This is a genomic window from Wenjunlia vitaminophila DSM 41686 (genome assembly GCF_000380165.1).
Taxonomy (GTDB): domain Bacteria; phylum Actinomycetota; class Actinomycetes; order Streptomycetales; family Streptomycetaceae; genus Wenjunlia; species Wenjunlia vitaminophila.
In genome coordinates, this window is the sequence record NZ_KB904653.1 from 1 (window position 1) to 57,671 (window position 57,671).

Annotated in this window: 45 protein-coding genes and 1 pseudogene (1 of these 46 running past the window's edge); 16 read left to right on the forward strand and 30 right to left on the reverse strand. The window is 71.6% G+C overall.

Annotation, left to right across the window (positions count from 1 at the left end):
- Window positions 1-293, forward strand: a pseudogene (locus A3IG_RS28725) (dihydroorotase); the annotation flags it as partial.
- Between the two features lie 100 nt (window positions 294-393).
- Here the strand turns inward: A3IG_RS28725 and A3IG_RS0106255 are convergent.
- The 8 genes from A3IG_RS0106255 to A3IG_RS0106290 form a co-directional block, all read right to left on the reverse strand.
- The gene (locus A3IG_RS0106255; protein ID WP_018382689.1) at window positions 394-741 is read right to left on the reverse strand and encodes a metal-sulfur cluster assembly factor; all 348 of its coding nucleotides are present in this window, start codon (window positions 739-741) and stop codon (window positions 394-396) included.
- Entirely contained in the window at window positions 738-1,214 is a 477-nt protein-coding gene (gene sufU, locus A3IG_RS0106260; protein WP_026219953.1) for a Fe-S cluster assembly sulfur transfer protein SufU, read from the reverse strand. The genes A3IG_RS0106255 and sufU overlap by 4 nt, the downstream gene beginning before the upstream one ends.
- A 36-nt stretch (window positions 1,215-1,250) precedes the next feature.
- On the reverse strand, window positions 1,251-2,507 hold the full coding sequence (locus tag A3IG_RS0106265) for a cysteine desulfurase (RefSeq protein WP_018382691.1): 1,257 nt from the start codon (window positions 2,505-2,507) through the stop codon (window positions 1,251-1,253).
- Window positions 2,504-3,268 carry a Fe-S cluster assembly ATPase SufC gene (gene sufC / locus A3IG_RS0106270; protein WP_018382692.1) on the reverse strand — a complete coding sequence of 255 codons (765 nt, stop codon included), beginning with the start codon at window positions 3,266-3,268 and terminating at the stop codon, window positions 2,504-2,506. Before sufC ends, A3IG_RS0106265 begins: the two co-directional genes overlap by 4 nt.
- 7 nt (window positions 3,269-3,275) lie before the next feature.
- Window positions 3,276-3,608, reverse strand: coding sequence for a non-heme iron oxygenase ferredoxin subunit (locus A3IG_RS0106275; protein WP_018382693.1), 333 nt, complete (start codon window positions 3,606-3,608; stop codon window positions 3,276-3,278).
- A complete protein-coding gene (gene sufD, locus A3IG_RS0106280; RefSeq protein ID WP_018382694.1) occupies window positions 3,605-4,834 on the reverse strand; it encodes a Fe-S cluster assembly protein SufD in 1,230 nt (409 codons plus the stop codon). Before sufD ends, A3IG_RS0106275 begins: the two co-directional genes overlap by 4 nt.
- A 155-nt stretch (window positions 4,835-4,989) precedes the next feature.
- Entirely contained in the window at window positions 4,990-6,402 is a 1,413-nt protein-coding gene (sufB, locus tag A3IG_RS0106285) for a Fe-S cluster assembly protein SufB (RefSeq protein WP_018382695.1), read from the reverse strand.
- Window positions 6,399-7,232: a helix-turn-helix transcriptional regulator gene (locus A3IG_RS0106290; protein WP_236719138.1), complete on the reverse strand. Its 834-nt coding sequence runs from the start codon at window positions 7,230-7,232 to the stop codon at window positions 6,399-6,401. Before A3IG_RS0106290 ends, sufB begins: the two co-directional genes overlap by 4 nt.
- 229 nt (window positions 7,233-7,461) lie before the next feature.
- On the opposite strand from A3IG_RS0106290, the gene A3IG_RS0106295 reads away from it, so the two are divergent.
- The 4 genes from A3IG_RS0106295 to A3IG_RS28735 all read left to right on the forward strand — a co-directional run bounded on the left by A3IG_RS0106295 (window position 7,462) and on the right by A3IG_RS28735 (window position 12,747).
- Window positions 7,462-8,388 (forward strand): ABC transporter ATP-binding protein, encoded by a 927-nt coding sequence (locus A3IG_RS0106295; protein WP_018382697.1) that lies wholly within the window; start codon window positions 7,462-7,464, stop codon window positions 8,386-8,388.
- Window positions 8,385-9,155, forward strand: a complete 771-nt coding sequence (locus A3IG_RS0106300; protein WP_018382698.1) for an ABC transporter permease — start codon at window positions 8,385-8,387, stop codon at window positions 9,153-9,155. The genes A3IG_RS0106295 and A3IG_RS0106300 overlap by 4 nt, the downstream gene beginning before the upstream one ends.
- Window positions 9,156-9,217: 62 nt before the next feature.
- Window positions 9,218-10,201 carry a COX15/CtaA family protein gene (locus A3IG_RS28730; RefSeq protein WP_040910929.1) on the forward strand — a complete coding sequence of 328 codons (984 nt, stop codon included), beginning with the start codon at window positions 9,218-9,220 and terminating at the stop codon, window positions 10,199-10,201.
- Between the two features lie 260 nt (window positions 10,202-10,461).
- On the forward strand, window positions 10,462-12,747 hold the full coding sequence (locus A3IG_RS28735; protein WP_018382700.1) for an alpha-N-acetylglucosaminidase: 2,286 nt from the start codon (window positions 10,462-10,464) through the stop codon (window positions 12,745-12,747).
- 90 nt (window positions 12,748-12,837) lie between these two features.
- Here A3IG_RS28735 and A3IG_RS31770 read toward each other — a convergent pair whose 3' ends face one another.
- Window positions 12,838-15,546 carry a carbohydrate-binding protein gene (locus A3IG_RS31770; protein ID WP_018382701.1) on the reverse strand — a complete coding sequence of 903 codons (2,709 nt, stop codon included), beginning with the start codon at window positions 15,544-15,546 and terminating at the stop codon, window positions 12,838-12,840.
- Window positions 15,547-15,918: 372 nt separating this feature from the next.
- On the opposite strand from A3IG_RS31770, the gene A3IG_RS0106320 reads away from it, so the two are divergent.
- The 4 genes from A3IG_RS0106320 to A3IG_RS28745 are packed head-to-tail and all read left to right on the forward strand — an operon-like array spanning window position 15,919 to window position 21,291.
- The gene (locus A3IG_RS0106320) at window positions 15,919-17,277 is read left to right on the forward strand and encodes an ABC transporter substrate-binding protein (RefSeq protein WP_236719134.1); all 1,359 of its coding nucleotides are present in this window, start codon (window positions 15,919-15,921) and stop codon (window positions 17,275-17,277) included.
- 19 nt (window positions 17,278-17,296) lie between these two features.
- Entirely contained in the window at window positions 17,297-18,253 is a 957-nt protein-coding gene (locus A3IG_RS0106325) for a carbohydrate ABC transporter permease (protein ID WP_018382703.1), read from the forward strand.
- Window positions 18,250-19,092, forward strand: a complete 843-nt coding sequence (locus A3IG_RS0106330) for a carbohydrate ABC transporter permease (protein ID WP_018382704.1) — start codon at window positions 18,250-18,252, stop codon at window positions 19,090-19,092. Before A3IG_RS0106325 ends, A3IG_RS0106330 begins: the two co-directional genes overlap by 4 nt.
- Window positions 19,093-21,291, forward strand: coding sequence for a glycosyl hydrolase family 65 protein (locus A3IG_RS28745; RefSeq protein WP_018382705.1), 2,199 nt, complete (start codon window positions 19,093-19,095; stop codon window positions 21,289-21,291).
- 115 nt (window positions 21,292-21,406) lie between these two features.
- Here A3IG_RS28745 and A3IG_RS0106340 read toward each other — a convergent pair whose 3' ends face one another.
- The 3 genes from A3IG_RS0106340 to A3IG_RS0106350 form a co-directional block, all read right to left on the reverse strand.
- Entirely contained in the window at window positions 21,407-22,474 is a 1,068-nt protein-coding gene (locus A3IG_RS0106340) for a LacI family DNA-binding transcriptional regulator (RefSeq protein WP_018382706.1), read from the reverse strand.
- 491 nt (window positions 22,475-22,965) lie between these two features.
- On the reverse strand, window positions 22,966-23,334 hold the full coding sequence (locus tag A3IG_RS0106345; RefSeq protein ID WP_018382707.1) for a hypothetical protein: 369 nt from the start codon (window positions 23,332-23,334) through the stop codon (window positions 22,966-22,968).
- Window positions 23,335-23,601: 267 nt separating this feature from the next.
- A complete protein-coding gene (locus A3IG_RS0106350) occupies window positions 23,602-24,543 on the reverse strand; it encodes a heme o synthase (protein WP_026219954.1) in 942 nt (313 codons plus the stop codon).
- A 336-nt stretch (window positions 24,544-24,879) separates the two neighbouring features.
- On the opposite strand from A3IG_RS0106350, the gene tkt reads away from it, so the two are divergent.
- From tkt to pgl, 5 genes are all read left to right on the forward strand, one after another.
- Entirely contained in the window at window positions 24,880-26,973 is a 2,094-nt protein-coding gene (gene tkt / locus A3IG_RS0106355; protein ID WP_018382709.1) for a transketolase, read from the forward strand.
- Window positions 26,974-27,021: 48 nt separating this feature from the next.
- A complete protein-coding gene (tal, locus tag A3IG_RS0106360) occupies window positions 27,022-28,164 on the forward strand; it encodes a transaldolase (RefSeq protein ID WP_018382710.1) in 1,143 nt (380 codons plus the stop codon).
- A gap of 66 nt (window positions 28,165-28,230) precedes the next feature.
- On the forward strand, window positions 28,231-29,751 hold the full coding sequence (gene zwf, locus A3IG_RS0106365) for a glucose-6-phosphate dehydrogenase (RefSeq protein ID WP_018382711.1): 1,521 nt from the start codon (window positions 28,231-28,233) through the stop codon (window positions 29,749-29,751).
- Window positions 29,748-31,028 (forward strand): glucose-6-phosphate dehydrogenase assembly protein OpcA, encoded by a 1,281-nt coding sequence (opcA, locus tag A3IG_RS28750; protein WP_018382712.1) that lies wholly within the window; start codon window positions 29,748-29,750, stop codon window positions 31,026-31,028. Before zwf ends, opcA begins: the two co-directional genes overlap by 4 nt.
- Complete coding sequence (gene pgl / locus A3IG_RS0106375; RefSeq protein ID WP_018382713.1) at window positions 31,025-31,804, forward strand: 6-phosphogluconolactonase; 780 nt, start codon at window positions 31,025-31,027, stop codon at window positions 31,802-31,804. Before opcA ends, pgl begins: the two co-directional genes overlap by 4 nt.
- Window positions 31,805-32,056: 252 nt before the next feature.
- Here pgl and A3IG_RS0106380 read toward each other — a convergent pair whose 3' ends face one another.
- From A3IG_RS0106380 to uvrA, 11 genes are all read right to left on the reverse strand, one after another.
- A complete protein-coding gene (locus A3IG_RS0106380; protein ID WP_078500096.1) occupies window positions 32,057-32,392 on the reverse strand; it encodes an RNA polymerase-binding protein RbpA in 336 nt (111 codons plus the stop codon).
- Window positions 32,393-32,627: 235 nt separating this feature from the next.
- A complete protein-coding gene (gene secG, locus A3IG_RS0106385; RefSeq protein WP_018382715.1) occupies window positions 32,628-32,861 on the reverse strand; it encodes a preprotein translocase subunit SecG in 234 nt (77 codons plus the stop codon).
- A 106-nt stretch (window positions 32,862-32,967) separates the two neighbouring features.
- Window positions 32,968-33,756 carry a triose-phosphate isomerase gene (gene tpiA, locus A3IG_RS0106390; protein ID WP_018382716.1) on the reverse strand — a complete coding sequence of 263 codons (789 nt, stop codon included), beginning with the start codon at window positions 33,754-33,756 and terminating at the stop codon, window positions 32,968-32,970.
- 2 nt (window positions 33,757-33,758) lie between these two features.
- Window positions 33,759-34,979 carry a phosphoglycerate kinase gene (locus tag A3IG_RS0106395; RefSeq protein ID WP_018382717.1) on the reverse strand — a complete coding sequence of 407 codons (1,221 nt, stop codon included), beginning with the start codon at window positions 34,977-34,979 and terminating at the stop codon, window positions 33,759-33,761.
- A gap of 118 nt (window positions 34,980-35,097) precedes the next feature.
- Window positions 35,098-36,102: a type I glyceraldehyde-3-phosphate dehydrogenase gene (gene gap / locus A3IG_RS0106400; RefSeq protein WP_026219955.1), complete on the reverse strand. Its 1,005-nt coding sequence runs from the start codon at window positions 36,100-36,102 to the stop codon at window positions 35,098-35,100.
- Between the two features lie 238 nt (window positions 36,103-36,340).
- Window positions 36,341-39,292 (reverse strand): M14 family metallopeptidase, encoded by a 2,952-nt coding sequence (locus tag A3IG_RS0106405; protein ID WP_026219956.1) that lies wholly within the window; start codon window positions 39,290-39,292, stop codon window positions 36,341-36,343.
- Between the two features lie 241 nt (window positions 39,293-39,533).
- Window positions 39,534-40,514, reverse strand: coding sequence for a DNA-binding protein WhiA (gene whiA / locus A3IG_RS0106410; RefSeq protein ID WP_018382720.1), 981 nt, complete (start codon window positions 40,512-40,514; stop codon window positions 39,534-39,536).
- Window positions 40,505-41,644: a gluconeogenesis factor YvcK family protein gene (locus tag A3IG_RS0106415; RefSeq protein ID WP_018382721.1), complete on the reverse strand. Its 1,140-nt coding sequence runs from the start codon at window positions 41,642-41,644 to the stop codon at window positions 40,505-40,507. The genes whiA and A3IG_RS0106415 overlap by 10 nt, the downstream gene beginning before the upstream one ends.
- Complete coding sequence (rapZ, locus tag A3IG_RS0106420; RefSeq protein WP_407701012.1) at window positions 41,641-42,471, reverse strand: RNase adapter RapZ; 831 nt, start codon at window positions 42,469-42,471, stop codon at window positions 41,641-41,643. Before rapZ ends, A3IG_RS0106415 begins: the two co-directional genes overlap by 4 nt.
- A 76-nt stretch (window positions 42,472-42,547) precedes the next feature.
- Window positions 42,548-44,638, reverse strand: coding sequence for an excinuclease ABC subunit UvrC (uvrC, locus tag A3IG_RS0106425; protein WP_018382723.1), 2,091 nt, complete (start codon window positions 44,636-44,638; stop codon window positions 42,548-42,550).
- 117 nt (window positions 44,639-44,755) lie between these two features.
- A complete protein-coding gene (uvrA, locus tag A3IG_RS0106430; protein ID WP_018382724.1) occupies window positions 44,756-47,602 on the reverse strand; it encodes an excinuclease ABC subunit UvrA in 2,847 nt (948 codons plus the stop codon).
- Window positions 47,603-47,917: 315 nt separating this feature from the next.
- On the opposite strand from uvrA, the gene A3IG_RS0106435 reads away from it, so the two are divergent.
- Together A3IG_RS0106435 and A3IG_RS0106440 are read left to right on the forward strand one after the other, a co-directional pair.
- The gene (locus A3IG_RS0106435) at window positions 47,918-48,649 is read left to right on the forward strand and encodes a maleylpyruvate isomerase family mycothiol-dependent enzyme (protein ID WP_018382725.1); all 732 of its coding nucleotides are present in this window, start codon (window positions 47,918-47,920) and stop codon (window positions 48,647-48,649) included.
- 106 nt (window positions 48,650-48,755) lie between these two features.
- Complete coding sequence (locus tag A3IG_RS0106440) at window positions 48,756-49,412, forward strand: MBL fold metallo-hydrolase (RefSeq protein WP_018382726.1); 657 nt, start codon at window positions 48,756-48,758, stop codon at window positions 49,410-49,412.
- A 90-nt stretch (window positions 49,413-49,502) separates the two neighbouring features.
- On the opposite strand, the gene A3IG_RS0106445 is transcribed toward A3IG_RS0106440, so the two are convergent.
- The 7 genes from A3IG_RS0106445 to A3IG_RS0106475 all read right to left on the reverse strand — a co-directional run.
- Window positions 49,503-50,528 carry a TerC family protein gene (locus A3IG_RS0106445; protein WP_018382727.1) on the reverse strand — a complete coding sequence of 342 codons (1,026 nt, stop codon included), beginning with the start codon at window positions 50,526-50,528 and terminating at the stop codon, window positions 49,503-49,505.
- A 335-nt stretch (window positions 50,529-50,863) separates the two neighbouring features.
- Window positions 50,864-52,855 (reverse strand): TerD family protein, encoded by a 1,992-nt coding sequence (locus A3IG_RS0106450; RefSeq protein ID WP_018382728.1) that lies wholly within the window; start codon window positions 52,853-52,855, stop codon window positions 50,864-50,866.
- Window positions 52,856-52,911: 56 nt separating this feature from the next.
- Window positions 52,912-53,490 carry a TerD family protein gene (locus A3IG_RS0106455; protein ID WP_018382729.1) on the reverse strand — a complete coding sequence of 193 codons (579 nt, stop codon included), beginning with the start codon at window positions 53,488-53,490 and terminating at the stop codon, window positions 52,912-52,914.
- A gap of 182 nt (window positions 53,491-53,672) precedes the next feature.
- Window positions 53,673-55,829 (reverse strand): excinuclease ABC subunit UvrB, encoded by a 2,157-nt coding sequence (uvrB, locus tag A3IG_RS0106460; protein ID WP_026219957.1) that lies wholly within the window; start codon window positions 55,827-55,829, stop codon window positions 53,673-53,675.
- A gap of 35 nt (window positions 55,830-55,864) precedes the next feature.
- Window positions 55,865-56,473, reverse strand: coding sequence for a dephospho-CoA kinase (coaE, locus tag A3IG_RS0106465; protein ID WP_018382731.1), 609 nt, complete (start codon window positions 56,471-56,473; stop codon window positions 55,865-55,867).
- A 41-nt stretch (window positions 56,474-56,514) separates the two neighbouring features.
- Window positions 56,515-57,450: a PAC2 family protein gene (locus tag A3IG_RS0106470; protein WP_407701011.1), complete on the reverse strand. Its 936-nt coding sequence runs from the start codon at window positions 57,448-57,450 to the stop codon at window positions 56,515-56,517.
- Between the two features lie 69 nt (window positions 57,451-57,519).
- Window positions 57,520-57,671, reverse strand: the 3' portion of a protein-coding gene (locus A3IG_RS0106475; RefSeq protein ID WP_018382733.1) for a glucarate dehydratase family protein. Its footprint extends 1,126 nt past the window's final position; 152 of the gene's 1,278 nt are visible here — the last part of the coding sequence; its start codon lies off the right edge, out of view; its stop codon occupies window positions 57,520-57,522.

The window sequence follows — 57,671 nt, forward strand, 5'->3', positions numbered from 1 at the left end:
TGCAGCGGGTGATGGTGGATTCGGGGTTGTTGGATTGGGCGCAGGTGGCGGATCGGATGTCGGTGCGTCCGGCGCGGATTGGTGGTCTTGGGGGGCATGGTCGGCCGGTGGCGGTGGGTGAGCCGGCGAATCTGACGTTGGTGGATCCGGCTTACCGTGGGGTGGTGGATCCCGCGGGGTTGGTCTCGCGTAGTCGGAACACCCCGTTCGCGGGGATGGAGCTTCCCGGCCGGGTCGTGGCGACCTTCCTGCGGGGCACACCCACAGTCCTCGACGGCGCCCTCACCGGCTGAACGGCACAGCGGGCGCGCCGGCCGGGAGCGGGCGTGCGAAGAACCGCCCGGCGATCCGTTGACTCGGATGCCGGGCGGCTCTTCGGGCGACGCGGGTGGATCAGACGTTGAAGCCCAGGGCGCGCAGTTGGTCACGCCCCTCGTCGGTGATCTTGTCCGGTCCCCACGGCGGCATCCAGACCCAGTTGATCTTCAGGTCGGCGACCAGGCCCTCGGTGGCCGCCCTGGCCTGGTCCTCGATGACGTCGGTCAGGGGACACGCCGCGGAGGTCAGGGTCATGTCCACGGTGGCGACGTTCGCCTTGTCCACGTGCAGGCCGTAGATCAGGCCGAGGTTCACCACGTCGATGCCGAGCTCCGGGTCCACGACGTCCATCAGGGCGTCGGTCAGCTCCTCGATGGTGGCCGAGCCCTCCGAGGTGCCCTCGATGGTGCTGTTCTCACTCATGCGGTTCCCTCCTGGGTCGACGTCGTTCCCCCCTGGGACAGCGCCTGGGCCGTCGCGTCCTTCCAGGCCATCCAGCTCAACAGGGCGCACTTCACCCGCGCCGGGTACTTGGAGACACCGGCGAACGCGACCGCGTCCTCCAGCACCTCCTCCATGGCGTCGTCCGGCTCGAGCTTGCCCTTGGACTGCATCAGCTCCAGGAACACCTCCTGGACCCGGCGCGCCTCGTCGATCTCCTTGCCGACGAGGAGCTCGTTGAGCACCGACGCGCTGGCCTGGCTGATCGAGCAGCCCTGGCCCTCGTAGGACACGTCCTCGATGGTCGTCCCGGCGAGCCGGACCCGCAGGGTGATCTCGTCGCCGCAGGTCGGGTTCACGTGGTGGACCTCGGCGTCGCCGTCACGCAGCCCTCGCCCGTGCGGGTGCTTGTAGTGGTCCAGGATCACGTCCTGGTACATCGAATCCAGCTTCACCATGCCCTCGTCATTCGGTCGCCCTCGTCCGGCCGGTCAGCCGAAGAAGTTCCGCACGTGCTCCAGGCCGTCCACCAACGCGTCCACGTCGGCCGGCGTGGAGTACAGGTAGAACGACGCCCTGGTGGTCGCGGGAATTCCGTACCGCAGGCAGACCGGACGGGCGCAGTGGTGGCCCACCCGGACGGCGATGCCCTGTTCGTCCAGGACCTGGCCCACGTCGTGCGGATGGATGTCGCCCAGGGTGAACGAGATCGCCGCCCCGCGGTCCTCGGCCGTCACCGGGCCGATGATGCGCAGGTCGGGAACCTGGCACAGCCGGTCCACCGCGTACTGCACGAGGGCGTGCTCGTGCGCCTCGATCCGGTCCATGCCGATGGCGCTGAGGTAGTCCACCGCCGCGCCGAGACCGACCGCCTGGGCGATGGGTGGGGTGCCGGCCTCGAACTTGTGCGGGGCCGGGGCGTAGGTGGACGAGCTCATGGTGACCGTTTCGATCATCTCGCCGCCGCCGAGGAAGGGGGGCAGGTCCTCCAGCAGCTCCTGGCGGCCCCACAGCACCCCGATGCCGGTGGGCGCGCACATCTTGTGCCCGGTGAACGCCACGAAGTCGGCCCCGAGGGCCTGCACGTCCAGCGGCATGTGCGGCGCGGCCTGGGAGGCGTCGATCACCACCAGGGCCCCGACCTCCTGGGCCCGGCGGACGATGGTCTCCACCGGGTTGACCGTCCCCAGGATGTTGGAGACCAGCACGAAGGAGACGACCTTGGTGCGCTCGGTGATCACCTCGTCGATCCGGGACAGGTCGAGGCGGCCCTCGTCGGTGAGCCCGAACCACTTCAGCTTGGCGCCGGTCCGCTGGGCCAGGAGCTGCCACGGCACGATGTTGGAGTGGTGCTCCATCTCGGTGATGACGATCTCGGTGTCCCGGTCCACCCGGTACGGTTCGTCGGCCCAGCCCAGCATGTTGGCGACCAGGTTGAGCGACTCCGAGGCGTTCTTGGTGAACACGACCTCGTCCCGGCTCGGCGCGTTGACGAACGCGGCGACCCGGTCCCTGGCGCCCTCGTACAGCGCCGTGGCCTCCTCGGCGAGCGTGTGCACGCCCCGGTGGACGTTGGCGTTGGACTTCTCGTAGTAGTCGTTCAGGGCGTCCAGCACCTGGCGCGGCTTCTGCGAGGTCGCGGCGTTGTCCAGGTAGACGAGCTTCTTCCCGTCGTGGACCGTGCGGTCGAGCAGCGGGAAGTCCTTGCGGATGGCTTCGGTGTCGAGGAGGCCCGGCAGGTGAGTCACGCGGAAGCGCCGCCCTTCACGTATGCCTCGTAGCCCTCGTCCTCGAGCTTGTCGGCCAGCTCGGGACCGCCGGACTCGGCGATCCGACCGCGGGCGAACACGTGGACGTGGTCGGGCTTGATGTACCGCAGGATGCGCGTGTAGTGGGTGATCAGCAGGGTGCCGACCTCGCCGCTCTCCCGGACCCGGTTGACGCCCTCGGAGACCACCCGCAGCGCGTCCACGTCGAGGCCGGAGTCGGTCTCGTCGAGGATCGCGACGCGCGGCCTGAGCAGCTCGAGCTGGAGGATCTCGTGGCGCTTCTTCTCACCGCCGGAGAACCCCTCGTTGACGTTGCGCTCGGCGAAGGAGGGGTCGATGCTGAGGCGCTCCATGGCCTCCTTGACCTCCTTCACCCAGGTGCGCAGCTTGGGGGCCTCGCCGCGCACCGCGGTGGCCGAGGTGCGCAGGAAGTTGGAGACCGACACTCCGGGGACCTCGACCGGGTACTGCATGGCGAGGAAGACCCCGGCCCGGGCGCGCTCGTCCACGCCCATCGCCAGGACGTCCTCCCCGTCCAGGGTGACGGTGCCGCCGGTGACGGTGTACTTGGGGTGTCCCGCCAGGGAGTAGGCCAGGGTGGACTTGCCGGAGCCGTTGGGGCCCATGATGGCGTGGGTCTCGCCCTGCTTCACGGTGAGGTCCACGCCGTGCAGGATCTCCCTGGGGCCGTTCTCGGCCTCGACGGACACGTGCAGGTCACGGATTTCAAGCGTTGCCATGCGTTTCTCAGGACTCCTGGTTCACGGAGACGAGAACGTCGTCCCCTTCGATCTTGACGCGGTACACGGGGACGGGCCGGGTGGCGGGGGGCCCGAGGGGCTTGCCGGTGCGCAGGTCGAACGTGGAGCCGTGCAGCCAGCACTCGATGGCGCAGCCCTCCACCTCCCCGCCCTCGGACAGGGAGACGTTGGCGTGCGAACAGATGTCGTTGACCGCGAACACCTCACCCTCGGTGAGCACCAACGCGACCGGGGTGCCCTCGACCTCCACCCGCACCGGGGTGTCGGGTTCCAGCTCGCTCAGCCCGCAGACGCGGGTGAACCCCTGCTCTGTGGTCATGCGACGGACGCCTCCAGCTCGGTGTCGATCCTGGCCAGCAGCCGCTCCTCGACCTCCGCGAGACCGATCTGCTGGACCAGTTCGGCGAAGAAGCCGCGCACCACCAGGCGCCTGGCCTCCTCGGCCGGGATGCCCCTGGCCATCAGGTAGAAGAGCTGCTCGTCGTCGAACCGGCCGGTGGCCGAGGCGTGCCCGGCGCCGACGATCTCGCCGGTCTCGATCTCCAGGTTGGGCACCGAGTCGACCCGGGCCCCGTCGGTCAGGACGAGGTTGCGGTTGAGCTCGTAGGTGTCGGTGCCCTCGGCCGCGGCCCGGATCAGCACGTCGCCGATCCACACCGCGTGCGCGTCCGCGCCCTGCAGCGCGCCCTTGTAGGCCACGTTGGAACGGCAGTGCGGCACGTCGTGGTCCACGAACAGGCGGTGCTCCTGGTGCTGACCGGCGTCGGTGAGGAACAGCCCGTAGAGCTCGGCCTCGCCACCGGGCCCGGCGTAGACCACCCGGGGGTGCAGCCGCACCAGGTCCCCGCCGAAGGTGACGACCACGGACTTGAACGACGCGTCCCGCCCCACCAGCGCGGTGTGCTGCCCGGCGTGGACGGCGCCGTCCGCCCAGTCCTGCACCGACACCACGGTGAGCTTGGCGCCGTCGCCGAGCAGGTACTCGACGTTGCCGGCGAAGGTGACGTCGCCGGTGTGCTCCAGGACCACCAGGGCCTCGGCGAACGCGCCGACCTCGACGAGCAGGTGGCCGAAGGCGGTGCCCCCGTCGCCGTGGACGCGCACCCTGACCGGGTCGGCGAGGACCTGCTCCTTGGGCACCGAGACCACGGTCGCCTTCTCGAACGACGAGTACGCCTGGGCGGCCACCCGGTCCACCGGCCTGCCGGCCCGCCCCAGCCGGGCGTCGTCGCGGCCCACCGTGTCCACGGTCACCCCCTGGGGCGCCTCCACGGTGACCGTGACCTCGCCGCCGGCCCTGGCGGTGCCGTCGTGCAGGCCGCGCAGCCGCTCCAGCGGGGTGAACCGCCACTCCTCCTCGCGGCCGTGCGGGACCGGGAAGTCGGCCACGTCGTAGGACGCGATCCCCGCCTCCCGGGCGTCGACGGGCTGCTCGGGGGGCGCGGCGCGTCCGGTGCCCGGGCCGGCCAGCGGCGCACCGGCACCCGCGGTGCCGACCTCGATGGAACCGGCAGTGGTGCTGCCGGCGGGAGTGTTGTCAGCCATGGCTTAGCTGCTGCTCGCTTTCTGCTGTGGTGTGCTCGCCCACCGGCCGCTGCCGGTTGTTCGCCGGTCGCTGCCGGTTGTTCGCCGGTCGCTGCCGGTGGGCGGACGTGCCTGTCGATCCGGTCGTGCCCGCGTGGTTCCGGTGCCGTCCGGCGTCAGCCGACCGAGCCCTCCATCTGGAGCTCGATCAGCCGGTTCAGCTCGAGCGCGTACTCCATCGGCAGCTCGCGGGCGATCGGCTCGACGAAGCCACGGACGATCATGGCCATCGCCTCGTCCTCGGACAGGCCACGGCTCATCAGGTAGAAGAGCTGGTCGTCGCTGACCTTGGAGACCGTCGCCTCGTGGCCCATGGACACGTCGTCCTCGCGGACGTCCACGTACGGGTAGGTGTCGGACCGGGAGATGGTGTCCACCAGCAGGGCGTCGCACAGCACGTTGGACTTGGCGCCGGGGGCGCCCTCGCCGATCTCGATCAGGCCGCGGTACGAGGTGCGGCCACCGCCCCGGGCCACCGACTTGGAGACGATGTTCGAGGAGGTGTTCGGCGCCATGTGGACCATCTTGGCGCCCGCGTCCTGGTGCTGGCCCTCCCCCGCGAAGGCGATGGACAGGGTCTCGCCCCTGGCGTGCTCTCCCATCAGGTAGACCGCCGGGTACTTCATCGTCACCTTGGAGCCGATGTTGCCGTCGATCCACTCCATGGTCGCGCCCTCGTGGGCGACGGCGCGCTTGGTGACCAGGTTGTAGACGTTGTTCGACCAGTTCTGGATGGTCGTGTACCGGCAGCGGGCGCCCTTCTTGACGATGATCTCGACCACCGCGGAGTGCAGCGAGTCCGACTTGTAGATCGGCGCGGTGCAGCCCTCGACGTAGTGGACGTAGGCGTCCTCGTCCACGATGATCAGCGTCCGCTCGAACTGGCCCATGTTCTCGGTGTTGATCCGGAAGTACGCCTGGAGCGGGATCTCCACGTGGACGCCCTTGGGCACGTAGATGAACGAGCCCCCGGACCACACCGCGGTGTTCAGCGCGGCGAACTTGTTGTCACCCGCCGGGATCACCGAGCCGAAGTACTCCTGGAAGAGCTCGGGGTGCTCCTTCAGGCCCGTGTCGGTGTCCAGGAAGATGACCCCCTGCTCCTCCAGGTCCTCACGGATCTTGTGGTAGACGACCTCCGACTCGTACTGGGCGGCCACCCCGGCGACCAGGCGCTGCTTCTCCGCCTCGGGGATGCCCAGCTTGTCGTAGGTGTTCTTGATGTCCTCGGGCAGCTCCTCCCAGGACGCGGCCTGCTTCTCGGTGGAGCGCACGAAGTACTTGATGTTGTCGAAGTCGATCCCGGACAGGTCGGAGCCCCAGGTCGGCATCGGCTTGCGACCGAAGAGCCGCAGGCCCTTCAGCCGCCGCTGCAGCATCCACTCGGGCTCGGACTTCTTGGCCGAGATGTCCCGGACGACGTCCTCGGACAGGCCCCGCCGCGCAGCGGCGCCCGCCACGTCGGAGTCGGCCCAGCCGTACTCGTAGTTGCCCAGCCCCTCGAGCTCCGGGTGAGCGGTCGTGGTCATGCGGGGTTCCTCCCGGCCGTGCTTGCGGATGCGGTGTCGGTGTCGGCGGTGGTGCCGTGGGGTGTGTCGGTGACGGGGACGTCGCGCCCCGCGGTCCCGGGGTGGAGAACCGGCGCGGGCACGAACGTGGTGCAGACGCCGTCGCCGTGCGCGATGGTGGCCAGACGCTGCACATGGGTGCCGAGCACCTGGGAGAACGCCTCCGTCTCGGCCTCGCAGAGCTGCGGGAACTGCTCCGCGATGTGCGCCACCGGGCAGTGGTGCTGGCAGAGCTGCTCCCCCGTCGGGCGGGCCCGGCGCCCGACCACCGCCGGGGCCGGGGCGCTGCGCGCGGTGGCGGCGTAGCCGTCCGCGGTGAGCGCTTCGGCCAGGGCCCTGGCGCGGTGCTCCGGGCCGGCGGCCTCCACCACCCGCCGGTAGCGCTCCGCCTGGGCGGCGAACCTGGCCCTGGCGAACTCCGCCACCGCGGCGTCGCCGGTCTCGCCACCGCCGGCGATCTGGGCGATCCAGCGCAGGGCGTCCGCGGCGAGCTGGTCGTAGGCCTGGTAGAAGGCGTCCCGGCCGTCGTCGGTGAGCGCGAACACCTTGGCCGGCCGGCCACGGCCACGCCCCCCGTACACCCGCTGTTCGCGGGGCTCGACCAGGCCGTCCGCGGCCAGGGCGTCGAGGTGGCGGCGGACGGCCGCCGGGGTCAGCGAGAGGCGCTTGGCGAGGTCGGCCGCGGTGGACGGCCCGTGGTCCAGGATGGACCTGGCGACCCGGTCGCGGGTGCCGTACGGTGCGTCGCCGCCCTCCGGGGCGGCGGGCGGCGGGGCCGTCGAAGCGGGCACCACGGAACCGGCGGCCACCTTGGCCGCCGCCGGGTCCTCCACGCCTCGCACGTTTTTCACAACGCCATTGTTGCGTAATTCCGCCCGCGGCGACAAGCCGCGACGGGCGGCGGACAGGGTGGCGCCGATCACTTAGGGTCACCTAACCGGTGCCCGGGCGCCCGGGCGCGGTCCGGACCCGCCCGGGCCCTGCGCCTGCGGCCCGCCCCGGCCTCCTACACTTCGGTACATGCAGACAGACGCCGCGGTCGAGGTCGTCGGACTGGTCAAGCGGTACGGCTCCAAGACAGCGGTGGACGGGCTCGACCTGTCGGTCGCCACCGGCACGGTCACCGCCGTCCTCGGCCCCAACGGGGCCGGCAAGACCACCACCATCGAGACCTGCGAGGGCTACCGCAGACCCGACGGCGGCACGGTGCGGGTGCTCGGCCTCGACCCGGTGACGCAGGGCGCGGCGCTGCGCCCGCGCATCGGGGTGATGCTCCAGTCCGGTGGGGTCTACCCGGGTGTCAGGGCCGAGGAGATGCTGCGCCACACGGCGCGGCTGTACGCCCACCCGGTGGACGTGGACCTGCTGGCGGACCGGCTCGGTCTCGGCTCCTGCGGGCGCACGCCGTACCGCCGGCTCTCCGGGGGCCAGCAGCAGCGGCTCAGCCTCGCCATGGCCCTGGTGGGCCGCCCCGAGCTGCTGTTCCTCGACGAGCCCACCGCCGGCCTCGACCCCCAGGCCAGGCAGGCCACCTGGGAGCTGGTCCGGGAGCTGCGGGCGGACGGGGCCACCGTGGTGCTCACCACCCACCAGATGGACGAGGCCGAGCAGCTCGCCGACGACGTGGCGATCGTGGACCGGGGCCGGGTGATCGCCCGGGGCAGCCCGGAGGCGCTGTGCGAGGGCGGCGCGGAGAACACCCTGCGGTTCACCGGCCGCCCCGGCCTCGACCTGCTGGCACTGTGCAAGGCGCTGCCGGCGGACGCCGTGGCCGTGGAGATGACCCCCGGCAGCTACCGGATCGAGGGCAAGGTCGACCCGCAGATGCTGGCGACGGTGGCCTCCTGGTGCGCCCAGCACGGGGTGCTGCCGGACCGGATCGCGGTGGAGCGCCGCACCCTGGAGGACGTGTTCTTGGAACTCACCGGACGGGAGCTGCGCGGATGACCGCGACCGGAACCTTCACGCCGGCGCCCGGGACGGCTCCGTTGCCCCGGATGATCGTGGCCCAGACCGTGCTCGAGACCCGCCTGCTGCTCCGCAACGGCGAGCAGCTCCTGCTGACCGTGATCATTCCGGCGCTGCTGCTCTGGTTGTTCAGCGCGGTGCGGATCGTGGACACCGGCGAGGGGGAGCGCGTGGCCTTCCTCGCCCCCGGCGTGCTGGCGCTCGCGGTGCTGGCGACGGCGTTCACCGGGCAGGCCATCGCCACCGGGTTCGAGCGGCGCTACGGAGTACTGAAACGTCTCGGCGCGAGTCCCCTGCCCCGCTGGGCGCTGATGACGGCCAAGACCGGTTCGGTGCTGGCGATCGAGGCGCTCCAGGTGGTGCTGCTGGTGGTGATCGCCCTGGCGCTCGGCTGGTCCCCCCACGGCAACCCGCTGGTGGTGGCCGTCCTGCTGGTGCTCGGCACCGCGTCGTTCAGCGGGCTGGGCCTGCTGATGGCCGGAACCCTGCGGGCCGAGGCCACCCTCGCCGCGGCCAACCTGGTCTTCGTCCTGCTGCTGCTGACCGGCGGGGTCCTGGTCCCCCTGGACACGTTCCCCGAGGGCGTGCGCCCGGTGCTGGAGGCCCTCCCGATCACCGCCCTCGCCGAGGGCCTGCGGGACGTCCTGCGGGACGGGGCCGGCACGCCCTGGCCCGAGCTCGGTGTGCTCGCGGTCTGGGCGGTGCTCGGGCTCGCCGCGGCGGCGCGTTTCTTCCGGTGGGAGTAGGGGCCGACCCGACCCCGGGCCCCCGTGAAAACATTCACAAGCGGCCGGCTTACGATGGCGACGTGCCCAAATCGTGGAACCCCCTGGCGTTGATCGCCCACCGCTGGCAGCCCTCGGCCAAGGTCGTGGAGTGGACGGCGCTGGCGACGGTGGTGATGGCGGTCGTCATCGTGGTGACCGGCGGCGCGGTGCGGCTCACCGAGTCCGGACTCGGCTGCCCGACCTGGCCGCGGTGCACCGAGGAGTCGCTGACCCCGACCGGTGAGATGGGCCTGCACGGCGCCATCGAGTTCGGCAACCGGATGCTGACCTACGTCCTGTGTGCCTGCGTGGGCCTGGCCATCATCGCCGCCCGCTCCCGCAGCCCCTGGCGGCGCTCGCTCTCCCGACTCGGCTGGGTGCAGTTCTGGGTGATCGCCAGCAACGGCGTCCTCGGCGGCATCACCGTGCTGACCGGCCTCAACCCCTACGTGGTCGCCGCGCACTTCCTGGTCACCTCGGTGCTCCTCACCGTCGCCGTGGTGATGTGGAAGCGTTCGACGGAGGGTGACGGCCCGGTGCGGTGGCTGGTGGACCCGCCGGTCCGCCAGCTCGCCTGGGGCCTGGCGGCGGTGATCGGCGCCCTGCTGGTGGTGGGCACCGTGGTCACCGGCGCGGGGCCGCACGCCGGGGACGCCAACGAGGTCCACCGGATCGCCCTGGACTGGGAGCGGGTCACCCAGCTCCACGTGGACCTGGCCTTCCTCGTGCTGGGCCTGACCGTGGCGCTGCTGTTCACGCTGCGCGCGGTACGGGCCCCCGCCGACTGCCGGGCCCGGGTCCGGGACCTGCTGGTGGTGCTGCTCGCCCAGGGAGTGGTGGGCTTCGTCCAGTACTTCACCCACCTGCCGGAGGTCCTGGTGGGCAGCCACATGCTCGGGTCGGCACTGGTGTGGATCGCCGTGCTCCGGGTGCTGCTGAGCCTGCGGGAACGGCCCGTGACGGCGGTCGGGCCCGCCCCCGTGGCGCCGGACCGGGAGCAGGAGAAGGTCGCCACCGCGGTGTAGGTCCCGACCAGGCCGTCCGGAACCCGCCGTCCGGTTCCGCCGTCGCGCGGACCGTGCCCGACACCCGCCGCAGGACACGGTGCGGCCAGGCGTCCCCGAACACGGCCGGACGGGGGTTCCGCCGTGCCGCGGGCCCGTTTCCGGTCAGGTCCGGTGACGGTTGGTGACAGCCCGGTGGCAACGGGGTATCTATCGCCTGCCCACGCACCCCGTTGCACCGCCACCCTCCCGCAATCGACTTCACCGAAGGACGTGGCAACGTGATCCGACGGCGAACCATCCTTGGCACAGCGGCAGGCGTCACCGCCGCCGGCGGCCTCGGGGGCAGCGCCGCGGCGGCCTCCCAGGCGGGCCGGAACCCGCCGCCGGCAGGGGCACCCGCGGCAGGACCGGACGACACCGGCGCGCTGTTCGACCCGTCCCCCGCCCAACAGGCCCTGCTCCGGCTGCTCCCCCACCACGCCGACCAGGTCCGGCTGCGGGCCGCGGAACGGGACCTCACCCCCGGCGGCCCGGTCGACTGGTTCCGGGTGAGTGGCACCGGTGGGAAGGTCACGGTGGACGGGACCTCTCCCGCCGTGCTGCTCACCGGCGTGCACTGGTACCTGAAGTACTCGGCCGGGGTGGACGTCTCCTGGCCGGGGCACAGCCTGGACCGGCTGCCCCGCCGACTGCCGGCGCCGGCCCGGGAGCTGCACCGGGAGGCGGTGGTCAGGAACCGGTTCGCCCTCAACGACACGCACGAGGGCTACACCGGGCCCTACCGGGACTGGGCCGACTGGGAGCGGGAGATCGACCTGCTGGCGCTGAACGGGATCAACCAGGTCCTGGTCACCACCGGCCAGGAGGCCGTCTACCACCGTGCCCTGGGCGAGTTCGGGTACTCCGACCAGGAGATGCGCCGCTGGATCCCGGGCCCCGCGCACCAGCCGTGGTGGCTGCTCCAGAACCTGTCGGAGTTCGGCGGACCGCTGTCCTCCCAGTTGCTGCGGGCCCGGATCTCCCTGGGCCGCAAGGTGGTGGAGCGGCTGCGCTCGCTCGGCATGGAGTCCGTGCTCCCCGGGTGGTTCGGCACCGTGCCGGTGGACTTCGCCGAGCGGAACCCCGGGGCGCACACGGTCCCCCAGGGCGACTGGCTCGGTGCCTTCACCCGACCGCACTGGCTCGATCCCCGCGGCGACCACTTCGCCTCCGTCGGCGAGGCCTTCTACCGGCACCAGGCCGAACTCTTCGGCGCCGCCGGGCACGTCAAGATGGACCTGCTGCACGAGGGCGGGACCCCCGGGGACGTTCCGGTGCCGGACGCCGCGCGGGGGGTGATGGCGGCGCTCCAGCGGGCCCGCCCCGGAGCCGTCTGGGTGCTGCTCGGCTGGCAGGCCAACCCCAGGCGCGAGGTGCTCGAGGCGGTGGACCGCGAGCGGCTGCTGGTGGTGGACGGCCTGTCGGACCGGTACCCGGACCTGGACCGGGAGAAGGCGTGGGTGGGCACCCCGTACGCGTTCGGCACCATCTACAACTTCGGCGGCCACACCACCGTCGGCGCCAACACCGCGGTGTGGGCGCGCAGGTTCGACGCCTGGCGGACGAGGCCCGGCAGCAGGCTGACCGGGATCGCGCTGATGCCGGAGGGCATGGGCACCAACCCGGCGGCCAACGACCTGTTCACCGAGCTGGCCTGGCGGCAGGGACCGGTGGACCACCGGGCGTGGTTCGCCGAGTGGGCCGACCGCAGGTACGGCGGCGGGGACCGGGCCGCCCGGGCAGCCTGGGAGATCCTGCGGCGCACCGCCTACTCCCTCGCCGAGGGCAGGTGGAGTGAGGCGCAGGACAGCCTGTTCACCGCCCGGCCGAGTCTGACGGCCACCTCGGCGGCGTCGTGGTCGCCGAAGGAGATGCGGTACGACGCGGACGCGTTCGAACCGGCGCTGGGCGAGCTGTTGCGGGTCGCCGCGCCGCAGCGGGCCACCGACGCCTACCGGTTCGACCTGGTGGACGTGGCCCGGCAGGCCCTGGCCAACCGCAGCCGACTGCTGCTGCCCCGGATCAGGGACGCCCACCGGGGACAGGACCGGGAGACGTTCACCGAACTGACCGGCCAGTGGTTGACCGCCATGGAGCTCCTGGAGGAGCTGCTCGCCAGCGACCCCCGGTTCCTGCTCGGGCGGTGGCTCCGGGACGCCACCCGGTGGGCCGCCGACGACCAGGAGGCGGCGCGGCTGGAGTTCGACGCCCGGTCCATCATCACGGTCTGGGGTCCGCGCCGGGCCGCCGACCCGGGCGGGCTGCGGGACTACGCCAACCGTGAGTGGTCGGGGCTGGTCGGGGACTTCTACCTGCCGCGGTGGCGCCGGTACTTCGCGGCCCTGGAGGAGACCGTGGACGAGGGCGCGGAGCCCGAGCCGATCGACTGGTTCGCCCTGGAGGACGCCTGGACCAGGCGGCGCGGCGGGTACCCGGTGGAGCCGACGGGCGACCCGCACCGGATCGCCGGGCGGGTCTGGCGGACCCTGCGGGACACCCACCCCGAAGGGGACGGAACGGCCTGAGTCACGGGCGGCGGGAACGGCGACGGCCCCCGGAGGCGGAGGGATGTCCGGGGGCCGTGCCGGGGTCGCCGCGTGGCGGCCCCGCCTGGGTCAGCTCACCTGGCAGGTGACGCTGTCCTGTTCGTCGGCGTGCTCCTTGCGGGCGAAGACCGACGCGTCGTACGGGTAGGCGTAGGCGCACGCCTCGTCCAGGTCGGCCAGGGCCGCCTCGCCGTGGCTGTCCACGCACGACTGGATGCCGGCGGCACCGCCGGTGTTCCCGGTGGACAGGCAGTACGCGTCGAGGTCGAGCTGACCGAGCTCACGGAACTCGGGGGCCCCGGTCAGCGTCACGGTGACCTGCTTGGTGCCCGCGGGCAGGGTGACCGTGCCGGCGGCCCGGTCCACCGTCCCGGCGCTGGCCGAGGCGATGTTGTCCTGGAAGAACGGCAGGCTGAACAGCGCCCCTCCCTTCGGGGCGTCCCCGGTCAGCCGCAGGGTGACCTTGGTGCCCCGGGTGGTGATGGTGGCGCCCATCCGTCCGCCGTCGGCGATCGGGTAGTTGGACACGCGCACCGTCTCACCGGCGCGCAGCCACTCGGTGGGCACGCCGCGGCCGACGACCACCTGGCCGGTGGACCGCTCGGCGAGCAGGGAGTCGAGCAGCACCTTGGTGGCGTTGGCCTGGCCCCAGATGTGCGGGCTGGAGCCGGTGCCGGCGGTCGCGTGGTTGCCGGGGCCCCAGTTGGTGGTGCCTACCGTGCGGATGCCCTCCCACCAGGAGAACGGTCCGCTCTGGGCGTTGGTGATCATGTACTGGTAGCCGTAGATGCCCTCGGACCGGTACTTCGAGCCGCGCAGCGCCGCCGAGCCGTAGCCGGCGTTGTACGAGGTGCTGACGCCGGGGTAGCCGCCGAAGGTGTGCGCGGGCAGCCCCTGGAGGTCGGCGAAGCCCTTCTCGTAGGTGGAGTCGAGCAGGTCGATCAGCGGTCCGTGCTGCTCGCCGTCGAAGAGGTAGCCGTCCCAGGTCCAGCGGCCGAACAGGAACGACGAGGCCCAGTTGGCGTCGTTCACGTTGGAGCAGCGGTTCGCGCTGTTCGGCTTGTCCATCGCGCAGGGGATCGTGTCGGTGCCGCTGGCGGCGATGGTGGAGCTCAGGGTGGTGTTGACCGACTCCAGCAGCGAGTCGTACTGGTCGGCGGCCCAGGCGGCCTCGGCGTCCTCACCGAGCTCCTCGGCGAGGGAGCGGTAGGAGAGCAGGCCCAGCAGGGCGGACTCGTTGTCCACGGTCCAGTAGCCGGTGGCGTCGATGCCGTAGGACTGCTGCATGATGCCGTTGACGCCGGTCCTGGAGGTCTCGATGGCCCGCGCGTTCTTCCGGATGGTGGCGAAGTGCTCGGCGACGAACTCGGTGTCCCCGGTCTTCATCAGGTACAGCGCCCACGGCCAGCTGTGCTTGTAGATGGCGTCGGGGAACTGGCCCGAGGTGAGGGTGAGCAGGTAGTCCTTGGCGTGGGTCAGGTCGCCCTGGTTGAGCAGGCTGACCAGGATGCCGATCAGGTCGTGGTCGTAGAGCCGGTCGTAGCCGTTCTCGCCGACGTTGAGGTTGTCGCCGTCCTTGACGATCTGGGTGGTGATGTAGCCGGACTTGTAGGCGTTGACCAGGCGCTCGTCGGGGAGGTCCACCTGGGCGAGGCCGGAGAGCCTGGCGTTCCAGTAGGACTTCATGTGCGCGAAGTGCTTGCTGTAGCCGCCGAGCTCGACGAGGTCCTCGTCGGGGAGCCAGATCGCCACGGGGGTCGGGTGGGCGGCGCCGACGGGCACCATGGCCAGGTTGTCGAGGTTGATGTTGCACGAGTCGCCGTCGGCACACCCCACCGTCAGCGCGTTGTCCCCGGCGGAGAGCTCCACCTCGGTGGAGGCGGTGGTCCAGGTGTTCCAGTTGGCGGTGGGCGGCAGGGTGATCTGGGTGCTCCGCCCCCCGGTGGTGACGGAGGCGGTGCGGGTGGTGTGCTGGCCGTCCCCGCCCTTGGCATTGGCGTAGCGCAGGGACACCGCGTACCGGCCGGCGGCGGGCACGTCCTTCACCGTCAGCGAGACGGCGGCGCCGCTCTTGGTCAGGCCCTCGACCAGGCCGTAGCCGGTGAAGCCGACCTTGTTGCTGTTCTGCAGGGCCCCGCCGGACAGGTTCATGTCCTCGGCCTCGCAGCCGGCGCCGAACGCGCAGACACCGCGGTTGCTGAGGAACTTGTCGGTGGCGATGACGTAGTCGTGGTGGACGGTCTCGCCGGGCGCCACCGTGGTGCTCGCCGAGGTCAGCGGCAGCAGCTCGGGGGACGGCTGGGGGTCGAGGGTGTGCGGCACCGTGTCGTGGTTGTACACGCTGACCCGCGAGTAGACCGCGACGTAGTCCTCGCCGCCGCTGCGGACCCTGTCGGCGAAGTTGGTGATGCTGACGGTGGAGTTGTCCCGTTCGAAGGTGGTCCGCAGCGCGGGCAGGTAGCCGCCCACGTTGGTCCACTGCAGTTGCTCGGGCTCGTTGTAGATGCCGAAGCCGACCCGGATCCTCTTGCCGGCGCGGATGTCGAAGCTACCGTCGCGGTGGGCCAGGACGGCGTCGCGGTCGCCTTCCCACCCCAGGACCGCGCTGTCCACCTGCTTGGGGTTGAAAGCGGCCGCAGCGCTGACGTCGCTGGTCGAGGCGGTGTTCGCGCCGGCCGGTGACGCCTGCAGACCCTGTGCGCCGAGCGTCAGGGCCGGGGCGGTGAGCGCGAGCAGCCCGCAGAGCAGGGGCGAGCGCCTGAATCGTTGTCTTGCCACGTGATTATCCCTTTCGTCCCCTTCGGATCGCCGCGGAGGGTGAGGGCTGCGACATGCAGCGCAACCGGAAGATATGAACGATCCAATGGGCTGGGGGGGAGGAAACCAGCGCGTTACATCTGTGTCAAGTACCTACGCTTCGCTCCCGGTTGTCCGGGGGCCGCTCCGGCCCGGCTCAGGGCATCTGCGACGCAGGTCACAGGGGGAATGGGCGGCCTCGGCCGGACCCAAAGGAAACGATCATTCTCCAGGGGTTGACGAAACACCCCTCGAGGCAGCATGTTGAACGATCAAATCACCATGTCATCGGATCGCGAGCCAGAGATGCTCCGCGATTGCGCGTGTGTGGGCTCGAACAGCAAGGAGGAGCACGTGAGTTCGTCGCAGTTGAGCCGCGCAGGGGGGACCCGCCCGGCGGCCAGGGGTACGCGCCGGGTCAGGGGGACCATGGCGGTGTCGGTGTCGGCTGCGCTGTTCGCCGCGGTACTCGCCGGGTGCAGCTCGGACTCGTCGTCCGAGGAGCCGGCGGGCGGCCCCGAGAAGTCCGCCGACCGCGGCCCGATAACCCTGGCCACCGGCAAGGACACCACCGGCACCATCCAGGACCAGCTCGACAGGTGGAACAAGGACCACCCGAAGGAGAAGGTCACGCTCATCGAGCTCCCGGAGAGCGCCGACCAGCAGCGTCAGCAGTTCGTGCAGAACGCGCAGACCAAGTCGGACGCCTACACCGTGCTCAACCTCGACCCGGTGCTGGTGTCGGAGTTCGCCGCCAACCAGTGGATCGACGAGATCCCCGCCGGCGACTTCGCCCTGGACAAGATGCTCCCGTCGGTCGTGGAGACCGGCAAGTACTTCGGCAAGCAGTACGCCGTCCCGTTCAACACCAACGCGGGACTGCTCTTCTACCGCAAGGACCTGCTGGACAAGGTCGGCGCCGAGCCGCCCAAGACCTGGCAGGAGATGAAGGACACCTGCGCCAAGGTCGCCAAGCTCCCCGAGGGCAAGGGAGTGGACTGTTACGCCGGGCAGTTCGACAAGTACGAGGGGCTGACGGTCAACTTCTCCGAGGCCGTGACCTCCGCCGGCGGCACCATCGTGGACGAGCAGGGCAAGGCCACGGTGGACACCCCCGAGGCCAAGAAGGGCCTGCAGTTCCTGGTGGACGGCTTCAAGGACGGCACCTTCCCCAAGTCCTCCATCACCTACCAGGAGGAGGACGGCCGCCGCGCCTTCCAGGCCGGCAAGCTGCTCTTCCACCGCCAGTGGCCCTACCAGTGGACGCTCGCCAACGCCACGGACGGCTCGAGCAAGGTCGCCGGGAAGTTCGGCATCGCCACGCTGCCGGGCCTCGACGGCCCCGGCCGCTCCTCGCTCGGCGGCCTCAACCTGGCCGTCAGCAAGTACGCCAAGAACAAGGCCACCGCGCTGGACTTCATGAAGTACTTCGCCAGCGAGGAGAACGCCCGCACCAACCTCGAGGTCACCTCCTCCGCCCCGCCGTACGCCGCGCTCTACGACGACCCTGCGCTGCAGAAGAAGTTCCCCTACCTGGCCACCCTGAAGCAGTCGCTGGACACCGCGCTGTCCCGGCCCCCGGTGGTGCGGTACGGGGACGCCACCGCCGCCATCCAGGAGAGCGCCTCGGCCGCGATGAACGGGAAGAAGTCCGTGGACGACGCGCTGGCCGAGATGCAGAAGAACCTCTCCGCCGCGATCGACGAGAAGTAGACGGCCGAGGAAGCCTCACGTGTCTGTCATCACACCGACGCGGCGGTCACCCCGCACCCCCGCGTCCCGGCCCGCCCGCTCCACGCGGCGGGCCGGGACCGGCCGGCTCGCCGCCGCCCTGCTCTCCCCCACCTTCCTGGTGCTCGGTCTGGTCATCGGGTACCCGGTGGTGGCCGCGCTGCGGCTGTCCTTCCAGGTCTCCTCCGAGTCCATCGACCCGGAGACCGGGTTCAAGGTGACCAGGACCTCGTTCGGCCTGGACAACTACTCCACCGTCTTCACCGGGGAGAACTTCCTGCGGCCCTGGTGGAACACCACCTCGTTCGCGCTGGCCTCGGTCACCCTCGAGGTGCTGATCGGCGTGGCGATGGCGCTGGTGATGCACCGCGCCCTGCGCGGCCGGGCACTGGTCCGCGCCGCCGTGCTGGTCCCCTGGGCCATCCCCACCGCCATCTCCGGCCTGCTCTGGAAGTGGATCTTCAACAGCGAGGGCGTCGCCAACGACCTGTTGAACTCCAAGATCCTGTGGAGCACCGACGGGTTCCACGCCTGGGCGTCGGTGGTGATCGCCGACACCTGGAAGACCGCGCCGTTCATCGGGCTGTTGGTCCTCGCCGGACTCCAGGTGATCCCCGGGGAGCTCTACGAGGCGGCGCGGGTGGACGGCGCCTCGTCCTGGCGGACGTTCTGGCGGATCACGCTCCCGCTGGTCCGGCCCGCCCTCGTGGTCGCCGTCCTCTTCCGCATCCTCGACGTGCTGCGCATGTTCGACCTGCCGTACCTGCTGGTCGGCCCACGCAAGCACTCGGTGGAGACCCTCTCCATGATCGCCTTCCAGGAGATGAGCAATCTCCGGTTCGGCACGGCCGCCGCGTACGCCACCGTGCTGTTCGCCTACGTCGCGGTGGTGGCGTTCGCCTTCGTCAAGCTGTTCGGCGCCGACCTGATCGGCCGGGGCACCAGGAGTCAGCGATGAGTACCACAGCCCGCACCGGACACGGCCGGAGCTGGGTCCGCCGCATCGGCATCGCCGCCATCGTGGCGTACTGCCTCGCGCCGTTCTACTGGATGGTGGTGTCCAGCCTGCGCAGGCCCGCCGACCAGTTCTCCAACGCCCTCGTCCCCAGCCCGGTGTCGTTCGACAACTACGCCGCCGCCTTCGACGAGCGCAACGGATTCGGGCGCGCCCTGTTCAACAGCCTCCTGGTGGCCGGGACGACCACCGTGATCACCCTGGTGGTCGCGATCTCGGCCGGCTACGCCGTCGCCCGGTTGGACTTCCGCGGCAAGAGCCTGGTCCTCACCCTGGTGATCGCCTGCTCGATGTTCCCGCCGATCACCATGGTGGTGCCGCTGCTCGAGCTGTTCACCGACGCCGGCTGGATCAACACCTACCAGGCGATGATCGTGCCCAGCATGAGCTTCGCCCTGCCGTTGGCCGTGTGGAACCTCTCCGCCTTCTTCCGGCAGATGCCGGCGGAGCTGGAGAGCGCCGCACAGGTGGACGGGTGCACCCCCGCCCAGGCGTTCAGGAAGGTCATCCTTCCGCTGGCCGCACCGGGCGTGTTCACCACGGCGATCCTCGTCTTCATCATGTCCTGGAACGAGTTCCTCATCGCCGTCAGCGTGGTGAACGAGCGGCAGAAGATGACCTCCAACGTCATCGTCGCCCTGTTCACCGGCCAGTACAAGTTCGACCAGCCGTTCGGAACCCAGATGGCAGCAGGTGTCGTGGTGACCCTGCCGCTGGTCATCGCGGTGCTGGTCTTCCAGCGCCGGATCGTGGACGGGCTCACCGCAGGAGGACTGAAGTAAGTGACCACCCACCCCAACGAGGCGATCACTGACGAGTGGGTGCTCGCGACCCACGACCCGCTGCGCCGCTACCTGCCGACGTTCACCGGCAACGGCTACCTGGGCGCCCGGGTGCCGGCCGCGGGGAACGGCTTCGCCGAGAGTCCGATCCGCACCCAGTTCCACGTCGTCGGCCTCTACACCACCCACCCCGGGGAGTGGTCGCGCAAGGCCACGCTGCCCGCGTGGACGACCCTGGACGTCGGCGACGGCAGCGGGACGTTCAACGGTGCCTTCGGCGCCGAGCCCGACCCCTCCGCCGAGTACCTGGTGCTCGGCGACTGGGCCGCCGTGGCCACACCGGGCAGCGGCACCGCGCGGGGCATCGACGACTACCGGCAGTCGCTGGACCTGCGCACCGGGGTCATCAGCACCTCGGCCCGGTGGACCTCGCCGGCGGGACGGGTCACCGACGTGCGGTACGAGGTGCTCACCGACCGGTCACGGCAGCACGTCGGCGCGGTGACCGTCACGGTCACCCCGCACTGGGACGGGGCGCTCGAGATCACCGACGCCCTCGACCTGCGGGCCGCCAACCGCACGACCGGCACCCGGTACGGCACCGACGGCGACGTGTTGTGGCTGACCACGGACGCCGAGGGCAGCGGGATCACCGCGGCGCTGGCGTCGGTGCTCCGGGCCCCCGCGGACGCGGCCCCCACGACCGGCGCCGGGGACGCCGCACGGCGGATCGGCGTCCCGGTGCGGTCGGGCCGCACGTACACCGTCACCAAGTACGTGGGCCTCGCCACCAGCCACGACGCCGCCGAACCGCTCACCCTGGCCCGCACCGCCGCCGCCGAGGCGGCCCGCGCCGGCCACGGGCAGCTCGTCGAGGACAACCGCCGGGCCTGGTCGCACGAGTGGCGGGGCGACATCGAGGTGCACGGCGACGACCGGCTCCGCCGCCAGGTGCGCGCCGCCAAGTTCTACCTGCTCACCAGCGTCCGCGACGGCTCACCGTGGTCCCCGCCCCCCGCCGGCCTGTCCAGCGACGGCTACAACGGGCACGTGTTCTGGGACACCGAGACGTGGGTCTGGCCCAGCCTGCTCGCCCAGCACCCGGAGATCGCCGAGAGCGTGCTGGACTACCGGGTGGACCGGCTCGGGGCCGCCCGCGACTACGCCGCGCGGGGAGGGCACGACGGCGTGCGCTTCCCCTGGGAGAGCGGCCTCGACGGCTCCGAGGACACACCCACCTCGACCCCGTTCGGCGAACACGAGCAGCACATCAACTCGGACGTGGCCCTGGCCTTCTGGCAGTACTGGCTCGCCACCGGGGACCGCCGGTGGCTGGCCGAGAAGGGCTGGCCGGTGCTGCGCGGGGTCGCCGAGTTCTGGACGAGCCGGGCCACCGCCGACGAGGACGGCCGCTTCCACATCAACGACGTGATCCCGCCGGACGAGTACGCCGCCCCGAGCGACGACTCCGTCTACACCAACGTCTCCGCCCGGGCCTGCCTGCGGTTCGCCACCAAGGCGGCGGAGGTGCTCGGCGAGTCGGCGGACCCGAGGTGGGCCCGGGTGGCCGACGGCCTGGTCGTGCTCTTCGACGAGGAGAGCGGGGTGCACCCGGAGTTCGCCGGCTACGGCGGGGACACCATCAAGCAGGCCGACGTGGTGCTGCTCACCTACCCCTGGGAGGAGCCGCTGCCCGAGGAGGTGGTCCGGGCCGACCTGGCCTACTACATCGAGCGCACCCACCTGGAGGGTCCCTCGATGACCGACTCCGTGCACTCGATCATCCACGCCCAGCTCGGGGACACCGAGGCGGCCTTCGAGCACACCCGGCGCAGCGTGGAACCGTTCGCCCGGGAGCCCTTCGAGCAGTTCGCCGAGGCCCGTCAGGGCGGCGCGTTCACCTTCCTCACCGGTCACGGGGGGTTCCTGCAGGAGTTCCTCTACGGCTACTCGGGACTGCGCTGGCGGTCCGATCGGCTGCTCCTCGCCCCGATCCTGCCGGCCCAGCTCACCGGCCTCACCCTGCGCGGACTGCGCTGGCAGGGGCGCGTCGTGGACGTGGACATCCGTCCTGGTGGCACCACGGTCCGGCTGCTCGAGGGCGAGCCGCTGCCGGTCGAGGCCGCCGGCACCGTCCACCAGGTGCCCACCGGTGGCGAGATCACCGTGCCGACCCGCACCCCGCGGGGGAACGGGTAACGACACCGGAAGGGGGGTGGCGCCGGCCGGCGCCACCCCCCTTCCGCACGTCACCACACCTCGCGGACCGCTGTGCCGCCCGGCGGGGTGGAGCACACCGGGCGGGCGCGACCGCTCAGCGACCGGGGACCGTGCTGGCCCTGGCCACCAGGTCCGGCTCCAACAGCCGGTTCATGGGGGCCGCGGCGGCGTCCTCCGTGTCCCGCCCGGTCAGGCGCACCAGCTCCGTGATGATCAACTGGCCGACCTCCTCGATCGGCTGACGGAGACTGGTCAGGCCGAGCGCGCTGGCCGCGGGGGTGTCGTCGAAGCCCACCACGGCGATGTCCCGGCCGAGCAGCAGCCCGCGGTCGCGGACCGCGTGCAGCGCGCCGACCCCGAGGGTGTCGGTGGCCGCGACCACACCCGTGGGGGGCGAAGGGCGGTCCAGGAGCTCGGACATCAGCCGGGTGCCGCTGGACATCGTGTCCGGCCCCCGGACGTCGAGCCGGTGGCTGCCCGCGAGCAGCCCGTGCCGGTCCATCGCCTCGAGCCAGCCGCGCGCCCGGGCGTCACCGACGCTGCTCCCCTCGGGCCACCCTATGAAGCCGATCCTGCGGTGTCCCGCGGCGACGAGGTGGTCCACGGCGATGGCGGTGCCGGCGGAGTTGTCCACGTCGACCCAGCTGTAGCGGTCGGCACCGGCGGCGGTGCGGCCGAACGCGACGAACGGGACCCCCGCGGCGGTGAGCCTGTCGGGGCGCGTGTCGTACGGGGTGAGGTCGTAGAGCACCACGCCGCTGACGGTGCCGGTGCGGCACAGGGCGGTGCACCGGTCGGCCTCCTCCTCGGTGTCGGAGGCGGTGAACACCAGGACGTGGTGGTCGCTGGCCTCGCCGAACTCGGCGAGCGTGTGCAGGAAACGGTCGTGGATGGAGGCCACGGACTCCTCGGCGACGGGGCGTATCCGGTACCCGATCATCCCCGGGGAGCTGACGCGGAGCCAGCGGGCCACGCGGTTCGGGTGGTACCCGAGCTCGCCGATGACCCGTTCCACCCGCTCACGGGTCTCCTGGCGCACCCGGTGCGGGGCGTTGATGACGTTGGACACCGTCTGCCGGGAGACGCCGGCTGCCTCCGCGACCTGCAGGATCGTCGCGGAGCCGCCCGCGGCGGACCGCGCGCGTCCCGATTCCCGTGCCAAGCTGGTTCCCCCTCGAGGTGGCGGCCGTCCCGCGGTGGCGCAGACACCGTTCGATCGTGGATCTCCCTGGATTTCGATTTTATCGTTCAACATGCCATTGTCGAACCCGTCCCGGGTAGCAAACCGGCGGTACCGGGACGGACGCCCCCGCATCGGAGCCAAACTATAGTTCCCAGGCCCCGGCCGGGACCCAGACGACGGGGCGCAGACGACGGGGACCCGGGGCGCCCGGGCCGGGAGGGCGCGCCTCGGGGCCGGCGCGGTACGCACCGCAGTCGCGGTGGGGCCGCCGGTCGGGGTGGCTCTCGTACGGGCAGCGGTCGGAGCCGTACGGTCGTCGCACCGTCCCGCTCCTCGCGCGGTCGCCGCCACGCGGTCGGCGCACCTGGCGGGCTCCGGGCCCGCGGTGCTGGACACGCTGCCGGTCCCGCCGGCGACCGGGCCGACGGGACCGACAGCGTGGGTCTGGGCTCTGGGGACGGACCCTAGGCCTAGGGCGTGCCGCGCCGGGGCCCCTGGATGCCGGCCATCCGGCGCCACTCGTAGGGGCCGGTGCGCAGTCGGGCGGCCGGCTCCCCGGAGAACTGGTCGTGGACGGTGACGCCGGCCAGTTCCACGGCCCTGCGGGCGGTGGGCTGGTCCCGGGCGACCAGGTCGCCCCAGGCGCCGTCAGCGCCCACCAGCACGATGCGGGTGCCGCGCTGGCCCAGGTACTCCAGCGAGCCGTCCACGGCACCGCCGTGCGCGCCGGCGAAGGAACGGATCTGCCGGGCGAGCCTGGCTGCCCGGCGGGCGGCGCGGCGCTCCGCCCGCTCCACGGCGGGTTCCCTGGGGGCGTCCTGGGTCTGCGGTGTGGCCATGCCCTGATGCTACTTGTCGGTAATGGACCCTGGCCAGCGGCCGGGGGTCAGCGGAACAGGGGGAACGGGAGGGGGCCCGCGGGCCGACCGCTAGGGCCTGTCTGATAAGTAGCGCCGTCCGCCCGGAGGGCGGGGGTCGCGGCGTCCGGTGCGTGCGATCGCAAGGCGGAGGGTCGTCCTCGTACTGGGCGTACATGGACGATCCCGACAACGCAGCGCGCGTGCGTGCCAAGCGTCACGACCCAGGCGGGATCTATCAGACAGGCCCTAGCGCAGGAACGGGTCGATGGCCACGGCCACGAAGAGGAGCGTGAGGTAGGTGATCGACCAGTGGAACAGCCGCATCTCCTGGAGCTTGGCCCCGACCACGTTCGCCTTGGCGCGGCGCTGGAGGGCGTGTGCCTCCTTCAGCCACAGGGCGCCGAGCGCCACCGCCGTCCCCAGGTAGACCCAGGACATGTCGGCGAGCGGCCACAGGACCAGGGAGAGCCCCACCATCACCCAGCTGTACAGGACGATCTGGCGGGCCACCACGGTGTTCGAGGCCAGCACCGGCAGCATCGGCACGCCGGCCTTCACGTAGTCCTCGCGGACCTTCATCGACAGCGGCCAGTAGTGCGGCGGCGTCCAGAAGAAGACCACCAGGAACAGCACCACGGCCGACCAGGACAGCGAGTTGGTCACCGCCGACCAACCGATCAGCACCGGCATGCAGCCCGCGATGCCGCCCCACACGATGTTCTGCGCGGTGCGACGTTTCAGCCCGAGGGTGTAGACGAAGACGTAGAAGAGGATGGCCGCCAGGGACAGGGCGGCGGAGAGCAGGTTCACCAGGACCGCGAACCACACCGTGGAGACCACGGCCAACGTGATGCCGAAGACCAGTCCCTCACGGGGAGTGACCATGCCGGTGACGAGGGGGCGCCGCTCGGTGCGCTGCATCAGCCGGTCGATGTCCCGGTCGATGTACATGTTGAGCGCGTTGGCGCCGCCCGCGGAGAGGTACCCGCCGACCACCGTGATGAGCACCAGCAGCAGGTCCGGTACGCCCTCCTCGGCCAGGAACATCACCGGAACCGTGCACATGAGCAGCAGTTCGATGATGCGTGGCTTGGTCAGCGCGACGAAGGCCCTGACCCGGGCACCCACCGGCCGGTGCGTCGGGCTGGTTCCGATGGCCCCCGCGGGCCGGGACTCGACCGCCGTCACGAACACCCCTGAAGAGAAAAGACATGCAGGGCCCCAGGGACACCAGGTGCACGTCCGGGGAGGTCCTTGCGCGTACCACGCCACTCTAGACGCACGGCGGGGACCGTCCGCGCTGGGGGTCGCCCGTGTTATCCGGAAGGCGTTCGAGTGGCCGGCGCGCCGACACGGAGGTGGCACAGGAGGGCCGGAACGGTGCGGACCGGGCAGAGTCCCCCACACCGACCGGGACCGCGATGGACATCGAAAGAACGGACGGGGGGCTGCGGGTAGGCTCGTCATCGCCCGGTTTGCACCCGCCCTCAGTGGCGTTGACAGCGAGAGGAGCCCTGACTCAGGGTGAGCACCACGTCGACCCCCACAGCCTTCGAGTGGACCGAACTGGACCAGCGTGCGGTGGACACCGCGCGGGTCCTGGCCATGGATTCCGTGCAGAAGGTGGGCAACGGTCATCCCGGCACCGCGATGAGCCTGGCACCCGTCGCCTACCTGCTGTTCCAGCGCCTGATGCGGCACGACCCCACCGCCCCGGAGTGGATCGCCCGCGACCGGTTCGTGCTGTCCCCCGGGCACACCAGCCTGACCCTCTACATCCAGCTCTACCTGTCCGGGTACGGCATGGAGCTGGATGACCTGAAGGCGTTCCGCACCTGGGGCAGCCGCACTCCGGGCCACCCGGAGCACGGTCACACCGTCGGCGTGGAGACCACCACGGGACCGCTCGGCCAGGGCATCGCCAACGCCGTCGGCATGGCCATGGCGTCACGCTACGAACGTGGTCTGTTCGACCCGGAGGCCGCCGCTGGCGAGTCCCCGTTCGACCACACCATCTGGGCCATCGTCTCGGACGGCGACCTGGAGGAGGGCGTGTCCGCGGAGGCGAGTTCGCTGGCCGGGCACCTGAAGCTGGGCAACCTGGTCGCGCTGTACGACGACAACCACATCTCCATCGAGGGCGACACCGCCACCGCGTTCAGCGAGGACGTGGGCAAGCGCTACGAGGCGTACGGCTGGCACGTCCAGCGGGTGGACCAGAGCGCGGACGGCGACCTGGACGTCGCCGCGCTGCACCGGGCACTGCTGGCCGCCAAGGCCGAGACCGACCGGCCGTCGCTGGTGATCGCACGCACCATCATCGCCTGGCCGGCGCCGAACGCGCAGAACACCGAGGCGGCGCACGGAGCGGCGCTGGGCGAGGAGGAGGTCGCGGCGACCAAGCGGGTCCTCGGTTTCGACCCCGCCCAGCACTTCGAGGTCACCGAGGAGGTGCTGGCGCACGCCCGTGGTGTGCTGGACCGCGGGCGCAGGGCTCACGCCGCGTGGGAGGGGGCCTTCGCCCGGTGGCGCGCCGCCAACCCGGAGCGTGCCGCGGAGTTCGACCGGATCAGCGCCGGTCGCCTGCCCGACGGCTGGGACAAGGTGCTGCCGGAGTTCCCGGCCGGCAAGACCGTGGCGACCCGCAAGGCGTCCGGGGAGACGCTGAAGGCCCTGGGCGCGGTGGTCCCCGAACTGTGGGGCGGCTCCGCCGACCTGGCCGGGTCGAACAACACCACGATCGACTCCGCCTCGTCGTTCCTGCCCGCGGACAACCCGCTGCCCGGCGCCAACCCCTACGGGCGCACCATCCACTTCGGCATCCGCGAGCACGCCATGGGCTCCACCATGAACGGCATCGCGCTGCACGGCAGGACCCGGGTGTACGGCGGCACCTTCCTGGTCTTCTCCGACTACATGCGCCCGGCGGTCCGGCTGGCGGCGCTGATGCGGCTGCCGGTGACGTACGTGTGGACCCACGACTCCATCGGTCTCGGCGAGGACGGCCCCACCCACCAGCCGGTCGAGCACCTGGCCACCCTGCGGGCCATTCCCGGCCTCAGCGTGGTCCGCCCGGCCGACGCCAACGAGACCGCGGTGGCCTGGCGGACCGTGCTGGAGCGCCAGCACACCTCCGCCTCGGGCCCCGTCGCCCTGGCGCTGACCCGGCAGAACGTGCCGACCTGGGACCGCGAGCGGTACGGCTCGGCCGACGGCACCGCCCGGGGTGGCTACGTCCTCGCCGAGGCGTCCTCCGGCGCGCCCCGCCTGATCCTCATCGGGACCGGCTCCGAGGTGCAGCTCGCCATGGAGGCGCGGGAGCGGCTCGAGGCCGAGGGCGTGCCCACCCGGGTGGTGTCCATGCCGTCGGTCGAGTGGTTCCGCGAGCAGGACCTGGCGTACCAGGAGACGGTGCTGCCCCCGAACGTGCGGGCCCGGGTGTCCGTGGAGGCGGGAATCAGCCTGGGTTGGCGCGAGTTCGTCGGAGAGGCGGGTTGCTCGGTGAGCCTGGAGCACTTCGGGGCGTCCGCCGACTACAAGGTGCTGTACGAGCAGTTCGGGATCACCACGGACGCCGTGGTCAAGGCGGCCCACGAGTCGCTCACCACCGTCGGCTGAGGGTCGTTGACCGGCGCTGCACTTCCCACCGCAAGGAGAGACAACCTGATGACGGACGCACTGAAGCGCCTCAGCGACGAGGGCGTGGCGATCTGGCTGGACGACCTGAGCCGCCGCCGGATCACCTCGGGCAACCTCGCTGAACTCGTCGACAGCCGGCAGGTCGTGGGGGTGACGACCAACCCCACGATCTTCCAGAAGGCGATCGGGGGCGGCGACGGCTACCACACGCAGTTGCGTGACCTCGCGGTGCGCGGGGTGACCGTGGACGAGGCGGTGCGCATGATCACCACCTCCGACGTGCGGGACGCGGCCGACGTGCTGCGCCCGTTGTACGACGCCACCGAGGGGCACGACGGCCGGGTCTCCATCGAGGTGGACCCCCGGCTCGCCCACCGCACCGACGCCACCATCGCCGAGGCCAAGCAACTGTGGTGGCTGGTGGACCGGCCGAACCTGTTCATCAAGATCCCGGCCACCCTGGGCGGGCTGCCGGCGATCAGCGAGGTCATCGCCCGGGGCATCAGCGTCAACGTCACGCTGATCTTCTCCCTGGACCGCTACCGCGAGGTGATGGACGCCTATCTGGAAGGTCTGGAGAAGGCGAGGTCCGCGGGGCTCGACCTGTCCGCCATCGAGTCCGTGGCCTCGTTCTTCGTCTCCCGGGTGGACACCGAGATCGACAAGCGGCTGGACGCGCTGGGCACCGACGAGGCCAGGGCGCTGCGCGGCCGGGCAGCCGTGGCCAACGCCAGGCTCGCCTACCAGGCGTACGAGGAGGTCTTCGGCTCCCTCGACGGCACTGTTCCCCCGTCCGAGCGCTGGGCGGCGCTGGAGCGGGCCGGCGCCAACCGGCAGCGCCCGCTGTGGGCGTCCACGGGGGTCAAGGACCCCGCCTACAAGGACACCCTCTACGTGGACGAGCTGGTGGTGGCCGGCACCGTCAACACCATGCCGGAGGCCACCCTGGAGGCGACCGCCGACCACGGCGAGGTCACCGGGGACACCGTGCGCGGCACTTACGAGCAGGCCAGGGCCGACCTCGAGGCGCTCGCGAGCCTGGGCGTCTCCTATGACGACGTGGTGCGGTTGCTCGAGGAGGAGGGCGTGGAGAAGTTCGAGGGCTCGTGGAACGAGCTGCTCGCCTCCGTCGGCCAGGCACTGCGGGACCACCTGCCCAAGGAGGACTGAACGATGGCGGCCCTGACCGAGCCGGCGCACGCGCCGTCGTCGCCCCCCGCCGCGGGAGCGTGAACGGTGCACACCAATCCCCTGCGCACCCCGCAGGACCGACGGCTTCCGCGCATCGCGGGGCCGTCGGGTCTGGTGATCTTCGGCGTCACCGGCGACCTGTCGCGCAAGAAGTTGATGCCCGCGGTCTACGACCTGGCCAACCGGGGGCTGCTGCCGCCGGGCTTCTCACTGGTCGGCTTCGCCCGACGGGACTGGGAGGACGAGGACTTCACCCAGGTCGTCCACGACGCGGTGAAGAGCTACGCCCGCACCCCCTTCCGTGAGGAGGTGTGGGCGCAGCTCGCCGAGGGTTTCCGGTTCGTCCAGGGCGACTTCGACGACGACGACGCCTTCGACCAGCTCCGCGAGACCGTGGACGAGCTGGACAAGGCCCGTGGCACCGGCGGGAACTTCGCGTTCTACCTCTCGGTGCCGCCGCGGTTCTTCCCCAAGGTGGTGCAGCAGCTCAAGGCCCACCGGCTCTCCGAGGGCCCCACCGGCTCGTGGCGGCGCGCGGTCATCGAGAAGCCGTTCGGCCACGACCTGGCCAGCGCCCGGGAGCTCAACCGGATCGTCTACGAGGTGTTCCCCCCGCACGAGGTCTTCCGGATCGACCACTACCTGGGCAAGGAGACCGTCCAGAACATCCTGGCCCTGCGGTTCGCCAACAGCATGTTCGAGCCGCTGTGGAACCGGTCGTTCGTGGACCACGTGCAGATCACCATGGCCGAGGACATCGGCATCGGGGGGCGGGCCGGCTACTACGACGGCATCGGAGCCGCCCGGGACGTCATCCAGAACCACCTGCTCCAACTGCTGGCGCTGACCGCCATGGAGGAGCCGGTCTCCTTCGACGCCGACGCCCTGGTCACCGAGAAGATCAAGGTGTTGTCCTCGGTCCGGCTGCCCGGGGACCTGTCCGTGGCCACCGTCCGCGGCCAGTACACCCACGGGTGGCAGGGCGGCGAGGAGGTCCGGGGGTACCTCGAGGAGGACGGGATCCCGCCGGACTCCACGACCGACACCTATGCCGCGATCAAGCTCGAGATCGACAACCGGCGGTGGGCCGGGGTGCCGTTCTACCTGCGCGCCGGCAAGCGGCTCGGGCGCCGGGTCACCGAGGTGGCCCTGATCTTCCAGCGCGCCCCGCACCTGCCGTTCGACACCACCGCCACGGCCGAACTCGGGCAGAACGCCCTGGTCGTCCGGGTGCAGCCGGACGAGGGGGTCACCGTGAGGTTCGGCTCGAAGGTGCCCGGCACGGCGATGGAGGTGCGGGACGTCTCCATGGACTTCGCGTACGGCGAGTCGTTCACCGAGTCCAGCCCCGAGGCGTACGAGCGGCTACTCCTCGACGTGCTGCTCGGCGAGACCAACCTCTTCCCGCGACACCAGGAGGTCGAGCTGTCCTGGAAGATCCTTGACCCGATCGAGCGGTACTGGGAGGGGAACGGGAAGCCCGAGCCCTACGTCTCGGGCACCTGGGGCCCGGCCGCCGCCGACCGGATGCTCGCCCACGACGGACGGAGCTGGCGCCGGCCATGAACACCGACCTGACCAACACCACCTCGAGCCAGATCAACGCCACCCTGGTCGAGGCCCGCCGCGCCGTGGGCTCCCCCGCCGTCGGCATGGTGCTGACCCTGGTGATCGTCACCGACGAGGGGAACCACTACGACGCCCTGAAGGCCGCCAGCCAGGCCTCCAAGGAACACCCCTCGCGCATCCTGGTGGTCATCCGCCGTCCCGGCCGTTCCCCGCGGGCCCGCGCCGAGGCCCGGCTCGACGCCGAGGTCCGGGTGGGCGGGGAGACCGGCACCGGGGAGACGGTGCTGCTGCGGCTCCACGGGGAGCTGGCCCACCACGCCCAGTCCGTGGTGGTGCCGCTGCTGCTGCCGGACGCCCCGGTGGTCGTCTGGTGGCCGGAGGAGTCCCCGCAGGTGCCCGCGGAGGACCCGCTGGGCGCGCTGGCCCAGCGCCGGGTGACCGACGCCGCGTCCTGCGAGGACCCGGTCCAGGCGCTCACCCAGCGGGCCGAGACCTACTCCCCGGGCGACACCGACCTGGCCTGGACCCGGATCACCGCCTGGCGCAGCGTGCTGGCCGCCGCGCTGGACCAGCAGCACTCCACGATCACCGGCGCCCTGGTCGAGGGCGAGGCGTACAACCCCAGCTCCGAGCTGCTGGCCCTGTGGCTGGCCGAACGGCTGCGGGTACCGGTGGAGCGGACCGTCACCGAGGGCCCCGGTCTGACCGCCGTGCGGCTGCACACCGAGAACGGCCTGATCTGCCTGGACCGGGCGGACGGCTCGCTGGCGAAGCTCGCCATGCCGGGCCAGCCGGACCGCAACGTGGCCCTCAAGCGCCGGGAGACCAGCGAGCTGATCGCGGAGGAGCTGCGCCGTCTGGACCCGGACGAGAGCTACGCCGCGGCGATCAGGTTCGGGGTGGGCCAGCTCCGGATCCACAACCCGACCGAGGACCACGTGGTGCCGCCGAAGCCCCCCGCGGCGCCGGGTGGTCCGACCCGAGGGGCGAGGCCCGAGGACGTGGGCCGGCCGGGACAGGGATCGGTCGGCACGCAGAGCCAGGCGCCGGCCGACCTCGATCCGGGGTCCGCCGCGGAGCCGCCCCCGGCGGCGTCGGTCACCGAGTCGGAGCCGGGACCCGAACCCGAACCCGGACCCGAACCGGGGCCCAAGGGGCCCACAGGCTCCAAGGGGTCCCAGGGGGCCGAGCCCGGGGCCGACACCACGGGCGGGACCAAGCCCAGGACCCGGCCCGGCAAACGGGCCGCCTCGCCGCGCAGGACCACCCGGTGAGCGTTCCCCAGGTGGTGGTGCACCGGGACGCCGAGCTGCTGGCGACGGCGGTCGCCGCACGACTGATCACCAGGATCGTGGACGCCCAGGCGACGGGGGCCGCGGTGCACGTGGTCCTCACCGGGGGCCGCAACGGCAACGCGCTGCTGGAGGCGATCGCCGGGTCCCCCGCCCGGGACGCCGTCGACTGGCCACGGCTGAACCTGTGGTGGGGGGACGAGCGGTACCTCCCCGACGGCCACCCCGACCGCAACCACACCCAGGCCAGGGCCGCCCTGCTGGACTCCGTCCCGGTCGATCCGGCACGGGTGCACCCCGTGCCGGCGTCCGACACCCAGGGCAACGGCCCGGAGGCCGCCGCCGCCAGCTACGCCGAGGAACTGGCCCGGGCGGCCGGCCCCGGGGACCGCGGCGGCGTGCCCTCGTTCGACGTGCTGCTCCTCGGGGTGGGACCGGACACCCATGTGGCGTCCCTCTTCCCCGAGCACCCCGGGGTACGGGAGACCGAACGCACCGTGGTGGCGGTCCGCGGCGCTCCCAAGCCCCCGCCAACCCGGATCTCGATGACCCTGCCTGCGATCCGGGCGGCCCGCGAGGTCTGGCTGCTGGCTGCCGGAGCGGAGAAGGCGGAGGCGGTGGCGCTGGCGTTGGGCGGCGCGGGGGAGCTACAGGCTCCGGCGGCCGGCGCCCAGGGGCGTCGGCGCACCCTGTGGCTGCTCGACCGGGCGGCCGCGGCGGCGATCCCCCAGCAGCTCTACCCTCCGGCGTCGCCGTAACCCCGTGTGTGACACCGGACGGCGTGGCCGTGGCCCGTGACCGTGCGGCCGCGAACGCCGGAGTGGTCAGGCCGACTGCGAACGGCGGAGCACGCGGCGGTGGCGGCACCAGCGCGCGGGCGTGCCCGTGCGGCGCAGGAACCCGGCCCCGTTGACGGGGCCGGACGGCCGCGCCGGCCCCCGGAGGGACGTGCCGGCCCGGGCCGGCCGCGAACGCGCGTCAGCGGTGCCGGGCGGCCGTCGCGGCCGGGGTCAGATCTCGCCCCGGAGCTTGGCCAGGGCCTCGGCGAGGATCGCCTCGCCGTCCGCGTCGCTGCGACGCTCGCGCACATAGGCCAGATGGGTCTTGTACGGCTCGGTGCGCGGCGGTGCCGGCGGGCTCTCCTGGTCCTGGCCAGCCGGGAACCCGCAGCGGGGGCAGTCCCAGGTGTCCGGGATCTGCGCGTCGCTGGCGAAGCTCGGCTGCGTCTCATGCCCGTTCGAGCACCAGAAGGAGACCCGCAGGCGCGGTGCTGACTCTCCGCGCTCTGCTTCCCCCATCGGCCCCGCACCGACCCGACTACCCCGGATCGCGTTGCCACTTGCCACGGTCGTAACTCCCTGCGTGATGGTGCTGCGCCGCCGAGCCCCGGTGGGACCGGCACCTGCATGGAAGCGCACGGGTGTACGGCGTCCAACCCGGCCGGCGTCCGCCGACAACACCCCGGTACGCCTCGCCGCCCATGATAAGCCGCGGAAACGACGGTCTTTCAGCTTTCCACAGGCGGCGACGAGTTCGTCGCCCAACCCACGAGGACCGGTGTTCCCCGGCCCGCCCGCGCCACTACTCGAACTTCAGCAGCAGCCCGAGGATGACGATGATCGCGAACCAGATGAGACCGATCACCACGGTGATCCGGTCCAGGTTGCGCTCGGCCACCGAGGAACCACCGACGGAGGACTGCATCCCACCGCCGAACATGTCGGAGAGGCCACCGCCCTTGCCCTTGTGCATGAGCACCAGCAGCATCGCGAGCAGGCTGAAGATGATGAGGGCGATCGAGAACCCCAGGATCACGGCTGGTCCAACTCTCTAGTGTGTCGGCGTGGGCGCACCGGGCCCTTCCCCGGTGGGGACCGGAGCGGCAGGTGAGCCCCGGTCCCCGGCAAGGGTACGTCGTACTCTACGACGCGTCCCGCTCGTGGTAGCGCACGATCTTGACGAACTCCTCCGGATCCAGCGACGCCCCACCGATCAGCGCCCCGTCCACATCGGGCTGCGCCATGATCGAGGCCACGTTGCCGGACTTCACCGAGCCGCCGTACTGGATTCGCACCTGGTCGGCGAGGTCCTGATCGTACAGCTCGGCCAGCCGGCCGCGGATCGCCGCGCACACCTCCTGGGCGTCCTCGGGGGTGGCCACCTCCCCGGTGCCGATCGCCCACACCGGCTCGTAGGCGATCACCACGGACTCGGCGTCCTTGGCCGGGACGCCGGCGAGCGCGCCGTCCACCTGGGCGAGGGTGTGCCTCACCTGGTCCCCGGCCCTGCGCACCTCCAGGCCCTCGCCGACGCACAGGATGGGGGTGAGGCCGTGCCGGTAGGCCGCCTTGACCTTGGCGTTGACCACCGGCTCGCTCTCCGCGTGGTACTGCCGCCGCTCGGAGTGGCCGACCACCACGTAGGTGCAGTTGAGCTTGGCCAGCATCGCCCCGGAGACCTCACCGGTGTAGGCGCCGCCGTCGTGCTCGGACAGGTCCTGGGCGCCGTACCGGATGCGCAGCTTGTCGCCGTCCACCAGGGTCTGCACCGAGCGCAGGTCCACGAACGGGGGCAGCACCGCGACCTCGACGGCCGCGTAGTCCTTCTCGGTCAACGCGAAGGCGAGCTTCTGCACCTGGGCGATGGCCTCGAGGTGGTTGAGGTTCATCTTCCAGTTGCCCGCCATCAGCGGGGTGCGGGTGACGGCCATCGTCAGTCCTCCAGTGCGGCCAGGCCGGGGAGCGTCTTGCCCTCGAGGTACTCGAGGCTGGCGCCGCCACCGGTCGAGATGTGTCCGAACGACGCCTCGTCGAAGCCGAGGATGCGCACGGCTGCGGCGGAGTCGCCGCCCCCCACCACGGTGAAGGCGGGGGTGTCGACCAGCGCCTGGGCCACCGCGCGGGTGCCGTCGGCGTAGTCGGGGTGCTCGAAGACGCCCATCGGGCCGTTCCAGAACACCGTGGCGGCGTCGCTGAGCCTGCTGGCGAAGAGCTCGGCGGTCCGCGGGCCGATGTCCAGACCCATCACGTCGTCCGGGATGGCGTCGGCGTCCACGGTGACCGGGTGGGTGGGGCCGGGGTCCGCCAGGTCCGGGAAGGCCGGGGCCCCCACCACGTCGACCGGCAGCACGAACTCCACGCCCTTGTCCTTCGCCCGGGCCAGGTAGTCGCGGACGGCGGGGAGCTGGTCGGTCTGGAGCAGGCTCCGGCCCACCTCCAGGCCGGTGGCGGCGAGGAAGGTGTAGGCCATGCCCCCGCCGATCAGGATGCGGTCGGCCCGGTCCAGCAGGTTGTCGATCACCGCGAGCTTGTCGGAGACCTTGGCGCCGCCGAGCACCACCGCGTAGGGGCGGGACACGTCGTCGGTCAGCTTCCGCAGCACCGCGACCTCGGTGGCGATCAGCCCTCCGGCGGCGTGCGGCAGCCGGGCCGGCAGGTCGTACACCGAGGCGTGCCTGCGGTGCACCGCGCCGAACCCGTCGCCCACGTAGCAGTCGGCCAGGGCGGCGAGCTGGTCGGCGAACGCGCCCCGCTCCGCGTCGTCCTTGGCGGTCTCCCCGGGGTTGAACCGGAGGTTCTCCAGCAACGCCACGCTGCCGGGGGCGAGGTCGGCGACGGTCTTGTTCGCCTGCGGGCCCACGGTGTCCCCGGCGAAGGCCACCGGGGCGTCGAGCAGTTCGCCGAGCCGCCCGGCGACCGGGGCGAGCGAGAACCGCGGGTCGGGCGCGCCCTTGGGACGGCCCAGGTGGGAGGCGACGATGACCTTGGCGCCGCGCTGTGCCAGGGCGGCGATGGTCGGGACGGCGGCCCTGATCCGGCCGTCGTCGGTGATCCGGAGATCCCCCTCGTCGGGGGAACCGGCCAGCGGGACGTTGAGGTCGGCGCGGACGAACACCCGCGCGCCGGCGACGTCCAGGTCGTCGATGGTCTTCATGTGCAGGTCACACCTTCGGGCTGGTTGGCTCTGGCGGGCCGGACGTCAGGCAGGGCCCGCACGGCGTGTCCGAAGCCGTACGAGCCCTGCCGTGCACAGCTCACCGCTGGCGGTTGGGTCAGAGCTTGCCGCCGATGAAGGCGGCGAGGTCCACCAGTCGGTTGGAGTAACCCCACTCGTTGTCGTACCAGCCGACGACCTTGACCTGGCTGCCCTGCGCCATGGTCAGCGGGGAGTCGAAGGTGCAGGAGACGGGGGTGCCCACGATGTCGGAGGAGACGATCGGGTCCTCGTTGTAGGCCAGGATGCCCTTGAGCGAGCCCTCGGCGGCCTTCTGGAAGGCCTCGTTGACCTCTTCCTTGGTGACCTCACGCTCCAGGGTGACCACCAGGTCGGTGACCGAACCGGTGGGCACCGGCACCCGCATGGCGATGCCGTCCAGCTTGCCCTTGAGCTCCGGGAGGGCCAGCGCGGTGGCCTTGGCGGCCCCGGTGGTGGTCGGGATGATGTTCTGCGCGGCGGCCCGGGCGCGGCGCAGGTCCTTGTGCGGGAAGTCCAGGATCACCTGGTCGTTGGTGTACGCGTGGACGGTGGTCATCAGGCCCTTGACGATGCCGAAGTTCTCCAGCAGGACCTTGGCCATCGGGGCGACGCAGTTGGTGGTGCAGGACGCGTTGGACACGATGGTGTGCTTGGCCGGGTCGTACGCGCTTTCGTTGACACCCATCACCACGGTGAGGTCCTCGCCCTTGGCGGGGGCGGAGATGATGACCTTCTTGGCGCCCGCGGAGACGTGCGCCGCGGCCTGCTCGGCCTTGGTGAAACGACCGGTGGACTCGATCACGATGTCGGCACCGAGCTCGCCCCACGGCAGCGCCGCCGGGTCCCGCTCGGCGAGGGCCTTGATGGACTTGCCGCCGACGGTGATGGAGTCGCCCTGGTGGGTGACCTCGGCGTCGAGGCGGCCCAGGATGGTGTCGTACTTCAGCAGGTGCGCCAGGGTTGCGTTGTCGGTCAGGTCGTTCACCCCGACGACCTCGATGTCCGCACCCTGAGCGAGCACGGCACGGAAGAAGTTACGGCCAATACGACCAAAGCCGTTGATGCCTACCCGGATCGTCACGAACCGCTCTCCTCGTTGACGTTGCCGGATCGAGGTCCGGCGGATGGATGGGATGTCCCCGACCACTTATGACCCTACCTCGCCAGGGGTCACGGGGGGACATCAGACTCCCGCCCACGCACGGAGAATGGGACGGCCCCGTCCACCATGTGGACGGGGCCGTCGGTGTCGGCCGACCTGGCGGGACCCCGCTCCGTGGCCGCGACGAGCGCGGACGGCGGTCATCCCGCCCGCCGGATCACCTCCGGTCGGACAGGTGGTCCAGCGCGGCGTCGATCAGGCGGGCCCGCTGGCCGGCGTCGGACACGTGCTCCAGGCCGAAGCCCAGCAGCACCGTGTCCTCGGTGGTCACCGCGGCCGAGGAGTGCGCGAGCAGCTGCGAGCGCGCCCAGTCCACCGTGTTGCCCTGGCTTCCCTCGGGCGCGCCGTTGACCGTCCAGGGACCGAGGCCGGTCTCGAAGCCCTCGACCTGCTGGTCCTGCCCGCCGACGACCAGCCGGGCGTCGTCCGCGAACACGCCCCAGCCACCGGTGCCCGGGTCGGAGACGTAGGACAGCGAGAGCTCCACCGTGCGACCCGCGTAGCCGCTCAGGTCGAAGGTGACCTCCTGCCAGCCGTTCGAGGAACCGGTGAACCGGTTCCAGCTCCCCGTGGTGCCCTCGGCGGTGCAGCCGGTCTCACCGACCGTCAGGTAGTGGCGCAGGAACGGGTGCTCCACGGCGTAGAAGCCGTCCTCGCACTCCTCGGGGACCTGGTTGCTGGTGGCCCCGTTGGCCTCGGGCAGCGTGGTCCAGTCGTCCTGGCCGGGGGTGCGCGCCTCGAGGACCACGTTGTCGTAGCCCTCCTCGACGTCGTAGCTGAGCGCGAACCTCAGGCTCGGCGTGCTGTCGGCGGAGACACCGGTCAGGTCCACGGTGCGGGAGAGCCGGTTCCAGGCGCTGTCGCTGTGCTTGGCCGCGGCGAACCACTCGCCCGCGTACGGCTCGAACGGCGTCCGCACTCCGGGGTAGTCGCCGGCGGCGGCGCTGGCGAACTGCGGGAACTCGTCAGCGGGGAGGGTGTCCGAGGTGACCGTGTAGGCCCCGGCCTCCTCCAACGGGTTCCCCGGGGCGTCGCCGAGGCCGGCGTCGGCGTCGGCGAGCCCACCGCTCGCCGCGAACGCCGAGGTGCCGTGGAGCGAGGCACGGGTGTCCGCGCCCAGGTAGTACTGGCTGAAGTCGTTCGTCTTGGCGCGGCCCACCACGGAGTCACCGCCGGCGTGTTCACCCGCCTGGACGAGCTTGCCGCCCTCGTTGAGGTAGGCGCGCACGGCGAGGGTGGTCGCGCCGCCCGGCGCCTCGGCGCCGGTGTACCAGACGACGGAGGAGAAGTGCTCCAGGGTGCCCAGCGCGTGCGGCGCGCCCTGGGTGGCCACGTCCCAGACGGCGGCGCGGTGCCCGCTGGCCCGCAGCGCCTGGACGTACGTCGAGGCGTGGGCCGCGGCGCTGTCCCCGCCCTCCTCCGCGACCACCAGGGTGTCCGCCCTGGCCCGTTCGGCGACGGTGTAGGTGAAGGGCTCGCTCGAGGTCCGCTCGCCGTCGGCGGTGCGCCCGCTGAACCACACGGTGACCTTCGCGCCCACCGGGGCGCGGTCCACCTGGGCCCGGTACTCGTCGAAGAAGAGGTTGTCCTCCGCGCCGAACCGCTCGCCGCCGCGCCACGCCCTCAGCGGCGCCGTGTGGACGCGTCCGCCGTCGATCCGGTAGTTCAGCCGCTTGCCGCGGACGCTCTTGCGGGCGGTGACGGAGACCGTCTGGTCCGCCCCGTTGGCGTAGGAGGTGCCGAAGGCGTCGGGGACGAAGTCCGGCGCCTCGATCCCCACCGGTGACACCGGCTGGTCCGGGTGGACCGCGGACTTCGCCACGGCCAGCGCGAACGGGATGTTCTTGGCGAACTCCTGCTGCACCAGCTTCTCGTCGTCCGGGAAGATGAAGCTGCTCAGGCAGTCCTCCGGCCGCCACTCGTCGTTCGGATCGACCCGCGAGGCGGTGGCACAGGTGGACATCTCCGGGGTGAACATCGCCATGCCGTTGACGTTGGAGGCGTGTCCGTCGGCCTCGCCGTTGGTGGAGTACAGCTCGGACGAGAGCTGCGGGCGGTACCCGGGGATCGCGGAGTTCTGCGGGGTCCCGGCCAGGGACCGGTAGACCACGTCGTCGGGGGTGGGGGTGGCCACCTGCCAACCCACGCCGTACAGCAGCAGCTGGGCCGCCGAGTGGTAGTTGATCCCGTACTCGAAGCCGATCCGCTTCTCGAACGCGTCCAGGACCTTGGTCTCGGGTTCCGACCCGGCGGAGGGGCCGCGGTAGGTCTCCGAGGCCGGGTCCGGCGAGGAACCCTCGTTGTCGTAGCCCCAGCGGAAGGCGAAGTTGCGGTTCAGGTCAACGCCGTCGCCGTCGGTGATCTTGCCGTCGCCGTTGTTGTCCCGCAGGTTCTTGCGCCAGAGCCGGTTGGCCGGATCGGCGTGGGTGTAGTCGTAGCCGTCCGGGTTGGCGGACAGCACGAACCACAGTTCGGTGCTGTCCACGATCTGGGTGACGTCCTTGTTGGTGCCGTACCCGTCGAGGTAGTAGTGCATCAGCCGGCGGGTCATCTCCGGGGTGATCCACTCACGGGCGTGCTGGTTGGACATGTACAGCACGGCCGGCTTCTTGCCGTCCCTGACCCGACGGGCGTCCTTGCTGACCTTGACGGCCAGGATGTCCTGCCCGTTGAGGGTCTTGCCGATGCTCACCACCTTGGTGAGGTCCGGGTGTGCCCTGCCGGTCTCCAGGATCTCCTCCCGGAGCCCGCCGGGACCGCTGTACGGCCGGAACACGCCGTCCCCCGCGGCCTTCACCCGGTTGGTGGCGGCCGAGGTCAGCCGGCGTTCCTCGAGCCGGATGCCCTTGGCCTGGAGCGCGTCCGCCTGGGCCGGGGTCAGGTTCACCTCGACCGTGGCGGTGCCCCTGGCCGGCACCCGCTCGCTGAGCTCGTGTCCGTCGATGCCCGCGGCGAGCAGCAACGGCACCTGGTCCCGGGAGACGTCGGCGGTCCACACCGACAGCCCGCCCGCCCGCGACGCATCCTCCGCGTGCGCCGCGGGCAGGGCCGAGGTCACCCCCAGGACCAGCGCGGCCGCCGCCACCAGTGTGGTGGTTCTTCGCCTCATGAGCCCCCCTCAGTTCGCCCTGACTCGTGTTGATTCACTGCCAGTTCACCGTCTTTCGAACTTGGTCCACCGTCTTTCGGAACCACGGACGACAGCCTCTGACCGAGATCATGACCCTGTCAATCACCTCGACCGGTGATGTCTCGTAACGAATTGCCCACGGGCGGAGGGCGACCCGCGCCCACGCGGAAACGCCACCGCCGCCGGACGGCGGACCGTCCGGCGGCGGGCAGGAGCCGGGTCAGCCGACCACCATCTCCTCGGTGAGACTGGCCTCGGTGCCGGGGAGGCCGAGTTCGCCGGCGCGCTTGTCGGCCATCGCCAACAGGCGGCGGATGCGGCCGGCCACCGCGTCCTTGGTCAGCGGAGGATCAGCGAGCGAACCCAGTTCCTCCAGCGACGCCTGCTTGTGCTCCATCCGCAGCCGGCCGGCCGCGGCGAGGTGCTCCGGGACGTCGTCGCCGAGGATCTCCAGCGCGCGCTGGACCCGGGCGCCGGCGGCCACCGCAGCCCGGGCCGAACGGCGCAGGTTGGCGTCGTCGAAGTTGGCCAGGCGGTTGGCGGTCGCCCGCACCTCGCGGCGCATCCGGCGCTCCTCCCAGGCCAGCACCGACTCGTGGGCGCCCAGCCGGGTCAGCAGCGCCCCGATGGCGTCACCGTCCCGCACGACCACGCGGTCCACCCCGCGGACCTCGCGGGCCTTGGCCGCGATGCCGAGTCTCCTGGCGGCACCCACCAGTGCGAGCGCGGCCTCCGGGCCGGGACAGGTCACCTCGAGCGACGACGAGCGACCGGGCTCGGTCAGCGAGCCGTGAGCCAGGAACGCGCCCCGCCAGGCGGCCTCCGCGTCGCAGGTCGCCCCGGACACCACCTGCGGGGGCAGGCCGCGGATCGGCCGCCCCCGGCCGTCCACCAGGCCCGTCTGCCGGGCGAGCTGGTCGCCCCCGGCCACCACCCGCACCACGTACCTGCTGCCCCGCCGCAGTCCGCCCGGGGCCATCACCACGAGATCGGAGGTGTGCCCGAACACCTCGAGGATGTCCTTGCGCAACCGGCGGGCCGCAATCCCGGTGTCCAGCTCCGCCTCGATCACGATGCGGCCGCTCACCAGGTGCAGTCCGCCCGCGAAGCGCAGGATCGCCGAGACCTCCGCCTTGCGGCAGCAGGTCCGGGTGACGGGGAGCCGGCTGATCTCGTCCTTCACCGCTGCCGTCATCGCCATGGCCCGATCCTTCCATGCATCCGGAAAATCCGGTCGTACGCGGCGGCCAACAGCTCCGGGTCGTGTCGCGCGCTGATGCTCTCCCCTTCCAGGGGGGGCGCCGCGACCGGGGCCAGTTCCACCCTGCCCCGCAGCGCGCCCGCGGCCCGCTGCAGGCTGTCCCGGTCCGGTACCGCCGCCTCGTCGGCCAGGACCACGTCGATCGCCAACTCGGGCGCGTGCCGGGCGAGCACCTCGAGGTGGCGCTGGGGGGAGAACCCCGCGGTCTCCCCCGGCTGGGGCGCCAGGTTCAGGGCGAGGACCCGACGCGCCCTGGTGCGTATGAGGGCGTCGAGCAACTCGGGTACCAGCAGGTGCGGGAGGACGCTGCTGAACCAGGAGCCGGGCCCCAGCACCACCCAGTCCGCGTCGAGCACCGCCGCCACCGCCTCGGGCACGGCAGGTGGGTCGGCCGGGTCCAGGCGCACCTCGAGGACCTCGCCGGGGGTGAGCGCCACCGTCGCCTGTCCGCGGACGGTGCTGACCGCGTCGGGCAGCAGTTGGTCGTGCCCGCGCACCACGGCCTCCAGGGCCAGCGGCACCGCGGACATCGGCAGCACCCGGCCGTGCGCCCCGAGCAGCCTCCCCACCAGGTCCAACGCCGCCACGTGGTCCTCGAGCTGTTCCCACAGGGCCACGATCAGCAGGTTCCCCACGGCGTGGCCGTGCAGTTCGCCCTTGCTGGTGAAGCGGTGCTGGATCACCTCGGACCAGGTGCGGCCCCACTCGTCGTCCCCGCACAGCGCGGCCAACGCCTTCCGCAGGTCCCCGGGGGGCAGCACGCCCAGCTCGTCCCGCAGCCGCCCGCTGGAACCGCCGTCGTCGGCGACGGTCACCACCGCGGTCAGGTCCCCGGTGATCCGGCGCAGCGCGGCCAGGGACGCGGACAGGCCCTGCCCGCCCCCGAGGGCGACCACCTTGGGCTGGACGCCGCTGCGGCGACCGGTGAGCCGTGGGACACGTGAGCGGACCCGTCGGGAGGCCCGCTCGCCCGGATCCGGCCAACCGCCGTTCCCCTTGCGGCCCTTGCCGTTCCCCCGGAGGGGACGGCTGCCCCGCAGGGGGGAGCCGTCCCGGGTCGGGCGGGTCATTCGCGCCCCATGTCGCGGTGGACCACCACCGTCTCCACGCCGTCGGCCATGAGTCTGCGGGACAGGCCCTCCGACATCGCGACGCTGCGGTGCTTGCCCCCGGTGCAGCCCACCGCGATCGTCACGTACCGCTTGCCCTCCCTGCGGTAACCCGCGGCGACGATGCGCAGCAGCTCGGCGTAGCGGTCGAGGAACTCCTTGGCGCCCGGCTGGTCGAAGACGTAGCGGGAGACCTCGTCGTCCAGGCCGGTGTGCGGGCGCAGCTCGGGCACCCAGTGCGGGTTGGGCAGGAAACGGCAGTCCACGACGAGGTCGGCGTCGACGGGCAGCCCGTACTTGAAGCCGAACGACATCACCGTGGCCCGCAGCTCCGGCTCCTCGCCCCCGGCGAACTGGGCGTCCATCTTGGCCCGCAGCTCGTGCACGTTGAGCGCGGAGGTGTCTATCACCAGGTCGGCCTCGCCGCGCAGTTCGCGCAGCAGGTCGCGTTCCCTGGCGATGCCGTCCACGATCCGGCCGTCGCCCTGCAACGGGTGCGGGCGGCGCACGCTCTCGAACCGGCGCACCAGGGCCTCGTCCGACGCCTCGAGGAACAGCACCCGGTGCCTCACCCCGCCGCTCGCGAGGTCGGCCAGGGACTGGCGGAGGTTGTCGAAGAAGCGGCGCCCCCGCACGTCCACCACCACCGCTATCCGCGGCACCGCGCCCTGGGAGCGGGCTCCGAGGTCCACCATGGTGGGGATCAGCGCGGGCGGCAGGTTGTCCACCACGAACCAGCCGAGGTCCTCGAGGCACTTGGCCGCGGTGCTGCGGCCGGCCCCGGACATCCCGGAGATCACCACGAGCTGGGGGATGGGCTCGTTCCCGTTGCCCTCGGCGGTACTCACGTCGTCGTCTCCTGGCTCACTCACTGCGCTCACGTCCTGCTCCCCCGTCTGGTGGCGTTCCCTGGTCATCTTCGATGATCTCGCCGGTTGCGGTGTTCACCGCCGGGGTGGCGGGCGCGGCCCCGGCGAGCGCGGCCAGCACCGACTCGGCGGTGCGGCGGCCTATTCCGGGGACCTCGCAGATCTCCTCGACCGAGGCGGTGCGGAGTTTCCGCACCGAGCCGAAGTGCTTGAGCAGTGCCTTGCGGCGGGTCTCCCCCAGCCCGGGGACGGTGTCCAGGACGCCCGCCGTCATCGCCTTGGAGCGCTTGCCGCGCTGGTACGTGATGGCGAAACGGTGCGCCTCGTCGCGGACCCGCTGGAGCAGGTAGAGGCCCTCGCTGCTGCGGGGCAGCACCACCGGGTCGTCCTGGTCGGGCAGCCAGACCTCCTCCAGTCGCTTGGCCAGGCCGCACAACGCCACGTCGTCGATGCCCAGTTCGTCGAGGGCGGCCTTGGCCGCGGCGACCTGGGGCTGCCCGCCGTCCACCACGACCAGTTGCGGGGGGTAGGCGAACCTGCGGGGACGACCGGTGTCCGGATCGATCGGCCCCGACGGCCCCGCCGGCCCCCCGGCCGTGCGGTCGTCGGGCTGGGCCAGGCCAACGGCCACGGCCCTGGGGTCGGGGCCCGTGCCGTCACCGCCACCGGTCCACTCGTCGGTGCCCTCCTGCTCCTGGAGGTACCGCCGGAACCTGCGGCTGACCACCTCGTGCATGGACCGCACGTCGTCCTGCCCGCGGAAGCCCTTGATCTGGAACCGCCGGTACTCGCTCTTGCGGGCCAGACCGTCCTCGAACACCACCATGGACGCGACCACGTCGTCCCCCTGGAGGTGCGAGATGTCGAAGCACTCGATGCGCAGCGGTGCGGTGTCCAGGCCCAGTGCCTCGGCGATCTCCTCCAGGGCGCGGGAGCGGGTGGTGAGGTCCGAGGCCCGCCGCGTCTTGTGCAGGGCCAGGGCCTGCTGGGCGTTGCGCTCGACGGTGCGCATCAGGTCCTTCTTGTCCCCGCGCTGGGGGACGCGCAGCGCGACCCGGGCGCCGCGGCGCCCGGACACCCACTGGGTGAGCGGCTCCGCCGGGTCGGGCAGCGCGGGAACCAGCACCTCGCGGGGCACCGCGTCGCCGCTCTCCTCGCCGTAGAGCTGCTGGAGCGCGTGTTCGACCAGGCCCGCGGTGTCCACCGCCTCCACCTTGTCGGTGACCCAGCCGCGTTGGCCGCGCACCCGCCCCCCGCGGACGTGGAAGATCTGGACCGCGGCCTCCAGCTCGTCCTGGGCCACCGCGATCACGTCGGCGTCGGTGGCGTCGGTGAAGACCACCGCGTTCTTCTCCATGGCCCGTTTGAGGGCCTCGATGTCGTCCCGCAGCCGGGCCGCCCGCTCGTACTCCATGGCCGCGGCGGCGTCCTTCATCTGCTGTTCGAGGCGGCGCAGGTAGGTGCCGGTGCGGCCGGCCATGAAGTCGCAGAACTCCTCGGCGAGCGCCCGGTGGTCCGCGGCGTCGATCCGCCCCACGCAGGGGGCCGAGCACTTGTCGATGTAACCGAGCAGACAGGGGCGGCCGATCTGCTGGGAGCGCCGGAACACCCCGGAGGAGCAGGTGCGGACGGGGAAGACCCGCAGCAGCAGGTCCACGGTCTCCCTGATGGCCCAGGCGTGGGCGTAGGGGCCGAAGTACCGCACGCCCTTCCTCTTCGGACCCCGCATCACCTGGACCCGCGGGAACTCCTCGTTGAGGGTGACGGCGAGCGCCGGATAGCTCTTGTCGTCGCGGTACTTGACGTTGAACCGGGGGTCGAACTCCTTGATCCAGGAGTACTCCAGTTGCAGCGCCTCCACCTCGGTGCCGACCACGGTCCACTCCACCGAGGCCGCCGTGGTGACCATCGTCCTGGTGCGGGGGTGCAGGTTCGCCAGGTCCTGGAAGTAGGAGGACAGGCGTTGCCGCAGGCTCTTGGCCTTGCCGACGTAGACCACCCGGCCGTGCGCGTCGCGGAAACGGTAGACGCCGGGAGAGTCGGGGATCTCCCCGGGCCTGGGTCGGTAGGTGGAGGGGTCGGCCATGCCCCCACCCTACTGACTGGCGGGGACAGTCAGGCCCGTTGCGCGACGCGTCGGGGCGCTGGGTACGCGTCCGCCCCGACCGGTGCGGTTGGGACCAGTCGGGGCGGACGCGGCCAGTCAGACGCCGGTCGGCAGGATGTCCCTGAGGAACTTCCCGGTGTGGCTCGACGGGACCGCCGCGATCTGCTCGGGCGTGCCCTCGGCCACCACCAGGCCGCCACCGCTGCCACCCTCGGGGCCCATGTCCACCACCCAGTCGGCTGTCTTGATCACATCGAGGTTGTGCTCGATCACGATGACCGTGTTGCCCTTGTCGACCAGACCGGTGAGGACCTTGATCAGCTTGCTGATGTCCTCGAAGTGGAGTCCGGTGGTGGGCTCGTCGAGCACGTAGACGGTGCGCCCGGTCGAACGCTTCTGGAGCTCCGACGCCAGCTTGACCCGCTGCGCCTCACCGCCCGAGAGGGTCGGGGCCGACTGGCCGAGCCGGACGTAGCCGAGTCCGACCTCGTTCAGGGTGCGCAGGTGGCGCGCGATGGCCGGGACCGCCTCGAAGAAGCCCAGCGCCTCCTCGATCGGCATGTCCAGCACCTCGGCGATCGACTTGCCCTTGTAGTGGACCTCCAGCGTCTCCCGGTTGTAGCGGGCGCCGTGGCAGACCTCGCAGGGCACGTAGACGTCCGGCAGGAAGTTCATCTCGATCTTGATGGTGCCGTCGCCCGAGCAGTTCTCGCACCGCCCGCCCTTGACGTTGAACGAGAACCGGCCCGGCTGGTAGCCGCGGACCTTGGCCTCGGTGGTCTCCGCGAACAGTCGGCGGACGTGGTCGAAGACCCCGGTGTAGGTCGCCGGGTTGGACCGCGGGGTCCGACCGATCGGCGACTGGTCCACGTGGACCACCTTGTCCACCAGGTCGTCGCCGTCCACCCTGGTGTGCCGCCCGGGCACCGCCCTGGCTCCGTTGAGCTCCCGCGCCAGGTGGGTGTACAGGATGTCGTTGACCAGCGTGGACTTACCGGACCCGGAGACGCCGGTGACCGCGGTGAGCAACCCGATCGGGAAGGAGACGGTGATGTCCCGCAGGTTGTGCTCCCGGGCCCCGCGGACGGTGAGCTGGCGCTTGGCCTGCCGGGGGCGGCGCTCGGTCGGGGTGGGGATGCTCCTGCGGCCGGACAGGTAGGCGCCGGTGAGCGACCTGTCGTTGCCCAGCAGCTCCTCGAGGTGACCGGAGTGCACCACCTCGCCGCCGTGCTCGCCGGCGCCGGGGCCGATGTCCACCACCCAGTCGGCGGTGCGGATGGTGTCCTCGTCGTGCTCCACCACGATCAGCGTGTTGCCCAGGTCACGCAGCCGGACCAGGGTCTCGATCAGCCGGTGGTTGTCCCGTTGGTGCAGGCCGATCGACGGTTCGTCCAGCACGTACAGCACGCCGACCAGGCCGGAACCGATCTGGGTGGCCAGCCTGATCCGCTGGGCCTCGCCACCGGAGAGGGTGCCTGCGGCGCGGTTCAGCGAGAGGTAGTCCAGACCGACGTCCACCAGGAACCGCAGGCGCTCGTTGACCTCCTTGAGCACCCGCTCGGCGATGGTCTTCTCCCGGGCGGTCAGCTTCATCCCGCGCAGGAACTCGGCGCAGTCACTGATCGACATCGCGGAGACGTCGGCGATGGACCTGCCGTGCACCGTGACCGCGAGGACCACCGGCTTGAGCCGGCTGCCCCGACAGGCCGGGCAGGGCACCTCGCGCATGTAGCCCTCGAACCGCTCCCGGCTGCTGTCGCTCTCCGCCTCGGCGTGCCGCCGCTTGACGAAGGGGATGGCGCCCTCGAACGTCGTGGTGTAGGCGCGCTCGCGTCCGTAGCGGTTCCGGTACCGCACCTCGATCTGGGTGGAGTGACCGTGCAGCAGCGCCTTCCTGGCCCGCGCCGGCAGCCCCGCCCAGGGGATGTCGGTGCGGAAGCCGAGCTCGTCGGCGAGGGCGCCGACGAGCCGGGCGAAGTAGTCCCTGGTGTGGCCGAGGGACCAGGGGCCGATCGCCCCCTCGTCCAGGGACTTCTCCTCGTCGGTGACGATCAGCTCGGGATCGACCTCCATCCGGGTGCCGATGCCGGTGCACTCCGGGCAGGCGCCGAACGGTGAGTTGAACGAGAACGAGCGCGGCTCCAGCTCCTCGAAGGACAGGTCGTCGTACGGGCAGTACAGGTGCTCGGAGAACATCCGCTCCCGCTGCGGGTCGTCCTCGGGCAGGTCCACGAAGTCCAGCACCACCATGCCGCCGGAGAGCGAGAGCGCGGTCTCCACCGAGTCCGTCAGCCGGCGCTTGGCCGACTCCTTGACGGTGAGCCGGTCCACCACCACCTCGATGGTGTGCTTCTCCTGCTTCTTCAGCTTGGGCGGGTCGGTGAGCTGGACGGTCGCCCCGTCCACCCGGGCCCGGCTGTAGCCCTTGGTCTGGAGCTCGGCGAAGAGGTCCACGAACTCGCCCTTGCGGGCGCGCACCAGCGGACTCAGCACCTGGAAGCGGCTGCCCTCCTCCAGCTCGAGCACGCGGTCCACGATGGCCTGCGGGCTCTGCCGGGCGATCGGGCGCCCGCACTGCGGACAGTGCGGCTTGCCGATCCGGGCGAAGAGCAGCCGCAGGTAGTCGTAGACCTCGGTGATGGTGCCGACCGTGGAGCGCGGGTTGCGGGAGGTGGACTTCTGGTCGATGGAGACCGCGGGGGACAGTCCCTCGATGAAGTCCACGTCGGGCTTGTCCATCTGGCCGAGGAACTGCCGTGCGTAGGACGACAGCGACTCAACGTAGCGGCGCTGCCCCTCGGCGAAGATCGTGTCGAAGGCCAACGAGGACTTGCCCGATCCGGAGAGCCCCGTGAAGACGACCAGGGAGTCGCGGGGGAGGTCGAGCGAGACGTTCTTGAGGTTGTGCTCGCGAGCGCCACGAACGGTGAGGCGGTCGGCCACGCTGATGCGCCTTTCTGCCGGGAGGGACGAGCCCTCAAGCCATGCTAAACGGGGTCGGTTCCGGTTTTCCTCCCGCGCCGGAACTCGTCGGGGCCCACCGGCCCTCCCATCATCCACCCGCCACGCGGCAGCACGACCAGCCCCGGTCGGCGCCTCGAGCCTAGTACAAACTTTCGATTACTGACGGGGCGCCCCCGCCCGGGACGGTCCGCGCGCACCGGGTTCCGGAGCGCTAGCGTGTCGGTGTCCCGCTCGTTGAACGTCCCGCTCGTCGAGGTCCCGCCGGGACCGGGGACGAGCGAACCAGGAGGGTACGTGACACGTCTGACACTCGACCCCCACCAGGACCTCTCCGCCGTCTCCACCGCGACGACAGAGTTCCTCGAGGCGGCCCGGGGGCTCGACCACGCCGCCGTCACGGAGCCGTCCCGGCTGCCCAACTGGACCCGGGGCCACGTGCTGAGCCACCTCGCCCGCCAGGCCGACTCCCTGGTCAACCTGCTCACCTGGGCGAGAACCGGCGAGGAGACCCCGCAGTACCCCAGCGCGCGGGCCCGTGACGCGGACATCGACAAGGGGGCGGGGCGCCCCGCACGGGAACAGCTCGCCGACCTCCGGGAGAGCGCGGACCGGTTCGCCGGGGCGGCGCGGGCCATGCCCGAACAGTGCTGGGCGAACCAGGTGGTGCTGCGCTCGGGGAAGGTCGTGGCGGCGGCCGAACTGCCCTGGCGACGACTGGTCGAGCTGCTGTTCCACCGGGTGGACCTCGGCATCGGCTACACCGTCGAGCAGTTTCCCGCCGACTTCACCGACCGGGCCCTGGCCGCGTTGGTCAGCGGGCTGCACGCCCGGGAGGGCGTCGCGGCGGTCCGGCTCCACGACCCGGCGAGCGACGAGCGCTGGGACATCGGGGCGGCGGCCGAGCCGGAGGCCACCGTCAGCGGGACCAGGGCCGCCCTGCTCGGCTGGGTGTCCGGGCGCACCGCGGGCGAGGGGTTGTCGAACACCCCGTCCGGGACCCTGCCCAGGCTGCCGCCGCTGGGCTGACGGGTGCCCGTGGGACCACCGCGGCTGGTGGGGACTGGCTCCGGTCGCGGTCGGGCCGGAAGACTGTGCCGCCTCGGACCTCCAACGACCAACGAAGGGAACCGCGATGGCGTACCACGGACAGGTGACGGTCGGCGGGCCGCCGGACGTGCACGAGCTGACCCATCTGATCATCAGCAAGGTCGCGGTGGGCCCGATGGACAACAACGCCTACCTGCTGCGTTGCCGTCAGACCGGCGAGCAGCTCCTGATCGACGCGGCGGAGGAGCCGCAGACGTTGCTCAACCTGATCGGGCCCTCCGGCCTCGCCTCGGTGCTCACCACCCATCGGCACGGGGACCACTGGCAGGCCCTGGCCGCCGTGGTGGCGGCGACCGGGGCCCGGACCCTGGCCGGCCGCCACGACATCGCGGGCATCCCGGTCGCCACCGACGTGCCGCTGGACGACGGTGACGAGGTGCGCGTCGGGGAGGTGGCACTCACCGCCCGCCACCTGGTGGGCCACACTCCGGGCAGCATCGCCCTGGTCTACGACGACCCGAGCGGCCATCCGCACGTGTTCACCGGCGACTGCCTGTTCCCCGGCGGGGTGGGCAACACCCACCAGGACCCGCAGGCCTTCACCCAACTCCTGCACGACGTGGAGACCAAGATCTTCGATCGACTGCCGGACGAGACCTGGGTCTACCCGGGCCACGGCGACGACACCACGTTGGGTGACGAGCGCCCGCACCTGTCGGAGTGGCGGGCACGCGGCTGGTGAGCACCGCGGTGTGCACCCCGGCCCCGATGCGCTCGGCCCCGACCCGACCCGTGCCGGGTCGGGTCGGGTCGGGGGTGCCGCAGGAGGCGGTCAGTTCACCCGCTGCGGCTCGTCCTGGGGGCCGTGCGGATCGCTCTCCGCGTGCTCCCCGGCGGAGCCTTCGACCTCGGCGCCCGGCTGCCGTCGGGCGGCGCGCAGGCTGGTCACCGTGGTGACGGCGAGCACCGTGACGATGAAGCCCAGGGAGACCGGGATGCTGATGTGCGGCACGTGCACCCCGGAGCCGTGCAGGGCCTCGAGCACCAGCTTCACCCCGATGAAGCCGAGGATCACCGACAACCCGTAGGACAGGTGCACCAGCTTCTTGAGCAGCCCGCCGATGAGGAAGTAGAGCTGCCGCAGGCCCATCAGCGCGAAGGCGTTGGCGGTGAAGACGATGTACGGGTCCTGGGTGAGACCGAAGATCGCCGGGATGGAGTCCAGGGCGAACAGCACGTCGGTGGTGCCGATGGCCAGCATCACCACCAGCATCGGGGTGATCAGTCGCCTGCCGTTCTCCCGGACGACCAGCGCGGTACCCCGGTAGCCATCGGTCGCGGGGACGCGCTTCCCGACCGCCTTCAGCAGGCGGTTCTCCTCGAACTCGGTCTCCTCCTCGTCCGCCCTCGCCTCCTGCACCAGCTTCCAGGCCGTGTAGATCAGGAACGCCCCGAAGAGGTAGAAGACCGCGGAGAAGGTGCTGACGAGCGCGGCGCCGGCGGCGATGAACCCGGCCCGCAGCACCAGGGCGATCAGCACACCCACCAACAGCACCCGCTGCTGGTAGCGCGGCGGCACCGCGAACTTCGCCATGATCAGCACGAAGACGAACAGGTTGTCCACGCTGAGGGACTTCTCGGTGACGAATCCGGCGAAGAACTCGCCGGCCGGCTCTCCTCCGGCGAACACCGCGAGGCCGGCGCCGAACAGCAGCGCCAGGGAGATCCAGACCACCGTCCACGTCCCGGCCTCCTTCAGGGAGACCTCGTGGGGTTTGCGGCCGATGAGGAAGTCGATCGAAATCAGGGCGGCGAGACCGAGAACGGTCGCGAGCCAAAGGGTCAGGGAGACATCCACCGTGGTTCGTCCTCCGGCAGTGCGGGCGTTGACAACGTCAGCGGGATCCCGGTGGGGGATCGCTGCCGGAGGTCTCTTCCACCCGGTGCGTGGCGCACGGGCCGGGGCCCGGGCCCGCCAGGTCCGACCGGACCTGGACGCGCCGTGATGACGGGCTCACCGCTTAAAGGAGTACTCCCCTCCGCGTAAAGAACAGTACATGAACACCAAGAGCAGGTAAAGCCCCTTCGGGCGAGAGCGTCCCCCGGGCCCCGACGCAACGATGCCGGGACCCTGGACACCGCAAAGGGCGTCCGGGCCCCGGCACCGTGAAGCGCGGCCGGGTCGTGGCGGGGCTACCCGCCGCTTCCCCACGCCCGCCGGGCGGCGCTCACCCGCTCCCCCACCTGGTGCAGCACCAGGCTGTCCGGCGGCGGGAGCTGCGGGGAGAACGTCCAGGCGTGCCCCACCCACGGGTCGGCGAGGTGGTCGTCCGGGGTCGGGGTGAGCCTCAGCAGGGACCGCCACAGCGGGTCCAGGACCGGCCCGTAGGCCCGGGCGTCCTCCCGGTCGGCCACCATCATCAGGTGCACGCCCACCGAGGGACCCTCGTCAGCGAGGTATCGCAACTGGGTCACCGAGCGGTCGTCGAAGCCGTAGGGGAAGTCGTTGACGATGAGGAGCTGCTCGCTGAGGTCCAGGTGCTGCGGCAGCGCGTCCGAGGCCCCGCCGCGCACCGCCATCTGCACCAGGTCCACCCGCTGGATCAACTTGGCGATCATGGAGCTGACGCCACCGGCTCCGGTGGCCACCGGGTCCTTCAGCGCGCCGCTGTGCACCAGCGGCGCCAGGGCCGCGGCCCCCGAGCCGGCCGGGTCGATGACGTTGACCGTGAAGTCGCTGGCCGGGTAGGCCGCCAGCATCCGGGTGGCCAGCGCCACCCCGACCTCCATCGCCAGCTTCCTGGCCTGGTCCGAGTCGACCGTCATGGGGGTGTTCGGGGAGCGCCCGCTGTCGATCCACAGGCCGCGCTCGAGCGGCAGCCGCACCAGCATGGGGATGCGGAGCTCAGGGTGTTCCGGGAGGTGGAGGTCTCCCAGGCGCACCGCCATCGGCGTCTCCATGGGCACCTGGTACCCGTGCCACACCGCGCTGTCCCAGGCGGCGAACGCCGGCGGCAGGGCGGGCTCGACCACCGCGGCCTCGGCCGCGAGCTGGGCGATGTCCCGGTCGAGGCTGGCCTTGGCCTGGTCGACCAGCGCGCTGTGCCTGGCCCGGGCCGAGGAACGGGCGGCGTCGGCTGCGGCACCGACCCTGGCGGCCGGGTCGGACAGCGCCCGGTCCAGCTCCTGGTCCATCCGGGAGTCCGCGAAGTCCACCGCGCTGCGGTAGGCGGCGGTGGTCCTGGCCAGGTCCTCGAACATGCCCCAGACCTGGTTGTACAGCCGCTCCTCCATCGTCCAGCCGGACGCGTTGCCGGCGACCGGCCGCGAGGGGTCGGCCGCGGTGGGCGCCGGCTCGGGCGGGGCGGGCGGAGCGGCGGACCGCCGGTTGGGGTGCTGGTAGTTCAACCGTCCGCCCGCGCCCTGGGCCGGCGGCTGCGTGCGGTTCTGGGCGCCGGGGCCCGGGGTGCCCGGGCCCTGGGTGCCCGGGCCCGACCCGGGGGGCGGGCCCGGGGGCGTCGCCGGGGCCGGGTGCGGCGGCTGTCCCGCCGCGGCGGTGTTGCCACCCACGGTGGCGGCCCGGCGCGTCCGGTCGCCCTCCGCGCGCGGCGGCGGGGGCGCCACCGAGCGGGCAAGGCCGCTGGCGACCGCCTCGTTGATCGCCGCAGCCATCTCCGCCGCCCCGGGCAGCCCCTGGTCCTGGAGCATGGCCGCGAGGCCACCGGCGTAGCCCTGCCCGACCGCGCGGACCTTCCAGCTCCCCTTGCGCAGGTACAGCTCGACCGCCACGACCGCCGACTCCGCGTCCAGGTCGGTGATGGTGTAGGTCGCGATCTCGGTGCCGTCGAGGCCGGTGATCGCCACGAATGGCGCGGCCACGGCACCGAAGGTCCGCGGCGCGCCGTCCACCACGGGCAGGGCCAACAGCACGTTCACCCAGTGCACGTCCCCGGGGAGGGCACCGAGGTCCACCGCGAGGCGGTGGTCCGCGGCGGCCTGGCGGGACACTTCGAGGCCGGGGAGCTTGGGCGAGGCGGGATGGGCCACCCAGGCCGAGTCCCGTACCTTGCCCTGGGCGTCGCCGAGAGTCACACCGGCAATGACCGGCCTCCCGGCGGACACTCGCACTTCCAGGCGGTTGTCCGGGAGTGGGTGGTTCTGCCCCCGGACCAACTCGGCGCTCATCGCTGGTCCCCCTCGATCCTTCTCATGACTGGGTGGTGCGTGCTGTCGGGGCGGTCCTACAGGTGCGCGGCGATCGCCGGCATCAGGTCCTGGAAGGTACGGCCACTCGTCGGGGAGCCGATCGCTGCCATCTGCCAGCCGTTGCCCGCCCGGTACACCTTCGCCATGACCTGGGCGGTGTACTGACCGCCACCGGTGAGGGTGTAGCGGGCCAGCTCCTGCCCGTTGCTCTCGTCCACGAGCCGGCAGAAGGCGTCCTGGACCTCCTGGAAGGTCTGGCCGGTGAAGGAGTTCACCGTGAAGACGATCTGGCTGATGTGCACCGGCACCCGCTGCAGGTCCACGAGGATCGACTCGTCGTCACCGCCGCCCCCGGCCCCACCGACCAGGTTGTCCCCGGTGTGCCGCACCGATCCGTCGTCGCTCACCAGGTGCTGGAAGAACACCACGTCCACCGGCTGGCGGTCCGCGAACAGCACCGCGGACGCGTCCAGGTCGATCTCGCGGGTCCGGCTACCGAACAGCCCGCGGCGCGGCGCGGCCTTCCAGCCCAGCCCCATCCGCACCACGCTGAGCGCGCCACCGTCGGACTTCTGCAGGCTGATCGACTGGCCCTTGGCCAGGTTCACCGTCACGTGCTGTGCCTCCTCGAGAGTGCCACCATCGTTCAAACCGCGGCGGCGCTCCGCTCCTTGGCGGGACGACCGCGGCTCTGCAGCACCCTACGCACTGCGTACGACACCTCTGCCGGCCGGGTCGGCAATTGTGGCGCGGTTGAGACACAGCGGGGCCGCGGCGGCGCCCCGGCCGGCCGGGATCAGGCCATCCCGGCCTCCCGCATCTGCCGCAGCTCCTTCTTCAGCTCGCCCACCTCGTCCCGGAGCCGCGCCGCGACCTCGAACTGGAGCTCCGCCGCGGCGCTGTGCATCTGCTCGGTCAGCTCCCCGATCAGCTCCGCCAGCTCGGTCGCCGGCAGGCTGCCCCCTGCCCCGCCCTCGCGGGCGGCCTTGGCCCCGAGCCCCGGCACCGGCGCCTTCCCCCGGGACTGGCGACGCCCCGAGCCGAGCAGCTCCACGGTGTCCGCGTCCTCCCGGACGATCGAGTCCAGGATGTCGCCGATCCGCTTCCGCAACGGCTGCGGGTCGATGCCGTGCTCGGTGTTGTAGGCGACCTGCTTCTCGCGCCGGCGGTTGGTCTCCTCGATGGCCTTGTGCATCGCGGGGGTGATCCGGTCCGCGTACATGTGGACCTCCCCCGAGACGTTGCGCGCCGCCCGGCCGATGGTCTGGATCAGGGAGGTGCCGGAGCGCAGGAACCCCTCCTTGTCCGCGTCGAGGATGGCCACCAACGACACCTCGGGCAGGTCCAGCCCCTCCCGCAGCAGGTTGATCCCCACCAGGACGTCGTACTCGCCGGCCCGGAGCTCCCGCAGCAGCTCGACCCGGCGCAGGGTGTCGATGTCGCTGTGCAGGTACCGGACGCGGATGCCCAGCTCCAGCATGTAGTCCGTGAGGTCCTCGGCCATCTTCTTGGTGAGCGTGGTGACCAGGACCCGGCCCTCCTTGGTCTCGAAGGACGCCGCTCCCCGCGCCGCGCCCTGCGAACGCTCCCAGTACGCGGCGTCGGTCCGCAGCCGCACCTCGTGCACCAGGTCGTCGATCTGCCCCTCGGTGGGCTTGACGATCACCTCGGGGTCCACCAGGCCGGTGGGGCGGATGATCTGCTCCACCTGGCCGTCGCCGCGGGAGAGCTCGTACGGCCCCGGGGTCGCCGACAGGTACACCGTCTGGTCGGTCCGCTCCAGGAACTCCTCCCACTTCAGCGGGCGGTTGTCCAGCGCGGACGGCAGCCGGAACCCGTGGTCGATCAGGGTGCGCTTGCGGGAGGCGTCGCCCTCGTACATCGAGCCGATCTGCGGGACGGTGACGTGTGACTCGTCGATGACGAGCAGGAAGTCCTCGGGGAAGTAGTCCAGCAGGGTGTTCGGGGCGGTGCCGGCCTCACGGCCGTCGATGTGCCGGGAGTAGTTCTCGATGCCGGAGCAGGTCCCGATCTGCCGCATCATCTCGATGTCGTAGGTGGTGCGCATCCGCAGCCGCTGCGCCTCGAGCAGCTTGTTCCGCTTCTCCATCCCGGCCAGCGTCTCGTCGAGCTCCGCCTCGATCCCGGCGATCGCCCGCTCCATCCGCTCGGGGCCGGCCACGTAGTGCGAGGCGGGGAACACGTACAGCTCCCGGTCCTCGGTGATCACTTCACCGGTGAGCGGGTGCAGCGTGGACAGCGCCTCGATCTCGTCCCCGAACATCTCGATCCGGACGGCGAGCTCCTCGTACACCGGGAAGATCTCGATGGTGTCGCCGCGCACCCGGAACGTGCCCCGGGTGAACGCCATGTCGTTGCGCGTGTACTGCACGTCCACGAACTTGCGCAGGAGGGCGTCCCGCTCGATCTCCTGGCCCACCGAGAGCGGCACCATCCGGTCCACGTACTCCTGGGGCGTGCCCAGGCCGTAGATGCAGGACACCGACGCCACCACGATCACGTCCCGCCGGGTGAGCAGGGAGTTGGTGGTGGAGTGCCGCAGCCGCTCCACCTCGTCGTTGATGGAGGAGTCCTTCTCGATGTACGTGTCCGTCTGCGGGACGTAGGCCTCGGGCTGGTAGTAGTCGTAGTACGAGACGAAGTACTCGACGGCGTTGTGCGGGAGCAGCTCGCGGAACTCGTTGGCGAGTTGCGCGGCCAGGGTCTTGTTGGGCGCCATCACCAGGGTGGGGCGCTGGAGCCGCTCCACCATCCACGCGGTGGTCGCCGACTTGCCGGTTCCCGTGGCGCCGAGGAGGACCACGTCCTTCTCCCCCGCGCGGATGCGGCGCTCCAGCTCGTCGATGGCCTGGGGCTGGTCTCCGGAGGGCTGGTAGGGGCTGACGACCTGGAAGGGCGCCACCTTGCGCTGGATGTCTGTGGTGGGTCGCACGCCTCCACGGTACGTCCCCGGACCGACAACGGCGGTCACTCCCCGTCGGCCGCGGCCCTCGCCCGCAGTTCCTCCCACACCGCCCGCACCTGCGGTTCGAGGGCCGTGAGGGGCCCGTTGTTGTCGATGACGTAGTCGGCGATCGCCAGCCGGTCCTCCCGGCTGGCCTGGGCGGCCATCCTGGCCCTGGCGTCGGGCTCGGGCATGCCGCGCAGCCGGGTGAGCCGGTCGAGCTGGGTCTGGGGGGAGGCGTCCACCACCACGACGGCGTCGTACAGCGGGGCGAGGTTGTTCTCGGTGAGGAGGGGGACGTCGTGCACCACCACCGCGTGCGGGTCGGCGGCTGCCTCCAGCGCGGCGGAGCGGGCGCGGACCCGCGGGTGGACGATGGCGTTGAGCGCGGCCAGCCGGTCGGGGTCGGCGAAGACGACGGAACCGAGCCTGGGGCGGTCCAGCGAGCCGTCGGGGAGCAGCACCTGCTCACCGAACTCGGCGACGACCTCCGAGAGGCCCTCGGTGCCGGGGGCGACGACCTCGCGGGCGATCACGTCGGAGTCGATCAGGATCGCCCCGTAGGAGACGAGGAGCCTGGAGACCTCGCTCTTTCCCGCACCGATCCCGCCAGTGAGTCCGATCTTGAGCATCCGCCCAGCCTAGACCCGGCTCGCCGGTTCGGGCAGGAGGCTCAACCGGCGTCGTTCTCCCGTTCCGCGAGGAACTGCTCGAAGCGGGCGGCGAGTTCGTCGGCCGAGGGCAGGTCCGCCGGGTCGGGGGCCAGGTCCCCACGGGCCCTGGGGCCGGCGATGGCGTCGTAGCGGTTCTCCATGATCTGGATCTCCGAGGTGAGCCCACCGTCGTCCACCGCGATCTGGCGGTCGATCTCCGCCCTGATCTTCTCGCTGTTCTCCAGCAGCGCCGGCGCGGGCAGCACCAGGCCGGTGGCGGAGGTGATGGCCTCCAGGGCGGCGATGGCCGACGGCGGGTAGGTGGCGTTGGCCAGGTAGTGCGGCACGTGCACGGCGAGGCCGAGGACGTCGTGGCCGGCCTCGGTGAGACGGTACTCAAGCAGCGACTGGGCGCTGCCGGGCACCTCGGCCTCGTCGAAGAGGGTCGGGTAGCCGGCGATCAGGTCGGACCGGTTGCCGTGGGCGGTGATGCCGGTGGGGCGGGTGTGCGGGACCCCCATGGGGATGCCGTGGAAGTTCACCGTCATCCGCACGCCGAGGCGTTCCACCAGACCCCGTACCGCGGCGGTGAAGCGCTCCCACTCCACGTCCGGCTCGGGGCCGCTCAGCAGCAGGAACGGGGTCCCGGTGGCGTCGTCCACCAGCCGCAGCTCCAACGTGGGGGCGTCGTACGTCGCCCAGTGGTCCCGGCGGAAGACCATGGAGGGTCGCCGGGCCCGGTAGTCGACGAGCCGGTCCACGTCGAAGCGGGCGACCGTGGCGTTCAGGAAGGTGCTGAGGATGTGCTCGACCACCTGCTGTCCGGCCTTGCCCGCGTCGATGAAGCCGTCCAGGTGGTAGAGGAGCACCAGCCCGTCGGACTCGGCGGAGCCCGACATGTCCGCCGCCTGCAGTCCCTCCGGGTCGAACTCGTACAGATCTCCTGAATCCCGCACGTCAACCATCTCCTTCTCGACCTCCGCGCACAACACATAGCGCGGTGCGAGCATTCCCCGCCACCCGCATCATGAGAAGCGCGGTTGTTTACCGGTCCAGTCCGGGTGGACAACGCGCATGGCGGCCACGTCGTCACGTCGGCGGACACCGCACCGCTCGTACTGGGCGTGGAGCCTGGCCAGGGCCTCGTGGTCGAGGGAGACACCGAGGCCGGGGCCGG

Coding starts and splice junctions, on each gene's coding strand:
- A3IG_RS0106255 (WP_018382689.1), bottom strand. CDS start 741: ATGAGTGAGAACAGCACCATCGAGGGCACCTCGGAGGGCTCGGCCACC.
- sufC (WP_018382692.1), bottom strand. CDS start 3,268: ATGGCAACGCTTGAAATCCGTGACCTGCACGTGTCCGTCGAGGCCGAG.
- A3IG_RS0106275 (WP_018382693.1), bottom strand. CDS start 3,608: ATGACCACAGAGCAGGGGTTCACCCGCGTCTGCGGGCTGAGCGAGCTG.
- sufD (WP_018382694.1), bottom strand. CDS start 4,834: ATGGCTGACAACACTCCCGCCGGCAGCACCACTGCCGGTTCCATCGAG.
- sufB (WP_018382695.1), bottom strand. CDS start 6,402: ATGACCACGACCGCTCACCCGGAGCTCGAGGGGCTGGGCAACTACGAG.
- A3IG_RS0106295 (WP_018382697.1), top strand. CDS start 7,462: ATGCAGACAGACGCCGCGGTCGAGGTCGTCGGACTGGTCAAGCGGTAC.
- A3IG_RS0106300 (WP_018382698.1), top strand. CDS start 8,385: ATGACCGCGACCGGAACCTTCACGCCGGCGCCCGGGACGGCTCCGTTG.
- A3IG_RS0106330 (WP_018382704.1), top strand. CDS start 18,250: ATGAGTACCACAGCCCGCACCGGACACGGCCGGAGCTGGGTCCGCCGC.
- A3IG_RS0106345 (WP_018382707.1), bottom strand. CDS start 23,334: ATGGCCACACCGCAGACCCAGGACGCCCCCAGGGAACCCGCCGTGGAG.
- tal (WP_018382710.1), top strand. CDS start 27,022: ATGACGGACGCACTGAAGCGCCTCAGCGACGAGGGCGTGGCGATCTGG.
- opcA (WP_018382712.1), top strand. CDS start 29,748: ATGAACACCGACCTGACCAACACCACCTCGAGCCAGATCAACGCCACC.
- tpiA (WP_018382716.1), bottom strand. CDS start 33,756: ATGGCCGTCACCCGCACCCCGCTGATGGCGGGCAACTGGAAGATGAAC.
- A3IG_RS0106395 (WP_018382717.1), bottom strand. CDS start 34,979: ATGAAGACCATCGACGACCTGGACGTCGCCGGCGCGCGGGTGTTCGTC.
- A3IG_RS0106405 (WP_026219956.1), bottom strand. CDS start 39,292: ATGAGGCGAAGAACCACCACACTGGTGGCGGCGGCCGCGCTGGTCCTG.
- whiA (WP_018382720.1), bottom strand. CDS start 40,514: ATGGCGATGACGGCAGCGGTGAAGGACGAGATCAGCCGGCTCCCCGTC.
- A3IG_RS0106415 (WP_018382721.1), bottom strand. CDS start 41,644: ATGACCCGCCCGACCCGGGACGGCTCCCCCCTGCGGGGCAGCCGTCCC.
- rapZ (WP_407701012.1), bottom strand. CDS start 42,471: ATGTCCGGGGCCGGCCGCAGCACCGCGGCCAAGTGCCTCGAGGACCTC.
- uvrC (WP_018382723.1), bottom strand. CDS start 44,638: ATGGCCGACCCCTCCACCTACCGACCCAGGCCCGGGGAGATCCCCGAC.
- A3IG_RS0106440 (WP_018382726.1), top strand. CDS start 48,756: ATGGCGTACCACGGACAGGTGACGGTCGGCGGGCCGCCGGACGTGCAC.
- A3IG_RS0106450 (WP_018382728.1), bottom strand. CDS start 52,855: ATGAGCGCCGAGTTGGTCCGGGGGCAGAACCACCCACTCCCGGACAAC.
- coaE (WP_018382731.1), bottom strand. CDS start 56,473: ATGCTCAAGATCGGACTCACTGGCGGGATCGGTGCGGGAAAGAGCGAG.